This is a genomic window from Stenotrophomonas sp. STEN020 (assembly GCF_056760195.1).
Window position 1 is genome coordinate 1 of record NZ_JBRREI010000004.1, and the last position, 56,891, is coordinate 56,891.

The 56,891-nt window shown below is 64.2% G+C and carries 53 protein-coding genes (1 of these 53 running past the window's edge); 13 read left to right on the forward strand and 40 right to left on the reverse strand.

Features of this window, described 5'->3' with window-relative positions; translation table 11 throughout:
* Positions 1-203: 203 nt before the first annotated feature.
* The 4 genes from hmpA to ACVOLZ_RS02840 all read left to right on the forward strand — a co-directional run bounded on the left by hmpA (position 204) and on the right by ACVOLZ_RS02840 (position 3,993).
* Positions 204-1,385 carry an NO-inducible flavohemoprotein gene (hmpA, locus tag ACVOLZ_RS02825; protein WP_481514925.1) on the forward strand — a complete coding sequence of 394 codons (1,182 nt, stop codon included), beginning with the start codon at positions 204-206 and terminating at the stop codon, positions 1,383-1,385.
* Between the two features lie 130 nt (positions 1,386-1,515).
* Entirely contained in the window at positions 1,516-1,896 is a 381-nt protein-coding gene (locus ACVOLZ_RS02830; RefSeq protein WP_481514926.1) for a DUF1761 domain-containing protein, read from the forward strand.
* Between the two features lie 657 nt (positions 1,897-2,553).
* Positions 2,554-3,324: a 2OG-Fe(II) oxygenase gene (locus ACVOLZ_RS02835; protein ID WP_481514927.1), complete on the forward strand. Its 771-nt coding sequence runs from the start codon at positions 2,554-2,556 to the stop codon at positions 3,322-3,324.
* Between the two features lie 3 nt (positions 3,325-3,327).
* Positions 3,328-3,993 (forward strand): LysE family translocator, encoded by a 666-nt coding sequence (locus ACVOLZ_RS02840; protein WP_481514928.1) that lies wholly within the window; start codon positions 3,328-3,330, stop codon positions 3,991-3,993.
* A 142-nt stretch (positions 3,994-4,135) separates the two neighbouring features.
* Here the strand turns inward: ACVOLZ_RS02840 and ACVOLZ_RS02845 are convergent, their stop codons facing one another.
* From ACVOLZ_RS02845 to aroE, 4 genes are all read right to left on the reverse strand, one after another.
* Positions 4,136-4,564 (reverse strand): hypothetical protein, encoded by a 429-nt coding sequence (locus tag ACVOLZ_RS02845; RefSeq protein WP_481514929.1) that lies wholly within the window; start codon positions 4,562-4,564, stop codon positions 4,136-4,138.
* A gap of 71 nt (positions 4,565-4,635) precedes the next feature.
* The gene (gene dinG, locus ACVOLZ_RS02850; protein ID WP_481514930.1) at positions 4,636-6,735 is read right to left on the reverse strand and encodes an ATP-dependent DNA helicase DinG; all 2,100 of its coding nucleotides are present in this window, start codon (positions 6,733-6,735) and stop codon (positions 4,636-4,638) included.
* Between the two features lie 74 nt (positions 6,736-6,809).
* A complete protein-coding gene (locus ACVOLZ_RS02855) occupies positions 6,810-7,157 on the reverse strand; it encodes a hypothetical protein (RefSeq protein ID WP_481514931.1) in 348 nt (115 codons plus the stop codon).
* Positions 7,158-7,175: 18 nt separating this feature from the next.
* Complete coding sequence (gene aroE / locus ACVOLZ_RS02860; protein ID WP_481514932.1) at positions 7,176-8,024, reverse strand: shikimate dehydrogenase; 849 nt, start codon at positions 8,022-8,024, stop codon at positions 7,176-7,178.
* 52 nt (positions 8,025-8,076) lie between these two features.
* Here aroE and ACVOLZ_RS02865 point away from each other — a divergent pair, with 52 nt between their 5' ends.
* Positions 8,077-8,955: a TolB-like protein gene (locus ACVOLZ_RS02865; protein WP_481514933.1), complete on the forward strand. Its 879-nt coding sequence runs from the start codon at positions 8,077-8,079 to the stop codon at positions 8,953-8,955.
* 166 nt (positions 8,956-9,121) lie between these two features.
* Here ACVOLZ_RS02865 and ACVOLZ_RS02870 read toward each other — a convergent pair whose 3' ends face one another.
* The 4 genes from ACVOLZ_RS02870 to ACVOLZ_RS02885 form a co-directional block, all read right to left on the reverse strand.
* Entirely contained in the window at positions 9,122-9,403 is a 282-nt protein-coding gene (locus ACVOLZ_RS02870; RefSeq protein ID WP_481514934.1) for an SHOCT domain-containing protein, read from the reverse strand.
* A gap of 1 nt (position 9,404) precedes the next feature.
* Complete coding sequence (hemB, locus tag ACVOLZ_RS02875; protein WP_481514935.1) at positions 9,405-10,394, reverse strand: porphobilinogen synthase; 990 nt, start codon at positions 10,392-10,394, stop codon at positions 9,405-9,407.
* A gap of 30 nt (positions 10,395-10,424) precedes the next feature.
* Positions 10,425-11,339, reverse strand: coding sequence for a bestrophin family protein (locus ACVOLZ_RS02880; RefSeq protein ID WP_481514936.1), 915 nt, complete (start codon positions 11,337-11,339; stop codon positions 10,425-10,427).
* A gap of 110 nt (positions 11,340-11,449) precedes the next feature.
* Positions 11,450-11,698, reverse strand: a complete 249-nt coding sequence (locus ACVOLZ_RS02885) for a hypothetical protein (protein WP_481514937.1) — start codon at positions 11,696-11,698, stop codon at positions 11,450-11,452.
* A gap of 143 nt (positions 11,699-11,841) precedes the next feature.
* Between ACVOLZ_RS02885 and ACVOLZ_RS02890 the strand changes: the two genes are divergently transcribed.
* Entirely contained in the window at positions 11,842-12,270 is a 429-nt protein-coding gene (locus ACVOLZ_RS02890) for a hypothetical protein (RefSeq protein WP_481514938.1), read from the forward strand.
* Between the two features lie 66 nt (positions 12,271-12,336).
* Here the strand turns inward: ACVOLZ_RS02890 and ACVOLZ_RS02895 are convergent, their stop codons facing one another.
* The 21 genes from ACVOLZ_RS02895 to ACVOLZ_RS02995 form a co-directional block, all read right to left on the reverse strand.
* The gene (locus ACVOLZ_RS02895; RefSeq protein WP_481514939.1) at positions 12,337-15,678 is read right to left on the reverse strand and encodes an ankyrin repeat domain-containing protein; all 3,342 of its coding nucleotides are present in this window, start codon (positions 15,676-15,678) and stop codon (positions 12,337-12,339) included.
* Complete coding sequence (locus ACVOLZ_RS02900; protein ID WP_481514940.1) at positions 15,671-15,946, reverse strand: YcgL domain-containing protein; 276 nt, start codon at positions 15,944-15,946, stop codon at positions 15,671-15,673. The genes ACVOLZ_RS02895 and ACVOLZ_RS02900 overlap by 8 nt, the downstream gene beginning before the upstream one ends.
* A gap of 451 nt (positions 15,947-16,397) precedes the next feature.
* Positions 16,398-16,835, reverse strand: a complete 438-nt coding sequence (locus ACVOLZ_RS02905; protein ID WP_481514941.1) for an excinuclease ATPase subunit — start codon at positions 16,833-16,835, stop codon at positions 16,398-16,400.
* Positions 16,836-16,867: 32 nt separating this feature from the next.
* A complete protein-coding gene (locus tag ACVOLZ_RS02910; RefSeq protein WP_481514942.1) occupies positions 16,868-18,109 on the reverse strand; it encodes a beta-ketoacyl-ACP synthase in 1,242 nt (413 codons plus the stop codon).
* Positions 18,109-18,840, reverse strand: coding sequence for a 3-ketoacyl-ACP reductase FabG2 (locus ACVOLZ_RS02915; protein WP_481514943.1), 732 nt, complete (start codon positions 18,838-18,840; stop codon positions 18,109-18,111). Before ACVOLZ_RS02915 ends, ACVOLZ_RS02910 begins: the two co-directional genes overlap by 1 nt.
* Positions 18,837-19,292, reverse strand: a complete 456-nt coding sequence (locus tag ACVOLZ_RS02920) for a hotdog family protein (RefSeq protein WP_481514944.1) — start codon at positions 19,290-19,292, stop codon at positions 18,837-18,839. Before ACVOLZ_RS02920 ends, ACVOLZ_RS02915 begins: the two co-directional genes overlap by 4 nt.
* Entirely contained in the window at positions 19,285-20,475 is a 1,191-nt protein-coding gene (locus ACVOLZ_RS02925) for a beta-ketoacyl-[acyl-carrier-protein] synthase family protein (RefSeq protein WP_481514945.1), read from the reverse strand. Before ACVOLZ_RS02925 ends, ACVOLZ_RS02920 begins: the two co-directional genes overlap by 8 nt.
* Positions 20,472-20,960, reverse strand: a complete 489-nt coding sequence (locus ACVOLZ_RS02930) for a DUF3261 domain-containing protein (RefSeq protein ID WP_481514946.1) — start codon at positions 20,958-20,960, stop codon at positions 20,472-20,474. The genes ACVOLZ_RS02925 and ACVOLZ_RS02930 overlap by 4 nt, the downstream gene beginning before the upstream one ends.
* A gap of 47 nt (positions 20,961-21,007) precedes the next feature.
* Positions 21,008-22,249 (reverse strand): NAD(P)/FAD-dependent oxidoreductase, encoded by a 1,242-nt coding sequence (locus ACVOLZ_RS02935; protein WP_481514947.1) that lies wholly within the window; start codon positions 22,247-22,249, stop codon positions 21,008-21,010.
* A gap of 36 nt (positions 22,250-22,285) precedes the next feature.
* On the reverse strand, positions 22,286-24,652 hold the full coding sequence (locus tag ACVOLZ_RS02940; protein WP_481514948.1) for an MMPL family transporter: 2,367 nt from the start codon (positions 24,650-24,652) through the stop codon (positions 22,286-22,288).
* The gene (locus ACVOLZ_RS02945) at positions 24,630-25,262 is read right to left on the reverse strand and encodes an outer membrane lipoprotein carrier protein LolA (RefSeq protein WP_481514949.1); all 633 of its coding nucleotides are present in this window, start codon (positions 25,260-25,262) and stop codon (positions 24,630-24,632) included. Before ACVOLZ_RS02945 ends, ACVOLZ_RS02940 begins: the two co-directional genes overlap by 23 nt.
* Positions 25,259-25,681: an acyl-CoA thioesterase gene (locus ACVOLZ_RS02950; protein WP_481509198.1), complete on the reverse strand. Its 423-nt coding sequence runs from the start codon at positions 25,679-25,681 to the stop codon at positions 25,259-25,261. The genes ACVOLZ_RS02945 and ACVOLZ_RS02950 overlap by 4 nt, the downstream gene beginning before the upstream one ends.
* Positions 25,668-27,218, reverse strand: coding sequence for an HAL/PAL/TAL family ammonia-lyase (locus ACVOLZ_RS02955; RefSeq protein ID WP_481514950.1), 1,551 nt, complete (start codon positions 27,216-27,218; stop codon positions 25,668-25,670). The genes ACVOLZ_RS02950 and ACVOLZ_RS02955 overlap by 14 nt, the downstream gene beginning before the upstream one ends.
* On the reverse strand, positions 27,208-28,146 hold the full coding sequence (locus tag ACVOLZ_RS02960) for an LpxL/LpxP family acyltransferase (protein WP_481514951.1): 939 nt from the start codon (positions 28,144-28,146) through the stop codon (positions 27,208-27,210). The genes ACVOLZ_RS02955 and ACVOLZ_RS02960 overlap by 11 nt, the downstream gene beginning before the upstream one ends.
* Entirely contained in the window at positions 28,146-28,913 is a 768-nt protein-coding gene (locus ACVOLZ_RS02965; RefSeq protein ID WP_481514952.1) for a glycosyltransferase family 2 protein, read from the reverse strand. Before ACVOLZ_RS02965 ends, ACVOLZ_RS02960 begins: the two co-directional genes overlap by 1 nt.
* Positions 28,906-30,588, reverse strand: coding sequence for an ApeI family dehydratase (locus ACVOLZ_RS02970; RefSeq protein WP_481514953.1), 1,683 nt, complete (start codon positions 30,586-30,588; stop codon positions 28,906-28,908). The genes ACVOLZ_RS02965 and ACVOLZ_RS02970 overlap by 8 nt, the downstream gene beginning before the upstream one ends.
* Positions 30,581-31,132 (reverse strand): COG4648 family protein, encoded by a 552-nt coding sequence (locus ACVOLZ_RS02975; protein ID WP_481514954.1) that lies wholly within the window; start codon positions 31,130-31,132, stop codon positions 30,581-30,583. The genes ACVOLZ_RS02970 and ACVOLZ_RS02975 overlap by 8 nt, the downstream gene beginning before the upstream one ends.
* A gap of 21 nt (positions 31,133-31,153) precedes the next feature.
* Positions 31,154-31,411, reverse strand: a complete 258-nt coding sequence (locus ACVOLZ_RS02980) for an acyl carrier protein (protein ID WP_481514955.1) — start codon at positions 31,409-31,411, stop codon at positions 31,154-31,156.
* Positions 31,412-31,428: 17 nt separating this feature from the next.
* Positions 31,429-31,704, reverse strand: a complete 276-nt coding sequence (locus tag ACVOLZ_RS02985; RefSeq protein WP_481514956.1) for a phosphopantetheine-binding protein — start codon at positions 31,702-31,704, stop codon at positions 31,429-31,431.
* 161 nt (positions 31,705-31,865) lie between these two features.
* Positions 31,866-32,474, reverse strand: coding sequence for a lysophospholipid acyltransferase family protein (locus ACVOLZ_RS02990; protein WP_481514957.1), 609 nt, complete (start codon positions 32,472-32,474; stop codon positions 31,866-31,868).
* On the reverse strand, positions 32,467-33,201 hold the full coding sequence (locus ACVOLZ_RS02995; protein ID WP_481514958.1) for a beta-ketoacyl synthase chain length factor: 735 nt from the start codon (positions 33,199-33,201) through the stop codon (positions 32,467-32,469). Before ACVOLZ_RS02995 ends, ACVOLZ_RS02990 begins: the two co-directional genes overlap by 8 nt.
* 181 nt (positions 33,202-33,382) lie before the next feature.
* Between ACVOLZ_RS02995 and ACVOLZ_RS03000 the strand changes: the two genes are divergently transcribed.
* Positions 33,383-34,387, forward strand: a complete 1,005-nt coding sequence (locus ACVOLZ_RS03000; protein WP_481514959.1) for a chorismate transformation FkbO/Hyg5 family protein — start codon at positions 33,383-33,385, stop codon at positions 34,385-34,387.
* Positions 34,388-34,442: 55 nt separating this feature from the next.
* On the opposite strand, the gene cydB is transcribed toward ACVOLZ_RS03000, so the two are convergent.
* Both cydB and ACVOLZ_RS03010 read right to left on the reverse strand, forming a co-directional pair.
* Entirely contained in the window at positions 34,443-35,456 is a 1,014-nt protein-coding gene (cydB, locus tag ACVOLZ_RS03005) for a cytochrome d ubiquinol oxidase subunit II (RefSeq protein ID WP_481514960.1), read from the reverse strand.
* A 1-nt stretch (position 35,457) separates the two neighbouring features.
* Positions 35,458-36,852 (reverse strand): cytochrome ubiquinol oxidase subunit I, encoded by a 1,395-nt coding sequence (locus ACVOLZ_RS03010; RefSeq protein WP_481514961.1) that lies wholly within the window; start codon positions 36,850-36,852, stop codon positions 35,458-35,460.
* A gap of 470 nt (positions 36,853-37,322) precedes the next feature.
* On the opposite strand from ACVOLZ_RS03010, the gene ACVOLZ_RS03015 reads away from it, so the two are divergent.
* The 5 genes from ACVOLZ_RS03015 to hemF all read left to right on the forward strand — a co-directional run bounded on the left by ACVOLZ_RS03015 (position 37,323) and on the right by hemF (position 43,448).
* Positions 37,323-39,689, forward strand: coding sequence for a S9 family peptidase (locus ACVOLZ_RS03015; RefSeq protein WP_481514962.1), 2,367 nt, complete (start codon positions 37,323-37,325; stop codon positions 39,687-39,689).
* Positions 39,690-39,881: 192 nt separating this feature from the next.
* Positions 39,882-40,313: an NUDIX hydrolase gene (locus ACVOLZ_RS03020; RefSeq protein ID WP_481514963.1), complete on the forward strand. Its 432-nt coding sequence runs from the start codon at positions 39,882-39,884 to the stop codon at positions 40,311-40,313.
* A 40-nt stretch (positions 40,314-40,353) separates the two neighbouring features.
* Complete coding sequence (locus ACVOLZ_RS03025) at positions 40,354-40,932, forward strand: hypothetical protein (protein ID WP_481514964.1); 579 nt, start codon at positions 40,354-40,356, stop codon at positions 40,930-40,932.
* A gap of 16 nt (positions 40,933-40,948) precedes the next feature.
* The gene (locus ACVOLZ_RS03030; RefSeq protein WP_481514965.1) at positions 40,949-42,505 is read left to right on the forward strand and encodes a hypothetical protein; all 1,557 of its coding nucleotides are present in this window, start codon (positions 40,949-40,951) and stop codon (positions 42,503-42,505) included.
* Positions 42,506-42,551: 46 nt separating this feature from the next.
* A complete protein-coding gene (gene hemF / locus ACVOLZ_RS03035) occupies positions 42,552-43,448 on the forward strand; it encodes an oxygen-dependent coproporphyrinogen oxidase (RefSeq protein ID WP_481514966.1) in 897 nt (298 codons plus the stop codon).
* 244 nt (positions 43,449-43,692) lie between these two features.
* Here hemF and ACVOLZ_RS03040 read toward each other — a convergent pair whose 3' ends face one another.
* Both ACVOLZ_RS03040 and polA read right to left on the reverse strand, forming a co-directional pair.
* Positions 43,693-44,175 (reverse strand): DUF421 domain-containing protein, encoded by a 483-nt coding sequence (locus tag ACVOLZ_RS03040; RefSeq protein ID WP_481514967.1) that lies wholly within the window; start codon positions 44,173-44,175, stop codon positions 43,693-43,695.
* 398 nt (positions 44,176-44,573) lie between these two features.
* A complete protein-coding gene (gene polA / locus ACVOLZ_RS03045; protein WP_481514968.1) occupies positions 44,574-47,342 on the reverse strand; it encodes a DNA polymerase I in 2,769 nt (922 codons plus the stop codon).
* Positions 47,343-47,420: 78 nt separating this feature from the next.
* Here polA and ACVOLZ_RS03050 point away from each other — a divergent pair, with 78 nt between their 5' ends.
* Complete coding sequence (locus tag ACVOLZ_RS03050) at positions 47,421-47,702, forward strand: DUF2782 domain-containing protein (RefSeq protein ID WP_481514969.1); 282 nt, start codon at positions 47,421-47,423, stop codon at positions 47,700-47,702.
* 219 nt (positions 47,703-47,921) lie between these two features.
* Here the strand turns inward: ACVOLZ_RS03050 and ACVOLZ_RS03055 are convergent, their stop codons facing one another.
* The 7 genes from ACVOLZ_RS03055 to ACVOLZ_RS03085 all read right to left on the reverse strand — a co-directional run.
* Positions 47,922-48,371, reverse strand: coding sequence for a universal stress protein (locus ACVOLZ_RS03055; RefSeq protein WP_481514970.1), 450 nt, complete (start codon positions 48,369-48,371; stop codon positions 47,922-47,924).
* Between the two features lie 226 nt (positions 48,372-48,597).
* Positions 48,598-50,793 carry a DNA helicase II gene (uvrD, locus tag ACVOLZ_RS03060; protein ID WP_481514971.1) on the reverse strand — a complete coding sequence of 732 codons (2,196 nt, stop codon included), beginning with the start codon at positions 50,791-50,793 and terminating at the stop codon, positions 48,598-48,600.
* 179 nt (positions 50,794-50,972) lie between these two features.
* Positions 50,973-52,349 (reverse strand): FAD/NAD(P)-binding protein, encoded by a 1,377-nt coding sequence (locus ACVOLZ_RS03065; protein ID WP_481514972.1) that lies wholly within the window; start codon positions 52,347-52,349, stop codon positions 50,973-50,975.
* Positions 52,350-52,502: 153 nt separating this feature from the next.
* Positions 52,503-52,670: a 50S ribosomal protein L33 gene (rpmG, locus tag ACVOLZ_RS03070; protein ID WP_172675037.1), complete on the reverse strand. Its 168-nt coding sequence runs from the start codon at positions 52,668-52,670 to the stop codon at positions 52,503-52,505.
* A 10-nt stretch (positions 52,671-52,680) separates the two neighbouring features.
* Positions 52,681-52,917, reverse strand: coding sequence for a 50S ribosomal protein L28 (rpmB, locus tag ACVOLZ_RS03075; protein ID WP_431595526.1), 237 nt, complete (start codon positions 52,915-52,917; stop codon positions 52,681-52,683).
* Between the two features lie 224 nt (positions 52,918-53,141).
* A complete protein-coding gene (locus ACVOLZ_RS03080; protein WP_481514973.1) occupies positions 53,142-53,759 on the reverse strand; it encodes a cation efflux transmembrane domain-containing protein in 618 nt (205 codons plus the stop codon).
* A 560-nt stretch (positions 53,760-54,319) separates the two neighbouring features.
* Positions 54,320-56,891 carry the 3' portion of an efflux RND transporter permease subunit gene (locus ACVOLZ_RS03085; RefSeq protein ID WP_481514974.1) on the reverse strand. It continues 596 nt past the right edge of the window, so only the last 2,572 of its 3,168 coding nucleotides appear in the window; its start codon lies beyond the right edge, outside the window — the gene reads right to left on this strand; the stop codon is at positions 54,320-54,322.

Sequence of the window (56,891 nt, forward strand, 5' to 3'; positions counted from 1 at the left end):
TCGGGCGGCCCGGGGCGGGGGGGGGGGGTGCCCCTTTATTTCTCAGGCCGGGCTGGGCTCGGAAATAATTTTCGTTGCACCGTAAAGCCCTTGCCGAGCTTGGCCCCCCACTACAATCGCGCGGCCGCTTGATTTTTGTCATCGAGAAAGCAGGCCCGCTGCGCGGAACATGGAACTACCCCCGAAGCCGGATAGTTCGCACCATGCTCAGCCCCACCCAACGCGACCTGATCAAAGCCACCGTCCCTTTGCTGGAAACTGGCGGCGAAGCGCTGACCAAGCATTTCTATGGGCGGATGCTGAGCCAGAGCGACGTCGCGCGCCCGCTATTCAACCCCTCGCACCAAAGCAGCGGCGACCAACCGCGTGCGCTGGCCAACTCGGTGCTCATGTACGCCAAGCACATCGACCGCCTGGAAGCACTGGGTCCGCTGGTGGGGCAGATCGTCAACAAGCATGTTGCCCTGCAGATCCTGCCGGAGCACTACCCGATCGTTGGCCACCACCTGCTGGCCTCGATCCGCGAAGTACTCGGCCCGGACATTGCCACCGACGAAATCATCGATGCCTGGGGCGCCGCCTACCAGATGCTGGCTGACCTGCTGATCGGCGCCGAAGAAGAGGTGTACGCGGCCAATGAGAAAGCCCCGGGTGGCTGGCGCGGTGCACGCACTTTCCGCGTTGCCGAGAAGGTGCCCGAAAGCGCAGAAATCACCTCCTTCCACCTGGTACCGGCCGACGGCGGCGCAGTGGTGGATTTCCAGCCAGGCCAGTACATCGGTATGAAGCTGGAGCTCGACGGCGAAGAAACCCGCCGCAACTATTCCTTGTCGCGCGCCGCCAATGGCGTCGGCTACCGCATCAGCGTCAAGCGCGAAGGCAACGGCAAGGTGTCCAACCATCTGCACGACAGCGTGCAGGTCGGCGACACGCTGGAGCTGTTCGCCCCGGCCGGTGATTTCACCCTCGTTGCCAGCGAGCGTCCAGTCGCCTTCATCAGCGGTGGCGTCGGCATCACCCCGACCCTGCCGATGCTGGAGCAGGCGCTGGCCAGCGGCCGCCAGGTGCATTTCATCCATTGCGCCCGCAACGGCCAGGTGCATGCCTTCCGCGAGTTCATCGCCGACAAGCAGAAGCAGCATCCGCAGCTGCACAGCTACACCTGCTACAGCGAAGCGCTGCCGGGTGATGCGGGCGACGCCGAGGGTTTCCTCAGCCGTGAACTGCTGGAGCAGTGGTTGCCGGCCGAGCGCGATATGGACGCCTACTTCCTCGGCCCGAAGCCGTTCATGGCGCAGGTGAAGAAGCTGCTGCGTGATGTAGGCGTGCCGGAAGCACAGAGCCGCTACGAGTTCTTTGGCCCGGCTGCAGCGTTGGAAGCCTGAGCCGCGTCATAGCAAAGTGTGCGAGGTAGGAGCCCGGCGGGGAAACCCGCCGGCCTCCTTTTTGTCATGGCTACGCAAGCGCATGCGACAGCGCTAGGATGCGGCATCGCTCACTACTCAGGGGATACGCATGAACGTTTATGCCGTGGTGCTGGCCGCTGTATCGAGTTTCCTGCTGGGCGGGCTGTGGTATTCACCGGTCCTGTTCGGCCGCGCCTGGAACCGCGAGAACGGTGGCGAAGTACCGCAGGGACATCCGGGCAAGGTATTCGGCGTAGCGTTTGTTTTTTCGCTGGTGGCGGCGTTCGCTTTCGCCTGGTTTGTCGGCCCGCAGCCGGAGCTGCACAAGGCCTTGCTGTGTGGCTTGGTTGCCGGCTTCGGCATGGTCGCGGCCAGCTTCGGCATCAACTACCAGTTCGCCCAGCGCAGCGGAAAACTGTGGGCAATCGACGGCGGTTATCACACCGCACAGTTCGTGCTGTTCGGCCTGATCCTGGGGCTATGGCACTAAGCCTGTAGCAGCAGTGACGTTGCTGTTGCTGTTGCTGTTGCTCCAGCCCCCTCCTTTGCGCAAAGCGCAGGGGAGGGTTGGGGAGGGGTAGCTTTTGCAGTTGCAATTGCTGCGGCTCTTGAAATGCGGCTGCCCTTTCGCAACAACGGATCTGATCGACAAAACCCCAACGGAGGGACGTGCATCACTGCACATCGCCCTTCGGATTCTTTTCGTTGGTTCCTTCGCTACGCAAGAGAGCCACGGAAGAACGCAGGCAAGAAACATCCAGGTTGCCACATCATTGCCGATGACGACCTTCATTTCGAAAACCTGCTCCATATGTAGAAACAGAATTTGCCACCTTGAATCTCTCGGGCAAGAATTCCCTCGCCTTCTGCACTGACGCTCGACAGCGCGCTCAAGCGACTTCAACTACCGACAGATCCGACAACCAAGCAACGGTTGAACGAGCGCTGTGTTCTACGTAACCGCGCTTCGGCACGCCTCAACCCTGCTGGCGTCGGCATACATGCGCCGAGCCCCCCGCATCTTTGACAGCAAGCAAGGCGCGCCAAAGCCGATGGAGGCAGTCTTCTGGCAGGTTTTCAGGCGCCAGCACCATTGCCGGAGTGGAATCCTCAGTGACACACACGCCTAACATTTCAAGGAAGAAATTTGTTCATCAAAACTGATCGACTCGATGATGCCGTGCTGGCGAAGGCGGTGTACGAAGAGGTTCTGGCAGTACAAGTAAAGCAGTTCATCCCAAGGAAAACCGCGGTGAGGCTTGGCCAGCGCATCCTCGGGCACGGATTCGACAGCTACGTCAATGCGCCCGATATCGGCAGGATAGGCATGGCGTTGTACGAGGCAGAAAACATTCCTGCCCGCCTCGGCACCTATTTCGACACAGCGCTGGACAATATCGATGCGCTCCGCAAGCGATGCATGCCATACGCCTCACCCATAGATGTGCTTCGCTGCACGCTGGATGAAATCTGGCCTGCCGGCGCCCAACTCGAGCATCTGTATGGACGCAAGGCGTATGTCGGCCTGTCACGGATCGTCCAACCTGGGGTGGAGTTCCTCGCCCACCACGACATCCTCGCGAAAGATGCCCCCGAGACCTTCCGCTCGCACAGCCTTGCCTCGCAACTGGCGGCAAATATCTACCTCACCATGCCGACAGATGGCGGCGGACTGCGTATCTGGCAGTCGGTGATCTCCGCTGCGGAGTTTGATGACATGCGCGGCGACAGCTACGGCATAGATCCATCACTCCTCGGTAAACCCACACTGCAGATCCAGCCCGAGGAGGGCGACCTTGTCCTGTTCAATTCACGCCACATGCACGCTGTCACACCCGGATCGGACAAGCCACGTTTGAGCCTGTCCTGCTTTGTCGGCTACCGCGGCGTGGCCAGCCCTTTGACGTTCTGGAGCTGATGGGTGAGCAACCATTTCCACGAATTCGTATCGCTGGCACTCATTCATCTGTTGGCAGTCGTTGCACCCGGCCCCGACTTTGCCGTCACCGTGCGGCAAAGTGTCAGGCACGGCAGATGGGCGGGGGTGCAGGTGGCAATCGGCATCGGCGCCGGCATTTCCGTGCATGTCCTCTACACACTGCTCGGCGTCGGGGCGCTGCTGCACGCCAATGCACTGTTGATGACCGCGACCAGGATGCTCGGCGCGACCTACCTTCTCTATCTGGTGTTCTCATTCCTTCGCAGTGCTGGACGTTCCAGCTCCGCTGCAAAGCTCGACGATGCCGGCGCCGCTTCCGCACTGGGCTGGCGCAGGTCCTTTTTGCTTGGCTTCATCACCAATGCGACCAACCCCAAGGCCACACTGTTCTTCCTCGCGATCTTCACCACGGTGGTCAGCGCCGGAACGCCATTGAAGGTCCAGGTGCTCTATGGGATCTGGATGTGCCTGGTCAATGCGGGCTGGTTCGTGCTGGTAAGTGTGCTGTTTACCCAGCAGGCGGTACGCGACCGGTTCCTGCGCATGGGCGGCTGGCTGGAAGGTGTAATGGCCCTGGTTTTCCTTGTTTTCGCCGGGCGCCTGCTGTGGGAGGTGGCCGGCAGCCTGCCGTTGCTCGTCGGTCAGTGATCTGCCCCTGGCATGCAGGAGTGCGTGGTTCCAAACAGCTGCCCGCGCTGTCGAAGGACGAAGTTCCCTGCCCCGGCCACAAACGAAAAGCCCGGGCAGGTTGACCCGTCCCGGACTCCACTGCCCCCGAACAGAAGGCAAACTAGATCAGGTTCACTCGCAACCAGCGCATCACCGTTTCCACCACACCCAGTTTCTGCGGCACATCAAGGGCGATGGCCCGCGCAAAGCCATCAGCATTGCGAATGAACGCCTGACGCGCGACCCGCTGCGCCTGCTGCACCGCCGACTGCTGCCGACGCAGCTGCACGATCTGCACGGATGGCCGACCCGGCGGCGCGAACTTCTGGTAACGGCGCAGTTCATCAGCAACCAGACTCACGTCATTGTCCGCCCTGAGCTGGCTCTCACCCGCCAACAACAGCTGCTCCAGCGCCGAACCTGCCGCAGTCAGCGCCTCACCTTCGATAACGAACATCGCGTGCGTTCCCAACAGCGCCAACGCGCCATCGCGCTGCTGCAGACGCTGCAGCTGCTGTGCCCAAGGGAAGGTTGCAGAAGGAGTAGCCATGGCTGCGTTTACTGGAGAGAAGGCGGCGAACTTTACGGGTTGGTGATCGGATGTGCCAGCAAGGAGCTACCTCAGCCAATCACCCGCTTGAACGGCGGCAGGGAATCAATGATCCGCTTGCCATACCTGCGCGTCAGCAAGCGCGAATCCAGGATGATCACCCGCCCGGTATCGGTCGAGGTACGGATCAAACGCCCGGAAAACTGGGTCAAGGTGCGCAGCGCATGCGGGATCGCAATCAGGTTGAACGAGTTCAGGCCACGGCTCTCGAACCACTCGCTCAGCGTCGAGGTCTGCGGGTCGGTTGGCACCGCAAACGGCACCTGGGTGATCACCACCGTGGTGCAGGCCTCGCCCGGCAAGTCCAGACCTTCACCAAACGAATTCAAGCCAAACAACACCGAACCCTCGCCCTCACTGGTGCGCTTGATGTGCTGGTCGATCATCTTCTGCTTGGCACCGTCGCCCTGTACAAGGATCTTCTTGCGCAGCGTCGCCGGCATCAGCTCGGCCACCTTCTCCATCTTCCAGCGTGAGGTGAACAGGACCATGCTGCCCTTGTCCCAATCCAACTCAGCGGCCAGATACTTGGCTACTTCCCTGGGATGGCGCTCACGGTCATCCGGCGTCACCGGGAACTGCGGCACAATCAGTTCAGCCTGGTTCGGCAGGTCGAACGGTGAGGCCAGCGACACCATCTCTGCTTCCTCGGGAATGCCGTTGTCGATCGCCAGCGACTGGAAATCGCCGCCACCGGTCAGCGTCGCCGAGGTCATCACCACCGAGTCCACTTCATCCCATAGCAGCTTGCGCAGCACCATCGCCGCCGATACCGGCGAGCAGTGCAGGATGTAGTCGCCATCGCGCGGCATCGTCACCCAGCGCGCGATCGGCGGCTGCCCTTCCTTGTCCTCGCGGCGCCAGCCGGCCCACAGGTTGTACTGCTGCTCGACCATTTCCTGGGCCATGCCCAGGTTGCGCTGCAGGCGTTCGACCGCTGGATCGTCCTGCTTGCCCTTGGCCACCGCCGAGGCCGCCGCCGTTGCCCAATTGAGCAGGGTGCGGGTTTCGTCGGCCAATACTTCGATGGGCTGGCGCCAGGATTCAGGCAGGCGGCCGTTGGCAGCGCGCCACATCGGCTCGCGGTCATCGGGCTGCGGAATCCAGACATTGCCGATCTCGTCGCGGAACGCCTTCAGCAGTTTGCTCACACGCGAGGCCACGTCGATGGCTTCGTTCGGCAACAGGTTGCCGATCTTGTCCTTGTCCACCGCACGGTAGGCGCCGGCAATCAGGATCTGCAGGCGACCGGTACGCTTGGCCATGTCGTCCAGCGGCAGGTTGGCTGCGCCTTGGTCGATGGCGACATTGCCAATGTGGTGGCCTTCGTCCAGCACCAGCAGCATTTCGCCGGGCGGCGCGATCAGGGGCTGGCCGCTGTCGCTGTCGCCCAAGGACAGCGCCGACAACAGCAGCGCGTGGTTGGTGACGATGATCTGCGCATCACGCACTTCAGTGCGGGCACGCAGCACCGGGCATTGCGCCGAATACGCACAGCGACGCCCGGCGCAGGCCGAGGCCGGTGTGGTGATGCGCATGCGCAGGGTTGGGGTGACGTTCTCTGGCGCGTTGTCCAGGTCGCCGTTCCAGCGACCTTCGATGAAGGCCTTGGTCAGCTTTTCGGCAACGTCCATTTCAATCGGCGCCAGTGGCCGGTCGTAGAGCTGTACGTCGTCGCCGAACATGCCTTCCTGCACGCCCTCACCCTGCGCTTCGGCGGCATTGCGGGTGCACAGGTAGCGGGTGCGGCCCTTGGCCAGGGCAACGGTTGCCTGCAGGCCGGTGGACTTGAGGAAGTTGGGGATGTCGCGCTCGACCAGCTGCGACTGCAAGGCCACGGTGCCGGTACTGATCACCAGCTTCTTCTTGCTGGCCAGGGCAATCGGAACGCCAGCGGTGAGATAGCCAAGGCTCTTGCCGACGCCGGTAGGTGCTTCCACCACGCCCACGCCGCCAGTGCCCAGCGCGCGCGACACCACGCCGATCATCTGGCTCTGCGAGCGGCGCGTGCTGAAGCCCGGCGTATTCGCCTGCAGCTTGCTGTAAGCGTCACGGATGCCGTTCTTGATGTCCTCGGTCAGCGCCCGTGGTGCCTCTACTTTTTCCGTCACACCAACCTGCCCGCAGCTCAATCAAGGCGGGCATTTTCCCATACCCGCCCGCATTCACCGAATGCGTTGCCGGCTCAGGGTTTGCCGGGGGCCTGCGGCCGCCGCAGGGCCTGCACCAGCGCCCAGGCCAGCATGATGTAGCCCACTGCTTCCATCAGCGACAACGTGATGTAGCCAACCATCAGCAGCGTATTCATCGAACCCGCACTGCTGTAGTTGCCAGCTGCGACGAGCAGCAAGGGCAAGGCGCTCAGCACGCCGCCAATCATGGTGACCACCAGCAGCAAGGCCAGCGCCGACAAGGCCACGCTGCGTACCTTGCCGCGCGGGGTGTCGAGCAACATCACCAGGGCAACGCCCAGGGCAATCAGAATCGGCAGGCGGTAGCCGATGGAAACCAACAAGGTGCTCAACAATTCCATGGGTTGCATTGGCCGGCCTCAGTCCGCGGTGACCAACAGCGCGTCACCAGCACGCAGCTCGGCATAGATCGCATCGGTCTCCGGGCGCATGCCATGCCACTGCTGGAAGCTCTCGGCGGCCTGCTCGACCAGCATGCCAAGGCCATCGAAGCTGTTGCGGCAACCTGCCGCACGCGCCCAGGCCAGGAACGGAATCGATGCCTCGCCGTAGTTCAGGTCCACCGCCGTGGTCATGCTGTTGACCAGCGACAGTGGCAGGTTGAAACCGCTGCCCTCGCCGCGCGCGGCCGAGGTGGCATTGATGATCAGCTCGAAATCGCCCTGTTCGCGCAGGTCATCCCAGTACGCGGAGATGGCGCGGCCGGGTTCACTCATCGCATCGACCAGCGCATCCGCGCGCTCGGGCGAACGGTTGACCACGATCAGTTCGAGAATGCCGGCATCCAGCAGCGCCGGTGCAACACCGCGTGCGGCGCCACCGGCGCCGAGCAGCAACACCCGGCGGCCGCGCAGGTCCAGACCGTGACGGCCGGTGAGATCGCGCACCAGGCCGATGCCGTCGGTATTGTCGCCATGCCAGCGATCACCCTTGCGTAGCAGCGTGTTGACCGCGCCAGCGCGATGCGCGCGCGAGGTAGTGGTGGCGCACAGCGCGAACGCGGCTTCCTTGTGTGGCAGGGTCACATTGGCGCCCACGCCGCCGTCAGCAGCAAAGGCTTCCAGCGCGGCCACGAAACCTTCCGGTGAGGCCTCGATAGCGCGGTAATCCACGGCGATGCCATGCGCCTTGCCGAACGCGGACTGGATGCGCGGCGACTGCGAATGGGCTATGGGCTGGCCGAAAACTGCGTAGCGTGGAGCGCTCATTGTGATCCTCTGCATGACCTAGACTGGACGCGACTTTACTTGCTGGACCCGTATGCGGACCCGTCATTTGCTGCTCGCGCTGACCCTGAGTTTACCCTTTAGCCCTGTTGCCTCGGCGCTTTCCGAGTTTGGCATCGAAGGCATGGGGATAGTTTCCACCCGCGCAGATGAAAACCGCGCCACTTTGTCGGCGGATGGGCAACGCATCATCTGGGCCAGCAACCGCGCGGGCGGCGCAGGCGGCTGGGACCTGTGGCAGGCGACCCTGCAGGACAAGCGCTGGATGGAGCCGCAGCCACTGGCCTTGAACAGTGCCGCTGATGAGGTCGATCCCTTTCTCAGCGCCGATGGCCGTTGGCTGTACTTCGCCTCCAACCGCAAAGGCGGCCAAGGCGGCTTTGATCTGTATCGGGCGGCAGTAGCGACCGATGGCAGCCTGGGTCAGCCGCAGAATCTGGGCCCGGCGGTGAACGGCAGGCAGGATGAGCGCTCACCTGCGCTGGCCGACGATGGCCGGCTGTTGTTTTCAAGCAATCGCACTGGCGGCAACGGCGGCTGGGATCTTTGGCGTGCACCCGCTGCAGGTGACGGCTTTGCCGCGCCGGCTGCCTTGGCCGGCATCAATACTGCTGCCGACGAGTTGGATGCGAGTTGGCTGGGCGACGGCCGTGGGGTGGTGTTTGCCCGTGCAAATTCGACTGGCGGTGCTCAACTGTGGCTGTCGCAGTGCCGGCAGGGGCAATGGGCTGAGGCGACGCTGCTGGGCTTGTCGTTCAACAGCGCTGAGGGCGATACGCGGGGCGCGGTGCTGGATGCCAACAAGCCCGGAGAACTGGTGGTCAGCGGCAAGGCGCGCTCGCCACGGGCCGGCGGCATGGATCTTTACCGGATGAAGGCGCCGCTGGTTGATGGGGATGATTCGTGCCGGTGAGGCGAGAGCTCACCCCTCCCCAACCCTCCCCTTGGCCTACGGCCAAAGGGAGGGAGACAAGCTGCAACCCGGCAATCTAGCAGCGCGCAGGATCAGCCCCCTCCCTTTGGCCGCAGGCCAAGGGGAGGGTTGGGGAGGGGTGCTTCTGCTCTAAAGCTCTTAGCCTTCAGCTTTTAGTACCAGCCAACACCGCAGCGCGCAGCGCTTCGTATTCGGCCTCACCAATCTGCCCGCCCTGCTTACGCAGCTCCAGCTCACGCAGCCTGGCATCCACACCGCCACCCTGCGCTGCCTCGCGCTGCAGCCGCTCGGCCGCCGAATGCTGCTGCGGCGGGCGCTTGCCGGCACGCACGATGGCGGCGATGAACACGCCAATCGCCACCGCAAACAGCAGTACGCCAATCAGCCATACCGCCCAGTTGTAACCCTCAAGACCGGGAACATTCATCTCAAGCCTCCTTCAGCCAGCGCGCGATCTGCGGCGCGTAATAGGTCAGCACACCATCAGCGCCGGCGCGCTTGAAGCCGATCATGGTCTCCATCACGCACTTGCGTTCATCCAGCCAGCCATTGGCAGCGGCCGCCTTCAACATCGCGTACTCGCCGCTGACGTGGTACGCGAAGGTCGGCACGCCGAACTCGGTCTTCACCCGGCGCACGATGTCCAGGTAGGGCATGCCAGGCTTGACCATCACCATGTCCGCACCTTCGTCCAGGTCCAGCGCGATCTCGCGCATGGCCTCGTCGCTGTTGGCCGGGTCCATCTGGTAGGTCTTCTTGTCGGCCTTGCCCAGGCTGCCCGAGCTGCCCACCGCATCGCGGAACGGGCCGTAGAAGGCCGAGGCGTACTTGGCCGAGTAGGCCATGATGCGCGCGTTGATATGACGGGCATCGTCCAATGCGGTACGGATCGCACCAATGCGGCCGTCCATCATGTCCGATGGCGAAATGATGTCCACGCCGGCTTCGGCATGCGACAGCGATTGCTTGACCAGCGCATCGACGGTGATGTCGTTGAGTACGTAGCCGGTGTCATCAATGATGCCGTCCTGGCCGTGCGTGGTGTACGGGTCCAGCGCAACGTCGGTCATCACGCCGAGCTCGGGGAAGCGCTGCTTCAACGCGCGCACCGCACGCTGTGCCAGGCCGTCCGGGTTCCAGGCTTCGGCCGCGTCCAGCGACTTGCGCGACGCGTCGATCACCGGGAACAGATCGATCACCGGCACGCCCAGTTCCAGCGCCTGCTCGGCTTCACGCAGCAACTCGTCAATGGACATGCGGTCCACGCCCGGCATCGATGCAACAGCGGCGCGCCCTTCCAACTCATGCACGAACACCGGCCAGATCAGGTCGTTGCTGGTCAGCGTGTTTTCGCGCATCAAACGGCGCGAGAACTCATCGTGGCGCATGCGCCGCGGGCGGTACTGGGGATGGATCATCGCGGTACTCCTTGATTCCGGAAACGGGGCTTACTGCAGCCGGTAACCCTGCGGCTGCAGCGGCTCGGGCAGCGGGCGTTGGCCCAAGGCGTCGAGCAGATCGATTTCGATGGTACGCACCATGGCGTCCAGCGGCAGGTCGTTGGGTTCGGTGCCGAACGGGTCTTCCATCTCCTCGCCGAGCTGGTCCAGGCCGAAGAAGGCATAGGCCAGCAGCATCGACACCACCGGCGTGGCCCAGCCCAGCGCGCCGGCCAGACCAAACGGCAGCAGCACGCAGAACAGCCATGCACAGCGGTGCAACAGCAAGGTGTAGGCGAACGGCAGCGGTGTGCCGGAGATGCGCTCGCAGCCGGCCTGCACGCTGGCCATGGCATGCAGTCGCGCTTCGAACTGGGTGTAGAGATAGGGATGCAGACGGCCTTCGCGCAGCGGCACGGCCAGCTCGCTGGCGAGCTGGTTCAGCACGCCATCGGGAACATTGCGCCGCGCCAGCACCTCGTTCTGGTCCGGCTGCAACCACGCTGCACAGGCAGCGGCTTGATCACGGCCACGCAGGCGCGCGGCCAGGGCACTGGCAAAGCCGATCACCAGATGCGTGCTGCGCTCGCGCAGTTGCGGCTCGGCGGCAAGCAGCACAGCAGCCTCACGGGCGAAGCTGCGTGATTCGATGACCAGCTGTCCCCACAGCTTGCGGCCTTCCCACCAACGGTCGTGGCAGGCGTTGTTGCGGAAGCTCAGGAAGATCGACAACACCAGCCCCAGCAGGGTGAACGGCACCACCGACAGACCACTGCCACCCAGCGGATGCCAGCTACGGCTGAACGCCGCCACCAGCACCGCCAGCACGCCGATTGCCAGCACCTTGGGGGCGATGGCCGGCACGATGGAGCCGCGCAGGATGTACAGCAGCTGCCAGCCAGTGGGACGGGGGCGGATGATCATGGGGAAGCGTTGCAGTGCCCACAACGGGCCAACGGCGCCGGAAAGCTTCCGGCCAGCGCGCCCATTTTACGCCCCCCGGCTGTACCCCGCCGGCCCCAACCATCTGCGGCTCAGAAGATGCCGCCGCCCAAGCTCAGCCGGATCACCCCGACGACAATGACAATGGCATTGAGCAGCAGACCGGTCTTGGCCCGGCCGCGCTTGCTGGCATGGGTGAACAGCAGGCCGATGGCGGCGATGATCGCGCCCACGGCCGCAAACGGGATCAGGAACCAATTACCCCAGCCCAGCAGCGGAATAAACGCCAAAATCATCCATAGCAAGGCAACAATGCCCCAAATCAGGCTGATCAGCCCCATGTACTTTCCTCCACCAGGTACAGCCTGCAAGATAGCCGGGAACGACTGTGGAGCAAAAGGCCCTCAGCCTGGCCGGAAGTTCTCGACAGATTCAGCCGGCGCCATGGATCATCCGCAATTACCGATCACCGGGGAGTGAAACCATGAAACTTCCGCTCGCTATCGCACTATCGCTTGGCGTCGCCTTGGCTGTGGGCGGCTGCGCCAGTACCTCCAAGGTCATGCTGGGTCAGGCCCGCGCGCCGGTGGACCCGGCCAGCGTGCAGATCTATTCCACGCCGCCGGCCGGCTCGGTTGAGATCGCCCAGCTCGAAAGCTCCAGCGCGGTTGGCTTCGGCACCCAGGGCCAGACCGACGCGGCCATTGCCCGGCTCAAGCGCGAGGCCGCCGCACTCGGCGCCAACGGCGTGATCCTGATGGGCGTGGGCTCCGGCGGCTCGCCGGTGGGCATGTCGGTTGGTGCCGGCAGCTATGGCCGCCACACCGCCGGCGGCCTCAGCGTCGGCATCCCCACCCAGCAGAAGCGCGCCGCTGGTGTGGCGATCTGGGTACCGCCGGGCGCAGGCAAGTAAGTTTTCCTGCTGGGCTTGATATGACAAGGGCGCCATTCGGCGCCCTTGTCATGAGTGCTGCAGCGATCAGCTGTGATCGCGCAGGAAGCGGGCCATCGACGATACGCCCGGCACCGCCGGCTCGAACTCACCGGCCACATCGATGAAACCACGCATGATGGCGATGTCGCGCGGGGTGCGGTTGATCGCATCACGCATCTCCGGATCGGCACCGGCACGCAGCAGGCTCTGTACCACTTGCGGCAGGCCGTGCAGTGCAGCCAGGTGCAAGGGGCCGAAGCCACGCGGGTCACGTACGTCCAGCGAAACCTCTTCGTCGAGCAGACGATCCACCGCAGCCAGCACCACGGCCTCGTCGCAGGCGGTGCCCGGTTCGGCGCGCGCGCCGAGCAGCAACAGCAGCGGTGTTACCGTGCCAGCCGATGACTGGTCCGGTTCAGCACCGGCCAGCAGCAAGGTGTCCAGCAAGGCCAGCAAGCGGGTGCGATCACGCGAGGTGAAACCGTACAGCGCGGCGCAGTGCAGCGGCGCAAGCTGCTGGTCGTCACCGGCATGCACGTCGGCGCCTGCAGTGAGCAGGCGCGCGGCGATATCCGGCAGGCCCAAGGCGGCAGACAACATCAATACGGTGACACCGCCGGGCAGACGATGTTCAAGCTTGGCGCCAGCATTAAGCAGGGCGGCCACGATCGTGGTCTGGCGCATGCTCACCGCCGCCGACAACGGCGTGGCACCACTGGCAGCAGCGTGCTGCGGGTCGGCACTGCGCGACAGCAGTAGATCCACCACCGCCGCATGACCGCCGCCGGCCGCACGCAGCAGGCCGGTGCAGCCCTGCGCGTCGACGGCGTCGACGGCAAAACCAAGATTGAGCAGGCGACGCACGGCATCGGCATCGCCGGCCATCGCCGCAGCCGCGACGTCGGCATCGCGCAATGCACGCAGCGGCAGCTGCCAGCCACGCCAATCGAGCAGGTCAGCCAGGTCACGACGACCGCTGGACAGTGCAACGCCCAACGGCGTCTGCCCATCGGCTGCGCGTGCATCCGGCGATGCGCCCTGCAGCACCAGCTGCTTGAGCGCGGACTCGCGTGCCAAGGCGGTAGCCAGATGCAGTGCGGTCATGCCATGGCTGTCGCGCGCCTCGCGGTCGACGCCATTGAGCAGCAGGTGCTGCTGCAACTTCAGCCAGCCCAGGCGTACTGCCAGCGACAGCGCCGGATCACCGGCCGGCGAAGCGGCAAACGGATCAGCACCACGCTCCAGCAGCTCCAACGCGAATTGTTCGGTGCTGCGTGCGCCGTGGTCATGCTGGGCGCAGGCGGCAAGGAAGCGGGTCAGGCCACCGCGACCGGCTGGCGACACGCCCCGCTGCAGCAGTATCTGCAGGGTCGGGATCGCATCGACGCCGCGCGACAGCAGCGCGAACATCGGCGTATCAGCACAGGCGTCGAGCACTTCCGGCGCAGCGCCCTGCGCCAGCAGCCAATCAACCACGCGCGGCTGCAAGGCCAGCTCAGGATCATGCAACAAGCCGCCCAGTTCTTCGGCCGCACACAGTTTGGCCAAGGGCGTCATGCCATCGACATTGCCGAACACCAGCGCCTCGCGCAGCAAGGCCAGCGGCGCGCGGTCGTTGAGTACCGGCACGGCGTCGCCATCAGCGCCTTCGGCGTTGCTGGCGGCTGCATCGCTGACCGCAGCTGGCAGCGGGTAACTCGGGTCGAGCAACGAGACGATGCTCCAACGGCCTGCCGAGGCGGCGTGCTCGATGGCACGACGACCATCGCTGCCGACCACATCGGCGGCAATACCCAGATCCAACAGGCGGCGGATCAACGCCGCCGACACATGTTCGGCGCGGCTGGCCAGCAGCAAGGCATTGCTGCCTTCGCCATCGACGGCGTGCACGTCAGGTTTGTGCGCCAACAGGCGCTCCAGCACCGCGGCATTGCCCTGCGAGGCGGCATCCAGCCACGGCGTGCGGCCGGCGGCATCACGCGGCTCCACATTGGCACCGGCATTGAGCAGGGTTTCAACGATATCGACGTGACCGGCCAAGGCGGCTTCGTGCAGGGCACTGCGGCGCTGACGGTCGCGCGCATCCAGCCGCGCCTTGTGCTTGAGCAGCAGCTGTACGCCGGCCGGATCATCGTCATCGGTAGCTGCCGCCTGCACCAGCACCGGTACGCCGTCGGCCGGTTCGACCTTGGCGCCACGTTCCAGCAGGAACTTGCCCAGCCGCCAGTTGCCGGCCTGGCAGGCCACCGCCAGCGGGCTGTGGCCATCGTTGTTGAGGGCGTCGATCTCGGCAGCTGCATCGCGTAGCAAGGCCGCAACGCCCGGATCTGAACTACGCGCGGCGTGATGCAACGGCGTATTGCCGTCGGCATCGGGCGTGCGCGGATCGGCGCCGTTCGCCAGCAAGGTCATCACCGCTTCCGGGCGACCGTGCCAGCTGTCACGGGTGGCCGCCAGCAGCGGGGTCATGCCTTTGTGCGCCTGGTTGACGTCGACGCCACGGCTGATCAGCGCACGCAGCAGGCGCAGGTCAGGCAGCACCGCTGCCAGCACCGCCAGGCTGCGCTGGTCGCGCGATTCAGCTGGAGCCGCTGCATGCGGATCGGCACCGGCATCCAGCAACTGCAGGGCGCGATCGATGCGGCCACCGCGCGCGGCGTCATACAGCTGCGGCACCAGCTCATGCTGGGCGATGGGTTCCAGCGGGGCCGGTTCGGCCAGCGCTTCAGCAAACGGGTCGAATGCGGGTTGTTGTACGCCACTAGACTTGCCAGCGCCGGCAACCGGTGCGCTGCGCATCGACTGCAGCAGGTGATGCAGCAAAGGTGCTGCGATTGCCGTGGCAATGGCCAGCGGCCAACGCAGGCTGCTGCCAACCAGGCCCGGCCAGGCTGCGGCGACGATCGCCGCGCACAGGAGCAGCAGCACGGCTGCCGCACCCAGACCGTGCCAGGAATCCATACTGCGGCCACTCAAGGCCTGCCATTGCGTGCGCAGCGAGCTGTCCTCGCGCTCCATCGCCTGCCATAGCGGCCAGGTGCGCCAGAGCGCCAACAGCGCCACGCTGACCGCGATGCTCAGTGCCAACACCGCCGCCAGACTGCCGCTGTCGTGCAGCGCCGCCAACGGCCAGGACACCAGTACCGCAACCACCGCCGCGCCACCAGCCCACAGCCCCAACAAGCCGGGCAGTTCGCGTTTGAATACGGCCAGCGACGGGGCCACAGTGCGGGTGCGCCGCCACCATGACACCGCCAAGGCGTAGGCGGGCTGGGCCAGCACTCCACACACAGCCGCGGCCACGCCACCGAACGCCGTGGCCAGGGTCAGCAACACCCCCAGGCCCAGCGCGGCGGCAACAACGCGGCTACGTAATGCTTCAGTCATCGCGACCGTCGATGCGGGCGATCTTCACCGGTGCCAACGGCAACGGCGGTGCCTGCAGGTGGAAACCGCGCTCGGCCAGGTTGGCGCGCACCAGCGCGACGTCGGCCTGGGCCAGACGGCGTTCAGGGGTCAGCGCCACCTCCAGCACGAAGGTATAAGGCGCCAATGTGTTACCCAGCACCGCCGGGATCACTTCGAAATCATCACGCTTGGCGAGGTACACGTAGGTGTCCTGCTTGCGTTGGCTTTTATAGACGTAAGCTTGCATGCCAGCGGGCTTTGCCCTGCATTGGGAGTCAGAGATTGTGTCGGAAATCTGGCGCTGTTGAAAGGCGCACAGCCAATGATCGCGGTCGTTCTCCGCCTTTTATACGTTCATTTACATCAAGACTTTGTTGAGAGCACCCTGTATCTGCAGATTGCCGGATCCGCTCGCGACAGTTTGCCGACGCTGCGGTGCCGTGCTGAATGCGGTACCGAGCGCCACCCCGGCGCGACGAGCGCGGGCTCATCACTGGCAAGGCCTGCAGTGAACCCGCGGCAAGTGCTGCCAGTCAAAGGCGAAACCTGCACGATGACAGCGGCGTACTCATGCAATCGGCCGCTACTACGGGTTTGCCCAGCCGTAATCCCCAGCCTGGGAGGGCTGGACCAACGATCAAGCTGAGGATTGGCAGTCTGGTCCAGCTGGCGGCGGTCGACCGCTTCCGTGAGTACCCTCAGGGCACCTTGGCGTAGGTGCCCTTCAAAGCGACACCCGCCAGGATGCTGCCGGCATAGCACTCATAGTTGGTGGCGCTGCGGAATTCGTTGCTCTTGTAGAAGCTGACGATATCGACCACGGCATTGGCACCTCGCGCCTTTGCGCCATCCTGCAATGCCAGCAACGTCGACAACGCAACCCAACGACAGGCTTTCTCATCGCTCTTGTTGGCGGCGTTGGTCTTGCGGTTGCTTACATCCTCGCCCAGGCGCTCCAGCACCGTCACCGGCTGGCCCGCCAGATAGAAGCGCACGCTGCCATCAATGCCGACATCGCGTGCCTCCTGCGAGCTGAGCAGATCTGCCAGCGGCTGTTCCACGCGGGTGTCGCGTGCAAAAGCGCTGCTGGAAAAGACCAGCAACGTGGCAGTGACGATAAGGCTGAAACGACGCATATCTCTTTCCTTTGAGTGTGGTGTTAACTGGGTCAAGCCGGCCAGCGGCGGAAAATCAACGAGGTGTTGATGCCGCCAAATGCGAAGTTGTTGCTCATTACATATTCGGTCTGCAGCAGGCGGCCTTCACCGGCGATGTAATCCAGCTCACCGCAGCGCGGGTCGATCTCGCTCAGGTTCAAGGTCGGTGCGAACCAACCTTCGCGCATCATTTCCATGGTCAACCAGGCTTCGAACGCGCCGCAGGCGCCAAGCATGTGGCCGACATAGCTCTTCAGCGAGCTGATCGGCAGCTTGTTGCCGAACACCTGCGCGGTGGCCTGGGTTTCGGCGATATCACCGTGATCGGTGGCGGTGCCGTGGGCATTGACGTAGCCGATCTGTGACGCATCCAGGCCAGCATCCTGCAGCGCCAAGCGCATTGCCTGGGCCATGGTGTCCGCGCTGGGCTGGGTGACGTGCTGACCATCGCTGTTGGTGCCGTAGCCCACCACCTCGGCCAGGATGTTGGCACCGCGTGCCTGCGCGTGCTCCAGTTCCTCCAGCACCAGGGTGCAGGCACCCTCGCCCAGCACCAGGCCATCGCGGTGCGCGTCGAACGGACTGGGCGTGGTCTGCGGCGCATCGTTGCGTACGCTGGTGGCAAACAAGGTATCGAACACCGCCGCCGCAGTCGCATCCAACTGCTCGGAGCCACCGCCCAGCATCACCGTCTGCTTGCCCGAGCGGATTGCCTCGTAGGCCGAACCGACGCCCTGGCTGCCCGAGGTGCAAGCGCTGGAAGTGGTGTAGACGCGACCGCACAGGCCAAAGAACACGCCGATATTGACCGGCGCGGTGTGGCTCATCATCTTCAGGTAGGTCGTTGCGCTGATGCCTTCGGTTGTCAGCTCATGCAGCATGCGCCCGAATTCACCGGTTGCATCGTGGCAGCCGGATGAGGAACCGTAGGCAACGCCGGCCATCCCGCTGCGCAGCACCGGGTGGCCAAGCAGGCCGGCCTGCTCCAGCGCCATTTCGGTAGCACGCACCGCCATCACCGCCACCCGCCCCATCGAACGGGTGGTCTTGCGGTTGTAGTTGGACGGCAGCTCGAACGGCTGTGCCGGTGCAGCCAGCTTGGTGTTCAGCCCTGCATAGATATCCCACTGCGGCATCGGCTGCACCGCATTGCGGTAGGAGCCCAGATGCGCACGGATGCTGGGCCAGTCGTGACCCAACGGACTCAGTGCGGCCGCACCGGTGACCACCACACGACGATCCTGGTAGGCCATCAGACCATTCCTCCGTTGACCGAAATCACCTGCCGGGTGATGTACGCAGCCGGCTCGGACAATAGAAACGCAACCGTGGCCGCCACTTCGTCCGGTTTGCCGACGCGGCCGGCAGGAATCAACTTCAATGCGTGCTCGACCACTTCATCGTTGAGCATCTCGGTTTCGATCAGGCCGGGCGCGACGCAGTTGACGGTGATGCCACGACTGGCCAGTTCCAGTGCCAATGCCTTGGTAGCACCGATGATGCCGGCCTTGGATGCGCTGTAATTGACCTGACCGCGGTTACCGGCCACGCCCGACACCGACGACAAGGTGACGATCCGGCCCGGCTTGCGTCGCCGCACCATCGGCATGATCAGCGGATGCAGCACGTTGTAGAAGCCGTCCAGATTAGTGTGGATGACCTGGTCCCAATCATCCTCGCTCAGCGCCGGGAAGGCGCCATCGCGGGCAATGCCGGCATTGCAGACCACACCGTAATAGGCACCGTGCTGCTGCACATCGGCCTCCAATGCCGCACGCGCCGCAGCGCGGTCAGCAACATCGAACGCCAACACGCGCGCCTGTCCGCCTGCCGCCTGGATCTGCGCGACCACCGCCTGCGCCTCCTCGACGCGGCTGCGGCAATGCACCACCACGGCAAAGCCATCGCGCGCGATACGCAGCGCAATCGCCCGCCCGATACCACGACTGGCCCCGGTGACCAGTACGCTCAGATTCTCTGTCATGCCTCTCCACTCTCCAGATACGCCATCGCATCGGTCGGCTCGAACACCGACACATTGGCCACGGCCCATTGTTCATCGCCTGCCTGCAAGCTGCAGGCAAACATCCCCAGCCCATTGTCCGCCAGCAGCTCGCAGCGCGCATCAATGCGCAGGCGGGTACCGCTGGGGAAGACATCGCGTGTGCTGGTGTAACGCCGGCTGCCCAGCAGGAAACCGATATTCGGCTCGCGCCCGGCGCGGCGCGCGCGGCAGCCCGCCCAGGCCGCGATGGCCTGCGCCATGTACTCGATGCCTACCCAAGCCGGCACCCCGCCGTCTTCGACAAACAGGCCTTCGTACGGCACCACCAGCTCGGCCTGGATGGTTTCATCATCCCAGCGCAGCACGCGGTCCAACAGGCACATGCCGTTGCGGTGCGGCACCACGTCCTCGATGGCGTAGCACTCAGCCATGTGCAGCTTTCTCCATGGCCAGCACGGCATTGCTGCCGCCGAACGCAAACGAGCTGCTCAGCACCCGCTGCGGCGGGGTCGCTGCGCGCATGCCAGGCACCACCAGAGCAAGCGCTGGCAGCGCGTCATCGGCTTCACCGTCCCACCAATGCGGCGGCAACTGCTGCGCGGGGTTCTCAGCCAGGGTGATCCAGCACAATGCGGCTTCAATCACCCCCGATGCACCCAGCGTATGCCCGGTGAGCGGCTTGGTGGAGCTGCATGGCACGTCCAGGCCGAAGGTATCGGCCACCGCCACGCTTTCCATCGCATCGTTGTGCTGGGTCGCGGTGCCATGCAGGTTGATGTAATCGACCGAATCCGCTTCCCAGCCGGCACGCTGCAAGGCCTGGCGCATCGCCAGCGCTGCGCCCTGCCCGCTCGGATCCGGTGCCGACATATGGTGCGCATCGGAGGTTTCCCCCCAACCCGCCAACTGCACCGGACCCGGCTCGCGGGTCATCAGGAACACCCCCGCACCTTCGCCGATATTGATGCCGCAGCGATTGCGCGAGAACGGATTGCAACGCGGCGCCGACACCGATTCCAATGCGCTGAAACCGGCAACGGTGAAGCGACACAGCGAATCCGCGCCGCCAGCAATCACCGCATCCACAACGCCGCTACGCAGCAACCGCGCCGCCGACATCAAGGCCTTGGCACTGGACGAGCAGGCCGTGGACAGCACCCATGCCGGGCCATCGATGCCCAGGTAGCTGCGCACGAAGCGCGCCGCCGTGCCCATCTCCTGCTGCGCGTAATCAAACTGCGGCGGCCACTCACCGCTGGCGTAGTACATCGCCAGCGCTTCTTCGGATTCACCGATGCCCGAGGTGCTGGTGCCCATCACCACCGCCACCCGCTCACTGCCGTAACGGGCAATTGCCGCGCGTGCGGCCGGCTCGATCTGTTGCAGGGCGGCCAACAACAACGCGTTGTTGCGCCCATGCAGCGCCACCGGCAGGTCCTGCAACGACGGCAGCGCTGACTGCACCGCGCCCAACACCAGCGAACGCCCGGGAACCACCGTATCGCTCAGCGCCGAGCCAGCCAGCTGTGGCTGGAACAAGGCCTGCGCGATCTGTGCCCGATCCGCGCCCAATGCGCAGATCACACCCAGCTCGTTCAAATACACCGCACTCATGGTTGCTGCACCTGCATGTCTATCGAATGGATCTGCAACGAATAGCCTTCGGCACGATTGTCCAGCAGCAGCGTGCCATCGGCACCACGCTGCAACTCCAGCCAGGTCGTGTCGCCCTGGCGCAGTTGTCGACGCACACCGTCATCCTCCACCGACCAGCCGCTGGGCAATGCCGCGGCAATCGCCGCGGTCGGCCACAGCGCGAACTGCAGGTCATCCAGCACGCGCTCGGCACGCACCTGCGGCGGAAGCCATGGCGCGCGTTCCTGCTGCAGGTGTTCGCCGTCCCAGCGCAGCCGCACGCCGGTGCGGCCCATCGCCTGCACGGCAAGCTGCAGCTGCTGGGCGTCGGCCTCCAACAGCGCATCGAGCTCGCGCTCGTGGCTGCCAAAGCGGAACTGCAGCTGCTGCTGCAGCGCCAACGGCGCCGACAGACTGGCTGGCGACAAGCGCAGCGTCGGCAGCTCAACCAGGGGCTTGGGCATGCGGCCCGCGCACGCGACCAGCAACAGGCAAGCGACGAGAGTGGTGATCAGGCGCCGCACAGTTCCTCCAGCACGCGCATGCGTCGCCCGCTTTCATCGGCCACGTAGGGATTCTTTGTATCCCAGGCATAGCCGGCCAGGATTGAGCAGATCATGCCGCGGATCTCGGGCTGCTGATCGGGGTGGTAGATGATCTTCTGGAAGCCGCCCTGGTACCACGCCTCGACGAAGCGGCGGAAGGTCTTGACGCCGGCACGCAGCGGTACCGAGAACTCGGCTTCCCAGTCCACGCTTTCACCGGCATAGCGGCGCGCAAGGCACTCACTGGCCAGCTGCGCCGACTTGAAGGCGATGGTGACGCCGGAGGAAAACACCGGATCGAGGAATTCGCCGGCATTGCCCAGCAAGGCATAGCCCGGGCCATGCAGCGAGCTGACATTGGCCGAATAGCCGGTGATGCGACGTACCGGCAGCACTGCCCACTCGGCATTGGCCAGCAGACGACTCAGGTTGGGGTCTTCGCTGACGATGGCCTGCAGCTTCTGCAGGTCTTCGCCTTCGTAGCGCTCGAAGAACGAGGGCTCGGCCACCACGCCCAGCGAGCAGCAGCCATTGGAGAACGGAATCGTCCAATACCAGACGTCGATATGCTCGGGATGGGTGGTGATCAGTATCTTGTTGCGGTCAAAGTCCGCATCCACCGGGATGTGATCGCGCACATGGCAGAAGATCGCACCGCGTACCGGGAAGTTGGACGGCGACTCCAGCTGCAGCAGGCGCGGCAGCAAGCGTGCAAAACCCGAGGCATCCAGAATGAAGTCGGCCTCGATGCGGTACTCGCTGCCATCCGGGCGGCGCACGGTCACCGCAGGCTGCTCGCCCGGCTCCACTGCCAGCACTTCATCGCCGAACCGAAGAGTGGTACCCATGCGCTCGGCGCCACGCGCCAGCACATTGTCGAAATCGGCACGCTGCACCTGGTATGTGGTGCCCCAACCCGGCGAGAACTTGTTGCGGAAATCGAACGCAGTACGCGCCTCGCCGTGCACGAAGGCCGCGCCGTTCTTGTACTGGAAGCCAGCTTCCACCACGTCCTGCAGCAATCCTGCCGCCTCGATGTATTCCATGCTTTGCGGCAGCAGACTCTCGCCGATGGAGAAGCGCGGGAACTGCTGGCGCTCGATCATCAATACCTGACGGCCCTGCTTGCGCAGCATCGCCGCAGCGACCGAACCGGCCGGGCCGGCGCCGATGATCAGGATTTCAGTACGTTCCACGTTGGGTGCCATCGATGCGTCCTTGAGAGTCCAGTTACACGTTGAAGATCAATCTGCCGCAGGTGCATGCGGCGGCGGCCGGAACAGCGGCGAGATCAGCCAGACCAGGCCAATGCCGAACAACAGGGTCAAACCAAATGCACGCAACGCCGGCGTCGCCGACAAGCCCAGCAAGCCGAATGACAACCAGGTACTGGCCGCGCCCACGCATACCGCCAGCCATGCACTGGCATCGCCGCGGTGCTCAACCAGGAAGATGCCGTAGTCGATGCCCATGCCCAGCAGCAGCATCAGCGCCAGCATGTTGAACAGCTGCAGCGGCTGCCCGAACAGGCCCAGCAGGCCCAGGGTCAACACGCCCGCCAACAAGGTCGGCGCGAATACCCGCCACGCATTGCGCTTGTAGCGCAGCAACAGCGCGCCGAATACCAGCGCGATACCGACCAGCAACATGCCGCCCATCAGCTTGCGGTAGTGGCCAAGCAAGCGTGAGAAGTCGGCAGTGCGATCGACCCAGCGCACGCCGTCCAGGCCCTTGGCGGCATCGCCCAAGGTGGTCAGCGCATCGGCACGCGATAGATCATCCACCATCACCACGCTGGCCACCTGCCCGCCCAACTGGCCAACCCACAGGTGACGGAACGGCTGCGACGCCGGCGAGGCCAGGAAGGCTTCGGCGGTCAACGGTACCGACGAGAATGCAGGCCGCGCCAAAGGCTCGCCAACCGCCTCCGCGACCATTGCCAGCACCTGCGGTTCAGCAGCACCGGTCAGCGCCGCGTCGGCCTGCTGACGTGCCGGCGATGGCAGCCAATCACTGATCGCGCGGTAGCCGCCGATCTTTCCACTGTCGGCCAATACGCGCAGCTTTGCGGTCAGCGCTTCTTCGCGCTGCAGCAGCTGTGCCGCGTCGGCACCCTGCACCAAATAGAACTGGGCCGGGCTGGGCATGCCCAGCAACTGGCTAAGGCGGATCTGCTCGGCCATCAACTGTGGCGGCGAGGACTGCAGGCTGCGCAGGTCATCGTCGGTCTGCAGGCGTGCAATGCCGATGCCCGACAGCAGCACCACCGCGAGCGTCACCAGCAGCATTTGCCGACCGTTCTGCAGGCGCGGCCAGCGCTCCAGCGTGTTACCCAGCCATTGCGAGAAGCGGGTGGGCGCGATCTGACCACCGTCCAGATACGGGAACCAGAAGATCACCGTGGCGAACGCTGCGGTCAGCCCCACCACCGAGAACACCGCCATCTGCCGCAGCCCGGGGAACGGCGCCAGCCCCAATGCAACATACGCAAGCGCGCTGGTCAGCAAGGCCAGGCACAGGCCAGGCAGCAGATGCCGCAGCAGCTTCCAACGGCGTTCGGCCGGCTCGGCCTGACGCGAAGCAAACCAGTGGATGCCGTAGTCCTCGGCCACGCCCACCAGCGACGCGCCGAACACCAGGGTCAATACATGCACCTTGCCGAACACCAGCACGGTTACCGCCAAGGCGACGCCACAGCCGATCAACAAGGAGGCTGCGACCAGCAGGATCGGCCGCAACGAGCGGAACGCCAGCCACACCAGCAGCAACACCGCGGCCAACGATCCCCAGCCAATGGTGTTGATCTCGCGATTGGCCTGCGACGCCGCGGCCTCGGCATGCAACGGCACGCCGGCATGCAGGATTTCCAGATCCGGCGCTGCGCCACGTGCGGCGGCGCCGGCACGCGTCAGCAACGCATCAAGGTGGCGCTCGCCATCGAGCTGGAAGGCCGAATCGCGGGTCTCAAACTGCAGCACCGCCCAATGCCGGCCTTCGGCTTCGAGCAAGCCGTCTTCGCCCAGCTGCAGGCCGGAGGCGCGCGCCTGCTGCTGCCACCATTGCGGCCACAGCGACAGCGGATCCTGCCGCCATTCGGTCAGGCGCGGCGCGCCCATCGGCCCGTACAGGCTGGCCAATGCCTGTTCGCCCAGCAACGCGGGATCGGCCTGCTGCAATTGCTGGCGCTGCTCGGCGGTGAGCAGGCGGTCGCGCCAAGGCGCATAGAAGTCGCGCGCCTGCTCGAACCAACCCTCAATCGAGCCGCTGGGCTGCAGCAAGCCGGTGTCGACGTCATTGGCCATGCTGCCGGCAAATGCGTCCTGTGCGCGCTTGGTCGCCTCGCTGTCCGCGCTACCCAGCAACACCACCACCTGCCGTGCACTGCCATCGGCGATGCGGCGGGTGACGTCGGACAATAGACGATCGTGTGCATCCTGCGGCAGCAGCGCCAGGATGTCGGTATCGATGCGCGACTGCGTGCTCCACAGCTGCCATTGCTGCACGCCAAGGCCGATCAGCAACAGCAGCCAGGCCAAGCCAAGCCAATGCCACCAACGCCGCAGGCGCTCGGATGCTGCCACGTGCGGTTCAGTCAAAACGGCGTGCCTCATCGGCACTGAGCGCGGCCGGCGCTTCGGTCAATGCGCTGAACTGGATCAGGGTGCGGTCCTGGTTGGCCTCGATGATCTCCACCTGGCGCACGTAACGGTCACCCTGCAAGGACAGCGACTGGAAGGCCTTGGCCAACATCGCCGACTTCGGCGTCAACTGCAGCCGCCAGCCCTGGCCTTCGCGCTGCGCCTTGATGTTGAATTGGCTGGACAAGGCCTGCACATCGCCACTCATCAGCGCGAACATGATCGCGTTGACCGAGCGCATCGCCGGCTGCTGACGCGCATCCAGTTCCACCCGGTTGGTCCCATCACGCTGCCGGCTGAGGATGCGATCTGCAGTGACCACGACTTCCGACGGGAACGGACGCTGCGTGGTCCAGATCACGCCGTGCTGGCGCGCCACCACGAACTGCCCCTGCGAGCGCAGCGGATTCTTGAAGCCGCTGACCTGCTTGTCCTGGGTGAACTGGCCACGCAGTACATCCGGCCGCGCCACCGACTGGGTGATCGCGTCCACCGCCGCATCGGCGGCATGGCTGATCGGCGCGAGCATCAGCAGCAATGCGCACAAGGCAATACGTGGATACATCGACAGACCCCTGATCATGGTGCCGGCACTCCCAGACGCTCCCACAGTACCGGCGGGCTTTGGTACAGCATTTCCTTGCTGGCAGCGTCCACTGCCACCTGGATGGTGTGGGCGCGGGTCAGCAGCTGCCCATCAGCGGCATCATGGATCTGATAATCGATCTTCAAGCGGTTCTCCCACTCGCTGATCTGCGCACGCACCCGCAAGGCCTGCTGGTACAGCAGCGGACGGATGTATTTGACCCGCGCATCCACCACCGGCCATAGATAGCCCGATTCCAGCATCTGCGGGTAGTCGTAGTCGTAGCGCTGCAACAACGCACAGCGCGCGATCTCGAAATACTTGAAGTAATTGCCGTGCCAGACCACATGCATTGGATCGCAATCATGGAAGGCCGGTGACAGCTCGATCTCGGCCACAAGTTCAACGGTCGACATACAACTCCCAACGCTGCGCGCGGATCTCCTCCAGCAGTTTCCGCAGTTCGCCATCCAGCGCGCGGTCTTCTTCGACCAGGGCGATGCGTTGCCCCAGGTCGCCGTACATATCGGCCAGACTGCCATGCAGCTGCGCGTTCATGCCAACCCTTTCACGCAGGGCCAGGCCCTGGCGAGCTGCGATCAGCATCGCCGCCACCACCTGTTCAGTCAGCTCGATCACGCGCAGGCAGTCGCGCGCGGCGATGGTGCCCATGCTGACCTTGTCCTGGTTGTGGCATTCAGTGGAACGCGAGAACACCGAGGCCGGCATGGTCTGCTTGAGCGCTTCGGCAGTCCAGGCCGAGACGCTGATCTGCAGCGCCTTCAGGCCGTGGTTGATGGCCGCACGCGGGCCGGTGGCGGCCGACAGATTGGCCGGCAGGCCGTGGTTGTAGCGTGCGTCCACCAGCAGCGCGAGCTGCCGGTCAAGCAGGTCGGCGAGGTTGGCCACGGTGTTCTTCAGCGTGTCCATCGCCAAGGCGATGTGGCCGCCGTAGAAGTGGCCGCCATGCAGGATGCGTTCGCCTTCGGCATCGATCAGCGGATTGTCATTGGCGCTGTTCAGCTCGGTTTCGATCAGCTGGCGCAGGAACGGCAGCGTGTCTTCCAGCACGCCGATCACGTGCGGTGCGCAACGCAGCGAGTAGCGGTCCTGCAGGCGCTCGGCGTTGCGCGGCGGGCGCTCGCTGTGCAGGTCCTCACGCAGGCGCGCGGCGATGCGCATCTGCCCCGGGTGCGGCTTGGCGGCGAACAAGGTCTCATCGAAGTGATGCGCGTTGCCATCGCTGGCCAGCACATTGAACGCAGTCAAACGCGTAGCAAGCCGCGACAGGTAATCGGCACGCTGCCAGGCCAGACAGGCCAGCCCGGTCATCACCGCGGTGCCGTTCATGATCGCCAAACCTTCCTTGGGGCGCAGCCGCAACGGCGTCACGCCGATATCCGCCAATGCGTCCGCAGCGGTCTGCACGCGCCCCTGGTAGAACACCTCACGCTCGCCACACAGCACTGCCGCCACATACGACAGCGGGGTCAGGTCACCACTGGCGCCGACCGAGCCTTCGGCCGGAATCATCGGCAGTACGTTATGCTGCAGCAGGCTGGTCAGCCCTTCCAGCAGCGGCAGGCTGACGCCGGACATGCCGCGCACCAGCGAGGCAAGTCGCGCAGCCAACACCGCGCGCGTTTCTACCGGGTCCAGATAACGGCCCAGACCGCAGCCGTGATACGTGTACAGATGGTGCGGCAGTTCGGCGACCAGCGCCGGCGGAATATTGACCGTGCAGGAATCGCCATAGCCGGTGGTCACACCATAGACGACACCGTCCTCGCGCAGCAGGCGATCCAGAAAGTCCGCCCCCTGCTGGATACGCCCACGGAAACTGGCCTCGTCACTGAGCAGCGCGGCGCGCTTGCGCAGCGCCAGTGCGACCACGTCTTCGATAGTCAAGGGTGCATCGCCGAAGCGGCACGCGGGAGCTTGCTTATTCTGCATGGGGGGCTTGGTCCCAGAAGGGGAAGAAGTTGAACCAGTCCATCGGGGACTGGATGAGTTGCCGCTCCAGCCAACAGGCAAATGCCTGCGCTTGGCCGGCCAGTGCCGCATCACGCGAGCCACGCGGCAACACGATGCGATCACTGAAATGTTCAAACACCACGCGGTACCCCTGGCCCTGATGCAGGCAGGCCATGGTGTAGACCGGGCAGCCCAGCGCGGCAGCAAGTGCATACGCACCGATCGGGAACGGCGCGCGGTGACCGAGGAAGTCCGCCATCACCGTGCGCCCGCCCTGCACCGGCACGCGATCACCAACGATGGCGACAAAGCCACCCTCGGCGACACGGCGGCTCAGTTCCAGCGCGGTGTCCGGGCCCATCGAAGTCACCTGCATCAACTCCACCTGGGCGAGCGGATCCAGCCGCTGCAGCAGGCGGTTGAAGCGTTGCGCGTGCGCGGTATGCACCAGCACGGTGATGCGGAAGCCGGGCACCTGCTCGGCCAATACCTGGCACAGCTCCAGGCAGCCGATATGCGCAGTGAGCAGCAGGCCGCCTTCGCGACGGGCAATCTTGTCCAGCATCAGATCGCGCTGCAGCTGGATGCGCTCGGCTGGGTAGCGCCCACCCAGGCCAAGCATCTTGTCCAGCAAGGTGTCGGCGAAACTGAAAAAATGACGGAGGCTGTCACGCCGACGTGGCACCCGCCCGAGTGCGCCGGTATGCGCCTGTAGCCGCTGCAGATACTGCATCGACGCACGCCGTCCTACCCCATTGCCCAGCCAGTGACAGAGCACCACCGGCCAAACGCATGCACGGAACGGCCAGCGCCCGAACCAACGATGCACCCAGCACAGGAACAGCACGCCGGCCACCGAGGTGGACTCGCCGATATCGGCCCAGTGCGGTGTGTTGTTGGCGGCCATTACTGCGCTCTCTGCAGCCGCCGCCAAAGCAGGCGCGGGCTGCGCCACACCATGCCGAAGAACAGCCGCGTATGCATGCGGCTGATGCGCAGGTTGTCGCGCCACACATCGAAGTGCGACACACCATCAGAAGGATAGGTAACGCGGGTGGGCAGATGGATCACCGGCAGCTGCCGCCAGAACAGGCGCACCAGGATCTCACTGTCGAAGTCCATGCGCCTGCCGATGGTTTCCTCGGCGGCAAGCCGTACTACCGGCGGCAACGGATAGACCCGGAAGCCGCACATCGAATCGCGCAGGTGCAGCGACAAGGTGTTGATCCACACCCACACATGGGTGAGGTAGCGTCCGTACAGACGCGCCTTGGGCACGCTCTCGTCATAGATCGGCACACCGCAGATCACCGCCTGTGGTTGCGCCTGCGACAAAGCCACGAAACGCGGCAGATCGCCGGTGTCGTGCTGGCCATCCGCATCGATCTGCACTACGTGGCTGTAGCCAAGCCGCGCCGCCTCGGCGAAGCCGGCCAGCATCGCACCGCCCTTGCCCTGGTTCTGTTCCAGCCGCAGCAGATCAACGTCGGCCTGCTCCGCCAGCACACGCAGCACCTGCGCGCAGGCCGGGTGCGAGCCGTCGTCCACCAGCAGACACGGCAGGCCAGCAGCGCGCACGCCAGCAACCACCGCTGCTATCGCCTGCTCATGGTCGTATACGGGAATCACCACCAGCGCCGCGTAGGCGCCCCTGGCCTGCAGTGCATCACGCATCGGCAAATACCACCTTGCCGCTGGCGTGCACGCCATGCTCGGAGCTGTAGCGGAAGCCCAGCACACCGCGCGCGGCATCCCAGTCCAACTGCAACGACAGCAGTTGTCCCGGCCGCGCTACATGCTGGAATTTGACCGCATCCATGCGCTCGAAGCGCGGCGGCATGTCGAATACCTGCCGACCATAACGGATGGCCCAATCCAGCTGGGCGACCCCGGGCAGAATCCGCGCCTGCGGAAAGTGTCCTTCGAACACCCGCAATGCCGGGTCCAACACCAACTCGGCAACAGCGTTGCTGGGCGAACGCTGGAGCCAACGCGGCGTCGGCATCAGTGGCTGGAACAGCGCGGCCAAGGCGGCGTGCGTGACCTTGCCCTGTGCATTGAGCGGCAAGGCACTGAGCAGGCGCCAGCGGCGCGGACGTGTCACCGCATCATGACTGCGCGCCAATACCGTTGCCAGATGCTGCTGGAATGCGCGGCGGGCAACATCGTCAGCCGCAATCAGCGCGGCATCCGTCGGCACCACCACCGCAGCGAGTTGTTCACGCGCACCCGCCAGTACCAGTACCCGCACATCCTCGACCTGCGGGTCGGCCCGCAGCGCGCGCTCCAGTGCATCCAGCGATACCCGCCGTTCTTCGATCTTGACGATGCGGTCGGCACGGCCGAGCAGGCGGAAGCGACCCTCGGCCAAGGCTTCGACGCGATCCTGGGTCTGCCACCAATCCGTCGTCGGCAGATGCGCCGAGGCCACCATCAGGCAGCCGTCTTCGATCCGCCACTGCACACCCGGCAGCGGTTGCCAGGTCGGCGCTGCATCGTGCCAGCGACGCCAGGCGACACCGCCGGTTTCGCTGCTGCCGTACACCTCGGTGGGCGCCACGCCCAACAATTGCCGCACCTGTGGCGCAGCATCGGCTGGCAACGGGCCGCCGGAGGAAAACACGGCGCGCAAGCGTCCGTGCAGCGCGGCCCAATCCAATTGCTCGGGCAGCCGTTTCAGATGCGCAGGTGTTGCCACCAGCACACTGTCGGCAGCGCTCAGCGCCTTGATCAGGTCTTCATGGAAGAAACGACGCGGCTGGATTGCGCGTCCCGCGGCCAGTGGCCACAGCACCCGGAACAGCAGCCCGTAGATATGTTGATGCGAAACCGTGCCGTGAACCTGGGCACCTTCCAGCTCGGCACCAAAGGCGGCCTGCAAGGCGTCCACTTCGCGCGCCAGCTGATCCAGCCGTTTGCTGATCGCACTGGGCTCGCCGGTACTGCCGGAGGTGAATACCACCAACTCGCAGGCGCGCTCATCCAAGGGTTCGAAAGCAATGTTGGCGGGCGCCGCCACTGCGGCCAACGGCGCATGCACTGGATCAACGTCACCGGCAAAGCCACTTACCCGCGACTGCAGTTCAGCCAAGCTGGCCGGTAGGTTGTCGGCGGCCAGAAACACGCGTTTGCCTGCATGCCAGGCACCGAACAAGGCTGCCGCGAACGGCAGCGCCTCATCAAAGTACAGCGCCCAATCGCGGCCGGGCGCGACGGCAAATGCCTGCCGCCACGCCATTGCCTGCTGGCGGAATGCCGCGTGGGTAACCGCCACGCCCTCGCACAGGCCGACGCAACGCGCCGATTGCGGCTGCAGCAGCAACCGGTCCAGAGCGATCCACTCAGACATGGGCGTGCGCAGCCTTCACCCGCCGCCGTACCAGCCATTCACCTGCAAACAACACAGCCATCATCACGTACGCCAACAATCCGTTGTACAGCGCCCAGGTCCGGTCCGACGCCCATAGCGCGGTTACCAGGGCCAGGCCCCCATTGAGAACAAAAAAACCACACCAGACCTGGGTCACCTTGCGGGTATACGCCACCGCAAAGGACGGCAGGTCCGGCTCCTGCAGGCGCGCCAAACGCTCCACCACCGGCGGCCCGAACCGCAGGCTGGTAGCAAACACCAACAACATCACCACGTTGACCAGCAACGGGTAAAGCTTCAATGGCAGCGCCTGGTTGAGCAGGGTGGTCAACAAGGCCAGCACGCCGGCACCTGCAGCCGCTGCCATCCACAGCGGCTGGCGACTGGTCAACGCCCGCAGCAAGGCCAGCGCAAACAACAGCAAGGCCATCCAGCGGGGCTCGAAACGCCCCATCGCCAGATACACCAGCAACGGATAGGCAACCGTCAACAGACCAAAGGCGAGCGCGCGGAACCGCGTCATGCCAGGCCCCTGCCGGTCCGGTCAGGCGGCAGCTTGATCGGGCAGCAGGCCATGCACGACGTCGACCACGTCCTGCACGGTGCGCACGGTCTTGAAGGCCTCCGGCTGCAGATTGCGGCCCAGCAACGGCTTGAGCTGCACGATCAGATCCACCGCATCGATGCTGTCGATGTCCAGGTCTTCGTACAGGCGTGCCTCGGGCTTGATCCGCTCCGCCGCAATCTCAAAACTGTCGTTGAGAATGCGAACGATATGGTCGAACAATTCACTCTTGGTCATGGCAATTCCTGGCCCGGTTACGACTGACGGGCAGCGACAAACTCGCTGAGCGCACGCACGCTGGAGAAATGGCGGCGGGTCTCTTCCGAGTCAGCCGACAGGCTGACCCCATACTTTTTCTGCAGCGCCAAGCCAAGCTCCAACGCATCGATGGAGTCCAGACCCAGCCCTTCGACGAACAGCGGCGCGGCGGAATCAATGTCCTCCGGCGCGATGTCTTCCAGTGACAGCGATGAAATGATCAATTCCTTGATCTCGTGCTCAAGTGCCTGCACGGTTCGGATCTCCAGCAAGATCGAAATAATGGGTGAGGTGGTCGGTAAGGCGACGCGCTGCCAACGCATCCCCCTTTGACGTGGGGCTATCGACCAGGAACGGGTGGATCTGAATATCTTCACCCACCTCGATTCGAACGTGGAAACGCCGCGGCGGCACAAGATACCATTTCTGCCCCTTACCAAAGGTTGCCGGGCTGCAGCGGATGTGCACCGGAGTGACGTCCAGCCCCCCCCCTGACCGCGATATTTGCCGCCCCGCGCTGCAGCCGCAATGGCTGGCCAGGCACGCTGCGGGTGCCCTCAGGGAAGATCACCAGACTGCCGCCGGCCTGCACCGCAGCAATGCAATCCTCTACCAGCCCGGCGCCGTCATCATTGGAGATATAGCCAGCCGCACGCACCGGCCCGCGCATGAACGGATTGATGGCCACTGCGCGTTTGACCACGCAATCGGCATTGGGCAGCAGCGACACCAGGAACACCACATCGATCAGGGTCGGGTGGTTGGCCAGCACCAGCAAGCCCCGTCGTTGCAGGCGCTCAGCGCCAACGATTTCGTAGGTCAGCACGCCGAGCCGACGCATCAGCCCGATATGCCCGGCAAAGCTGAGTTGCACCAGGCGGCGGGCAATCCGGCGCCGGCGCCGCTCGTCGCGGATCAGCAGCAGCGCTGGCATCACCAGACCACCCAGCAGCAAACCGCCAATGCCGAAGGCAGCAAAACTGAGCCCGGTGGCGAACACCCGCCAGGCGTGGTTGAGCCAAACGCGCCCAGCCTCAGCCATGCCGCGCCCAGACCCAGTCCCGACCATCAACGGCATTGATCATGCCGGCATCTTCCGACAAAAGGAACGCATGTGCAGCCAAGCCGCGCGGCAAAAGCGATCTCTCGGACGAACCCTGAGCAGCCCGCCAGGCCAGACTGAGCCGGGTACCGGGCTGATCGGCCCGGCGCAACCGCCAGCACCAGGCAAAGCCGGCATCGGGCTCATCCGCAAATCCCGCATACAGGGCCGGCAACGACGCCTCGTACACAATCACCCGCACTTCGGGTGCGCCATCGGCCAGCAGGCCATACGCCTCCACGCAGGCTGCCTCCACCGTCGCCGCCCCGGCCGCCAGCGCCAGATAATTGCTGCGGCTGCCGCGCATGATCGAGTACAGCGCTGCAACAGCGTTATGCACGGACAGACCAAACGCGGTCGGCGACATCGGCTCCTGCCCCACCAGCGACTGCAGCAGGGCCAGCGAGCGCGCCACATCGCCATGGCGGGAGGCGAACACCAGCGGGATGTCGGATTCATCCTCGGCCTGCTCGCACCAGCAGGCTGCCTGGATCGCCATGCGCCCGAGCCGCTCGATACGCCGCCGCTGCATCGCCGGCACCTCCAACAACGCCGGCGCAGCGTCTCCCTGCGGCAGCCAGGGCCGCTCAGCCCAGGCCCGCCATTGCTCCGCCGTAGTCAGGTCCGGCGCCCATGCCGACCAACCGGCCACTGAAAATTCGATCATTGCCACCACTGCAATCCAACTACATGACGCATGAAGCCCAGCTTGACTGAGCGACGCATTCCCCCGAATACGCCGCGACACCTGCAAAAACGGTATCTGCTGGGACCGTGAAGCGTGGCAAGCTATCATGAGACCCGGCCATTGGCAGCAGATTCACGGTATGGGCAACAGCAACCTCTTCATGCAGCAAGCTACCGCTGCCCAGCCCGGCACCCCGCATTCAGCGTTCCGCGCCAGCTATCTACCCGCCCAACAGGCCGCCGCAGCGCTGGCCGACCCCAGCACACTGGCCGTATTCGGATTCAACGCCGGGCCGACACTGCACGACGCGCCGCACTGGCTGCAGGTGCCATTGGCGATACATGGCGCCGACCAGATCGAAATCTGGCAAGGCGATAGCGCCGCTGAACACGGCAGCAGCGGCGCGGTGCAATGGTCACGCAACGCCGAACTGCTGTTCACGTCCATCGAGGTCGCCGAAGTCGACGGCGATATCGAGGCCGCGACCGCCACGGCCTATGCCGCACTGAGCGAATTCCTGTCGCACAGTGGCTATCCGTCGTTGCTGCGCACCTGGAATTACCTTGATGCCATCACCGAAGGCGACGACGACAACGAGCGCTACCGCCGCTTCTGCCTGGGCCGCGTGCGCGGCCTGCAGGTGGTGAATGACGCAGCAATGCCCGCCGCCACCTGCATCGGCTGTTTTGACGGCCGCCGTCGGGTGCAGGTGTATTGCCTGTCCGCTCGCCAGCCAGGCACGCCGCTGGAAAACCCGCGTCAGGTCAGCGCCTATGCCTATCCGCGCCAATACGGCCCGCAGTCACCCAGCTTTGCACGTGCGATGCTGCCGCCACTTACGACCGGCCTGCCGCTGCTGCAATCAGGCACCGCCGCCATCGTCGGCCACCGCTCGCAACACCACGGCTCGGTGGCAATGCAGCTGGACGAAACCCTGACCAATCTGCAGAGCCTGATCGATCGTGCACGACAGCAACGGCCGGCGCTCCCACCCCAACTGGGCGACCAATCACTGCTCAAGGTGTACGTGCGCAATCCGCAGGACGCGGCCGAGGTGAGCCTGCAACTGCAGCAGAGCGGCCTGGCCGAATCCAGCTTCATCGTGCTACACGGCGAAGTCTGCCGCGCCGAATTGCTGGTGGAAATCGAAGGCCTGCACGGCTGAGAACCGCGCCACAGAGCCTGCCCCGGCGCATGCGCCGGGCCAGATCAACACAGGTTCAGTGATAGCCGGTTTCGGCCGTTACCTTGCCGCGGAACACCCGGTACGACCACACCGTATAGCCGAGGATCACCGGCAACAGCAGCACCAGCCCGACCATGCTGAAACCCAGCGACGACGCTGGCGCAGCGGCCTGCCACAGCGTCAGATGCGGCGGCAGCAGATAGGGCCACATGCCCAGCACCAGGCCGACGAAGCCGAGCACGAACAGCGCCAGGGTCAGCAGGAACGGCGGCAGATCGCGCCGCGGGTGCATGGCGCTGCGCCACAGCGCCACCGCCACGGCCAGGGTCAGCAGCGGCACCGGCGACAGCCACCAGAAGTTGCCATCGCTGAACCAGCGCTCCATCACCCTCGACTGCAGGAACGGCAACCAGGTACTGACCAGGCCCATGAACACGATCACCGCCACCATCAGCGGCCGCGTCAGCGAGCGCGCCAAGGCCTGCTCACGGCCTTCGGTCTTGAGGATCAGCCAGGTGCTGCCGAGCAGCGCATAACCGGTCACCACCGCCACGCCGGTCAGCATCGAGAACGGGCTGAACCAGCCGAAGGCACCGCCGCTGTAATGCCCGTCCTGCATCGGCAAGCCCTGCACCAAGGCGCCCAGAATCACGCCTTGAGCGAACGATGCCAGCAGCGAGCCCATCGCAAACGACACACTCCACAGCGCGCGCGAGCGATGCGCCTTGAAGCGGAACTCGAAGGCCACGCCGCGGAACACCAGCCCCATCACCAGCAGCAGCACTGGCAGATACAAACCGGACAGCAGCACCGCATAGGCCTTGGGAAACGCCGCCATCAGACCAGCACCACCGAGCACCAGCCAGGTTTCATTGCCATCCCAGATCGGCGCGGCGGTATTCATCATCACGTCGAGCTGCTGCTCATCCTCGGCAAACGGCGCCAGGATGCCGATGCCGAGCACGAAGCCATCCAGCACCACGTACATCAGCACGCCGAAACCAATCACCGCGAACCATGCCACCGGCAGCCAGGTTGTCATCTCCATGTCAGCGCTCCTCCAGTGGTTCGTTGACGCCGGACAGTGGCCGCGCCGGGGTATGCATGCCGTCATCACGCGGCGGCAGATCATGCGGCTTGGGCCCACTGCGCATGATCTTGACCAGATACCAGATGCCCCAGCCAAACACGAACAGATAGCCGATCACGTACACCACCAACGACAACACCGTCATCCACACACTCTGCGTGCCGACTGCATCGGCGGTGCGCAGCACGCCGTAAACCACCCACGGCTGCCGGCCCATTTCGGTAACGAACCAACCAGCCACCAGCGCGACGAAACCGCTGGGCAGCATCCAGTTCCAGCCGCGCAGCAGCCACTTCGACTGCAGCAGGCGTCCACGCCACAACTGGAAGGCCGAGATCCACGCAACCAACAGCATCAGCGAGCCGATCCCGACCATGATGCGGAACGCGTAGAACACCGGCACCACCGGCGGCCGCTCGCTGGCCGGCACCGAGGTCAGTGGTGCGAACGTACCGTCCGTGCTGTGGGTCAGGATCACGCTGCCGAGCTTGGGAATGGCAATCTCGTAATCGTTGCGCTCTTCCTTTTCATTGGGCACCGCGAACACCACCAGCGGCACGCCTTCGCCGGGCTTGGTTTCATGCCAGTGCGCTTCCATCGCCGCGATCTTCATCGGCTGGTGCTCCAGCGTGTTCAAACCATGCATGTCACCGACAAAGATCTGCACTGGCACCGTCAACGCCGCAAACGCGACCGCAGCGACCAACATCTTGCGACCAGCTTCCACATGCACGCCACGACGCAGATACCAGGCACCGACACCGCCGATGACAAAGCACGTGGTGATGAACGAACCCAGCGCCATATGCGCCAGGCGGTACGGGAAAGACGGGTTGAATACGATCTGCCACCAGTCCTGCGGATGCACGATGCCATCGACCAGCGTGTAGCCGGCCGGCGTATGCAGCCAACTATTGGAAGACAGGATCCAGAACGTGGAAAACAGCGTGCCCAACGCCACCATGCAGGTGGAGAAGAAGTGCAGGCGCGGCGAGACCTTCTCCCAACCAAACAGCATCACGCCGAGGAAACTGGCTTCCAGGAAGAACGCAGTCAGTACTTCGTAGGTGAGCAGCGGACCGATCACCGTGCCAGCAACTTCACTCAGGCGCGGCCAGTTGGTGCCGAACTGGAACGCCATGACGATGCCGCTGACCACGCCCATGCCGAAGGACACGGCGAAGATCTTCTGCCAGAAGAAAAACAGCTCACGCCAGACCGGATTGCGGGTACGCAGCCAACGCCATTCGACGAAAGCCAACCAGCTGGCCGTGCCGATGGTGAAGGCAGGAAACAGCACATGAAAACTGACGACGAATCCGAATTGGATCCGGGACAACAGCAGCGCTTCCACGGGCGCTTCTCCGCAATTCTTTAATTGGGGCGATTCTGGTCCTGTATTGGTTAAGAACGGATGTGACCGGATGTCGCAGTGCGTCAAAAAGTCGCAGTAGCTATAGCTCCCTCCCTTTGGCGAAGCCAAGGGGAGGGTTGGGGAGGACTGCACTTTGCTCCCTCCCTTTGGCCGAGGGCCAAGGGGAGGGTTGGGGAGGGGTACGCATTTGCTTTTGCTTTTGCTTTTGGCTCTACATCACCAGCGCAAAACGCAAAAAGCAAAACCCAAAGCCCCCCTCCCCAACCCTCCCCTGCGCCTATGGCGCAAGGGAGGGGGCAAATCAGCCCTCCCGCGCACTTCGCACGCCGCCAAAACATTGCCGATTCCGGCAGCTCACCCGCCGAACCCTGCCTCCATGACCTGTGGCCCAGCCCGTCGCGTTGGCCTGCTGCTACCCTTGCGCGGTTCTCTTTCACCGGTGCCGAATGATGCCCAAGCTGCTGCCCCTGTCCCTGCTGTTGTTGACCGCTTTCGGCAACGCCCATGCCGCGCCCACACCGATCACCATCGAACAGGCGATGGCCAATCCGGACTGGATCGGGCCGCCGGTTGAATCGGCCTGGTGGTCGTGGAACGGCCAACAGGTCGAATACACGCTCAAGCGCCAGGGCAGCGCGGTGCGCGACAGCTTCCGCCTGCCGCTGGCCGGCGGCGTCGCCCAGCAGGTAGCCGATGACCAGCGCGGCACCCTCGATGCGGCTGACCGCGTCTATGACAGCAGCCGCCAGCGCATGGCCTTCGTCCGCAATGGCGACGTATTCGTGCGCGACCTGCGCAACGGCACCCTGACCCAGCTGACCCGCAGCAACGAGCGCGCCAGTGGCGTCAATTTCGCCAGCGATGGCGGCGTGATCTGGGAAGTGGGCAACAACTGGTTCCACTGGAATCCGCGCAACAACATCACCAGCCAGGTCGCCCAGCTCAAGGCCGACAAAAACCCGGCCGATGCGCCCAAGGCCGACGTGCTGCGCGACCAGCAGATGCGCACCCTGTCCACGCTGCGCACTGATCGCGCCCAGCGCGAAGAACTGCGCGAGCAGGGCGAGCGTTGGCGCCAGGCCGACCCGACCCGCGCACCGGCACCGATTTTCCTAGGCGCCGATGTCGAGATCGTCGACAGCGCGCTGTCGCCCGATGCTCGCCACCTGATCGTGGTGACCAAGCCCAAGGGCTACGACGAAGGTCGCGGCGGCAAGATGCCGCTGTACGTGACCGAGTCCGGCTACGAAGAAGCTGAAGACACCCGTACCCGCGTTGGCCGCAACAATCCCGAGCCACACACGTTCTGGCTGGCCGATGCGGCTACCGGCAAGGTCGAGCAGCTGTCGCTGGACAAGCTGCCCGGCATCGCCACCGACCCGCTGGCCGAGCTGCGCCGCAAGGCCGGCAAGGACGCGCTGAAGGGCAATCGTCCGCTGGAACTGATGAGCGAGTTCATGGGCGGCGGCATCCGTTGGAACGCCGACGGCAGCCAGGCCGCGCTGATGCTGCGCGCCAACGACAACAAGGACCGCTGGATCGCCACCACCAGTGTCAGCAGTGCGCGCCTGGAAAGCCGTCACCGGCTGACCGATGGCGGCTGGATCAACTGGGGCTTCAATGATTACGGCTGGATGCCGGATGGCCGCACCCTGTGGCTGCTGTCTGAAGAATCCGGCTATTCGCACCTGTACACGCAGAACGGCAGCAACAAGCCGAAGGCGATCACCTCGGGCAACTGGGAAACCTCGGCCCCAGTGGTCAGCGCCGACGGCAACAGCTTCTACTTCGTCTGCAACCAGAAATGGCCGGGCGACTATGAAGTCTGCAACGTCGACGCCAACGGCGGTGCCGTGCGCGAAGTGACTGCGCTCGATGGCGTGGAAGACTTCAGCCTGTCGCCGGATGGTCAGCAGCTGCTGGTGCGTTACTCCGCAGCCTATCTGCCGGCCCAGGTCGCAGTGCTGCCGGTCAGCGGTGGCGAAGCACGCAAGCTGACCGACACCCGCAGCGCCGAGTTCAAGGCCCGCGAATGGGTGCAACCGCAGATGGTGCAGGTGCCATCCAAGCACGGCGCCGGCCATGTATGGGCAAAGTACTACGGCCCGGAAAAACTCGAGCCGGGCAAGCAATACCCGATCGCCATGTTCGTGCACGGCGCCGGCTACCTGCAGAACGTGCATGCACGCTATCCCACCTACTTCCGCGAGCAGATGTTCCACAACCTGCTGGTGCAGAAGGGTTACATCGTGCTGGACATGGACTACCGTGGCAGCGAAGGCTATGGCCGCAACTGGCGCACCGCCATCTACCGCAACATGGGCCATCCGGAGTTGAATGATTACCTGGACGGTCTGGATTGGCTGGTGGAAACCAAGCAGGGTGATCGCGCCCATGCCGGCATCTACGGCGGCTCCTACGGCGGCTTCATGACCTATATGGCGCTGTTCCGCTCGCCGGGCACCTTCAAGGCCGGCGCGGCGCTGCGTCCGGTCGGTGATTGGCATCAGTACAACCACGCCTACACCGCCAACATCCTCAACACCCCGGACATCGATCCAGAGGCTTACCGCATCTCCTCGCCGATCGAGTATGCCGAAGGCCTGCAGGACAACCTGCTGATCGCGCACGGCATGATGGATGACAACGTGTTCTTCCAGGACTCGATCAACATGAGCCAGAAGCTGATCGAGCTGCACAAGGACAACTGGTCGATCGCGCCCTACCCGCTGGAGCGTCACAGCTATACGCGTGCCGATTCCTGGCTGGATCAGTACAAGCGCATCCTCAAGTTGTTCGAGCAGGAACTGAAGTAAGCATCAACAAGGGCGCCGCGAGGCGCCCTTGTTGTTTGTGGGGGTAGATTGGCTCCCTCCCTTGCGCAACGCGCAGGGGAGGGCTGGGGAGGGGTGCTCTTGATTTTGATCCCGCTCCTGCCTACGCAGCACCCACCATCAACCTAGCCTCCAGTACCATTCCCTCCACGGAGCCCTACCCGCTGGAAGCACATGCCCTTCACCGAAAACCCCATCCGCATCGTCACCGCCGTCATCCTCGATCCGCAGCAACACGTGCTGGTCGTGCGCAAACACGGCTCGGATACCTTCATCCAGCCCGGCGGCAAGCGCGAGCCCGGCGAGGACGCATTGCAGACCCTGGCACGTGAGCTGCACGAAGAACTCGGTGTGCACGTCGACAGCAGCACCGCAATAGCGCTGGGCAGCTTCGAAGACGCCGCGGTCAACGAACCAGGTCGCCGTGTGCAGGGCGAATCCTTCCTGGTCAGCATCAGCGGAACTCCGCAGGTGCAGGCGGAGATCGCCGAGCTCGCCTGGATTCCATTGCAGCCACCGCATGGCGTGAAGCTGGCACCGTTGAGTGCCCTGCATGTACTGCCCGCAGCGCACGCCGCGCTGTTCTCCACCACGCAAGCCGACTGAAGACGGCACTGGCCCACCCACACATTTGTAGCGAACCATCGTGAACCCGCCCCAGCTTCCGCCCCTTCCTGCCACGCCCTCCGCAGCAGCCTCGTTCATCGCCGTCACCGCCAAACTCTCGCTGCTGATGGCTGCGCTGGCCATTGCCTGGAGCCTGCTGCAACTGCTGCTGGTGGCTCTGATGGGCCGCATGGACATCCTCCACGCCATGCAGAACGAAGGCCTGCCGGTGCCGCCGAGCATGCTCTGGCTCAGTGAGCACGCACTCTCGCTGAGCGTGCTTGGCCTACTGCTGTCGATCGCGTTTCTGGCAGTGTCGTGGGCCTTGCTCAAGCACCGCGAATGGGGCCGGATCGGCTTCATCGTCTTTCTGGTCTTGGTGGCCTTGGCCAACTTCGCCTTCCTGCCGCTGATCCACAGCATGTTCGACAGCATGCAGGCGATGGTGCCTGCCGAGGTCCTCAATTCCCCACAAGGCCTGGATATGCGCGTGCAACTACGCGTCGGCCTGTGGACCTCGCTGATCACCAGCGCCGTTACCGCCTTGGCACTTGCGATGCTGCATGGGTGGCTGGTGATCAAGCTGAGTCGCCCTGACGTTCGCGCCCTGTTTCGTTGAGTCCCCCGGAGTTTGCATGTCCGTCCCACGTTACCTCTCTGCCCTCGCCTATGGGCTGCTTGCGCTCAGCGCGATGCCGGCCGCTGCCGCCACCCTGAGCTGTGGCAGCTATACCGCCGAACAGGGCTCGGCCCGCTTCATGGTCGAAAGCAGCAGTCAGGCGTCGATGCGCTATGAAGGCCTGGCGCCCACCCAATACGTGATCCGCCAGCAGGGCAGCACCCTGCATGCCGCCGACGTATCCAACGGCTTCAGCACCGAATACAGCCTCAGCCGCGACGGCAAGCGCATCACCGGCAGCCTCGGCGACTACGTGCTTGATTCAAGCAGCAGCTGCAAGACCGCGCCCACGCCAGCCGCGAACAGTTGCCGTGCCGATATCGACAGCTGCATCGAGAACGCCAGCTCGGCAACCCCGCAGCAGCTGAACCAGTGGTGCCAAGAGGACTTGCCCTTCGCCTGCGAACGCCTGTTGTCCAGCTACCGCGATGAAGCCCAGGCCGCACAACAGGCAGCATCCCCTGATCCGGATCTCGAAGAACCTGCGGTCTGCAAGGAAGGCAACCCGCAGTACAACGAAGCGGCGTGCCTGGCCGCAGCCAAGGAAGTGCTGGGTATCGCCATGGCCAAGGCGCTGGTCGGCGCCTTGAGCAGCAACACCGCGGTCCTGGCCGAGCCGCGCTTGAACGAACTGCTGGAGCTGTGCCGCAGCCATCCGGACGCAGGCTTCTGCAGCGAGGTCGCCGATGCACATTGGGATGCCGGACGCTACCTGCCCGCGCGCGAAGCGCTGCAGCTGGCCTGCAAGGCCGGCGCCGACGAGATGACCTGCAAGCGTGCAAAAAGCCTGGCTGCACTGAGCGCCACCGACCTTGATGTCGGCCCCGCCAGCAGCCTGCCCTGCGGCGACTACAAGGCCAGCACCGGTCTGATGGATGAGCTCGGTTTCGGCAACGATGGCCTGGTCACGATGGGCATGGGCAGCGAGCTGCGCGCACGCCTGCAGGATGGCGCCATCCATATCCGCCACGACAAGGGTGGCGACTTCGTGCTCAAGCCGCTGCGCAACGGCGGCCTGCTCGGCATCGACAGCTGGAACCGCTATGCCGTCTACCAGCGCACTGGCGGCAGCAGCCAGTGCAGCGCGCCCAAGGTGTTCGTCGAACTGCCGCTGCCGCAGGATTGCCCGCTGGGCAGTGACCCGCAGGCCTGCTGCGACAGCGGCAAACTGCAGGGCTGCAACGCGATCGGCCACCGCCACTCACTGGCCGGCGACTGGCAGGCCGCCGCGCCGTCCTACCAGAAGCTGTGCCAGGCCGGCGTCCGCGTTGGCTGCGAGAACCTGCGCACCGTCTACGAAAACACCGGTGATGAAGACATCCCCGGCAAGCTGCTGTCCATCTGCAAGCGCGACGGCAAGGGCACCCACGTGGCCTGCGATGTCTACGAGACCACCAACTGGGCAATGGCCGGGTTGGGCGCGCAGTTGATGCGTGCCGCCGAGGACCTCGAAAACGAAGAAGAAGCCGAAGCGCCGGCTGCATCCAGCAAGGGCAAATCGCTGCGCAAGTAAGGCATCGGGCACAGGCCGCAGCAGCGGCCTGCGCTACAGTACGCACATGAACGAATTCGACCGCGTACGCGACTATCTGACCGGCCTGCAGGACCGCATCTGCGCCGCCATCGAGCAGGCCGACGGCCAGGCCCGTTTCAACGAAGACCGCTGGCAGCGCACCGAAGGCGGCGGTGGCCGCACCCGCATCCTGCGCGATGGCGCGGTGTTCGAGCAGGCCGGCATCGGCTTCTCCGACGTCGCCGGCACCCGCCTGCCACCCTCGGCCTCAGCGAATCGTCCAGAACTCGCAGGAGCCTCCTGGCGCGCCTGTGGCGTATCGCTGGTGTTCCACCCCAGCAACCCCTACCTGCCCACCACCCACGCCAACGTGCGTTACTTCCAGGCCGAACTGGATGGCAAGACGGTGGCGGCCTGGTTCGGCGGTGGTTTCGACCTGACCCCGTTCTACCCCTTCGACGAAGACGTGCAGCACTGGCACACGGTTGCCCGTGAGCTGTGCGCGCCTTACGGCGAAGATCGCTATGCCGCGCACAAGCACTGGTGCGATGAGTATTTCTTCCTCAAGCACCGCAATGAAACACGCGGTGTAGGTGGCCTGTTCTTCGACGACCTGCACGACGACTTCGAAACCGACTTCAGCTACATGCAGGCAGTTGGCGACGGCTTCCTCGATGCCTATCTGCCCATCGTCGAGCGTCGCAAGGACGCACCGTATGGCGAACGCGAGCGCGAATTCCAGCTGTACCGCCGCGGCCGCTACGTCGAATTCAACCTGGTTTACGACCGCGGCACCTTGTTCGGCCTGCAGAGTGGCGGCCGCAGCGAGAGCATCTTGATGAGCCTGCCACCGCGCGTGCGCTGGGAGTACGGCTACACCCCCGACACCGGTAGTGACGAAGCGCGCCTGGCCGAATACCTGGTCCCAAGAGATTGGCTGTAGAACCGTAGTGCCGAGCCATGCTCGGCAGGGGCCTTACAAGCAGCACCGCAGCCTGTAGTGCCGAGCCATGCTCGGCAGGAGCTTTACCAACAATCCAACAATTGTGGGAGCGGCGTAAGCCGCGAAGCCAACAGCAATGAAATTGCAGCAATGCCTGCAATCGGATGGATCACGAGCTTCGCGGCTGACGCCGCTCCTACAAGTCAGGATTCCGGGTAAAGCCTCTGCCGAGCATGGCTCGACATTACATGTTGTCCTTCTTGAGGATGATGGTGATGTGGCCGTTGGTTTCCAGCAGTGCCAGGTCTACTTCATCCACTTCATCGCAACCTGCGTCGCGCATCGCCTTGGCGAAATCGGCCTTGCTCACCAGCTCGCGTTGCAGCACTTTCTGCAGCACATGGCCGTGACGCGCTAGTACCACCGGCTCACCTTCGATCATCCGCTCCACGGCTGGGCTGCGGGTGGTAATCCAGCCCACGAAGTAGTTCAAGCTGATCAGCGTCAGCGCCAGCAACAGGCCACCGCCCAGTGACGTGTCCGGGCCGAGCAAGGCGTTCTGCACGGCGTTGCCCAACAACACCAACAACAACATGTCGAACGGGGTGAACTGGCCCAGCGTGCGTTTGCCTGCCAACCGCACCATCACCAGCACCACGACATAGACAATCACCGCGCGCAGGATGAATTCCCACCACGGCATCGCCAGCGCAAAAAGATCGGACATGGTTCCCCTCCATCACTCGATGACGTCATCCTCGGCCATTGCGGATAAAGATGATGCGAGCAGCCCGGCGACTGCAGCGCCAGCCGGAATGCTTTCTTTCGCCCAAAAAAGAAGCCCCGCCGACCAGGGGGGGGTCGACGGGGCCGGGGAGCGGGCATTTGGGGAGGAATCCCCGCTCCGAGATCTGCTCCAGGGGATGGGAGAGATCCGCGACAGACGTTGCGTCTGTCGCGGACTATATGAGCATTCCCAACCTTGATGGATCGTGAAGATTCTGTCTTCGTTTCAAAAGAATTAAGGACAGATTCATCTGCCAAAAACACTGGCATTTACTAAATACGCTGTAACGCGACGCATTGTTTCATTTACTAAAACTTTCTAGTTAAGAAACTAGAAAATCAATGAGCTTCGTCCCAATTTCCCCCGATTCCGGTATCAACAACCAAGGGCACACGCAGGCTCGCGGCGGCTGCCATCCGTTGCTCGACTTCGGCACGCAGGGTGCCGATGAATGCGATGTCCGCCTCGAATACCAGTTCATCGTGCACCTGCAGGATCATCTTGGCCTTGTCACTGTGCCCCTGCAGCCAGCCGTCCACGCTGACCATCGCGCGTTTGATGATGTCCGCCGCGGTGCCCTGCATCGGTGCGTTGATTGCGGCACGCTCGGCGCCGGCACGCAGGCCCTGGTTGCGGGCGTTGATGTCGTTCAAGTACAGGCGGCGACCAAACAGGGTCTCCACATAGCCCTGCTCGCGCGCCTGCACGCGCATGCGCTCCATGAAGTCGCGCACCGCCGGATAGCGGCTGAAATACAGCGCCACATAATCCTGCGCCTGGCCACGGTCGATACCGAGGTTCTTGGCCAAGCCAAATGCACTCATGCCGTACATCAGGCCGAAGTTGATCGCCTTGGCCGCGCGACGCTCGTTCGGCGTCACTTCGTCCAGCGCGCGTCCGAACACTTCGGCGGCGGTGGCGCGGTGCACGTCGGCACCCTGCTCGAACGCACGCACCAGACCCGGATCTTCGGACAGATGCGCCATGATCCGCAGTTCGATCTGCGAGTAATCGCAGGCCATCAGCTTGCGCCCCGGCGGTGCGACAAAGGCCTGACGGATGCGACGACCATCGTCGGTGCGCACCGGGATGTTCTGCAGGTTGGGATCGGATGAGGACAAACGCCCGGTCGCCGCACCTGACTGGTGATAGCTGGTGTGGACGCGGCCGGTGTCCGGGTTGACCATCTCCGGCAGCTTGTCGGTATAGGTGCTGCGCAGCTTGGCCAGGCCGCGGTATTCCAGGATTATCCGCGGCAGCTCATGCTGCTCGGCAATCGCCTCCAGCGCCTCTTCGTTGGTGCTGGGCTGGCCTTTGGGGGTTTTCACCAGCGCCGGCAAGCCCAGTTCGTCGAACAATACTGCCTGCAGCTGCTTGGGCGAGTCGAGATTGAAGGTATGGCCGGCCAGTTCGGTGGCCTTCTGCTGTGCGGCCAGCATACGCGCGGACAGATCGCTGCTCTGCCGCTTCAGTTCGCCCGCATCGATGCGCACCCCGTTGGCTTCGATGCGCGCAAGCACCGGTACCAGCGGCATTTCGATATCGCGGTACACGCTCTGCAGCGACGGCACCGCCGCCAGCTGCGGGCCCAGCACGCGGTGCAGGCGCAGGGTGATGTCAGCGTCCTCGGCGGCGTAGGCGCCGGCCTCATCGATGCCGACCTGGGCGAAGGAAATCTGCTTTGCGCCCTTGCCTGCCACTTCCTCGAACTTGGTGGTGGTGTAGCCAAGGTAACGCTGCGCCAGCGAGTCCATGTCATGGCGGGTGGCGGTGGAATTGAGCACGAAGCTTTCCAGCATGGTGTCGTCGGCATAACCCTGCACGTCGACGCCGTGGCGGCGCAGCACATGGATGTCGTACTTGCCATGCTGACCGAGCTTCTTCTTGCTGGCGTCTTCCAGGAGCGGCTTCAGCGCATCCAGAACCTGCTGCATCGGCAGCTGTGCGGGCGCACCCGGATAGATATGGCCGACCGGGATATACGCACCCTTGCCGACCTCTACCGCCAGGCTGATGCCGACCAGGTTGGCGCGCATCGCATCCAGCGCATCGGTTTCGGTGTCGAAGGCAAATTCGTCGGCGGCCTGCAGACGTTCCACCCAGGCCTGCAATTGTTCGGTGGTGAATACCGTTTCGTATTCACCCTTTTCCGCCATCGCCGGATCCAAGCCGGCAACCGGCTCGCTGTCGGCGGTCTTGGCATAGCCCGCGGCGGTACCGCGCAGGCTGGGCTTGGCATCGCTGGCAACATCCGGCGCAGCAGCCCCGCCCAGCTCACGCAACGCCTGGGTGAAGCCGTAGCGCGCGTACAGGCCGCGCAGCGAGTCCACGTCCTGCTCGCGCAGCTGCAGATCGCGCGGACCTTGTTCCAGCGGAACGTCGGTACGGATGGTGACCAGATCTCGGTTCAACGGCAGGCGCGGCAATGCGGCGCGCAGGTTTTCGCCGATCTTGCCCTTCATGGTGGGGGCGGCGGCGATCACGCCATCCAGATCGTTGTACTCGGCCAGCCACTTGGCGGCGGTCTTGGGGCCGCACTTCTCCACGCCCGGCACGTTGTCGACGGTGTCGCCCATCAAGGCGAGGTAGTCGACGATCTGCTCGGCATGCACGCCGAATTTTTCCATCACTGCCGCGTCCGAATCGGTGCGGCTGCCCGTCATGGTATTGACCAGCGCAACGCCCGGGCGCACCAGCTGGGCAAAATCCTTGTCGCCGGTGGAGATGGTGACATCCAGTCCATCCGCAGCGGCGGCCAGCGCCAGCGTGCCGATCACGTCATCGGCTTCGACGCCGTCAACGCGCAGGATGTCGATGCCCAGCGCCTGCACGATGTCGCACATCGGCTGCACCTGCGAGCGCAGGTCGTCGGGCATTGGCGGACGGTTGGCCTTGTACTCGGCATACATGTCGTCGCGGAAGGTCTTGCCCGGCGCATCGACCACGAAGGCGACGTACTCAGGCTTCTCTTTCAGCGTGGAACGCAGCATGTTGACCACGCCAAACAGCGCGCCGGTCGGCTCGCCATTGGCGTTGGTCAGTGGCGGGAGCGCGTGGAACGCGCGGTACAGGTAACTGGAACCGTCTATCAGGACTAATCTGCTCATGCGCTGATTCTACGCGGCGGGCCGTTGTCGCATGTGGACAGGCATAATCGGACCATTCCCACCGAAGGAAGCACCACCATGAAATCCTTGCTGCTGATCCCCCTGCTGGCCCTGGCCGGCTGCGCCACCCTCGGCGGTGGTTCGCCACCGGTAGATGTCAAAGGCGCGGATGTCACCCGCAAGGCGATGGACAACGGTGACACCATCGAGGAATACCGCGTTGGCGGCACCCTGCGCATGGTCAAGGTGACCCCGGCCCGTGGCGCCCCGTTCTACATGTACGACCGCGATGGCGACGGCCGCATGGACAGCGACAAGGACGGCACCAAGCCGGTGTATTGGAAGCTGTATAGCTGGTGATCTTGCTCCCTCCCTTGCGTATGCAATACGCAGGGGAGGGCTGGGGAGGGGTGCTTTTGGCAGCCAAGCGTGAATAGCAGCCGGCCCTTTCACCTGCTCCGACAAAGCCCTCGTTTGATGGCTTTGCTGATTCGGCTCACTGGTTTCTTTGGGGACACAGCAACAAGCACCCCTCCCCAACCCTCCCCTGCGCTTTGCGCAAGGGAGGGCGCGAAAGCCTCAGCGGATCACCAGCACCGGTACCGTGCTGCGGGCCAGCACTTCGGAGGTCTGGCTGCCCAGCAGTACCCGGGTGACGCCGCGGCGGCCATGCGAGGTCATCACCACCAGATCGCTGTTGCAGGCCTTGGCGGTGTCGATGATGCCGTCAGCGGCATAGCGGTCCAGCACATGGTGGGTCTGCACGTCGGCCACATCGGCCGCATGGGCAGCCTCCAGCGCCGGCTGCAGGATCTTCTGCGCGGCGTCCTCACGGTCCTTCTTGTACTCCGGGCTGGCCTCGTAGCCGGCACTCCAGCCCATAGCGTCGTACATGCCCACCGCCCATGGCTCGGAGACGGTGACGATGTCGGCATGCGCGCCCAGCTGGGCGGCCAGTTCCAGCCCCTTGGCCAGGCCCTTGGCGGAAAGCTCGGAACCATCGGTGGCGATCAGGATGCGCTTGTACATGAGCAGTTCTCCTTGGATGAAGGGTGGTGGTGACACCATTGCACACCCGATGTTGCCCCCATGCCTTGCGCAAGATCAAACCGGCCCGATCAGGCGCTGACCCATACCTCCCAGTGTGGTCCGCACAATAGCTCGCAAAAACAGCCCACCCGTAGTGCCGAGCCATGCTCGGCAGCCTTTCGCATAGACAACGGGCACCGACAAACCGCCGGCACCGATCACCCGCTCAAATCACCGTCAGATTCGCGTACGCCATCACCAGCCACTTGCTGCCGGCGTCGGCGAACTCGACCTGCACGCGTGCATGCTGGCCGTTGCCTTCGTAGTCGGTGACCATGCCTTCGCCGAACTTCGGGTGATTCACCAACGCACCCAGCTTGATCGGCGGCGCTTCGATATTGGCGTGGCCGCCCATCGACCGGTTTGCACCAAGCGAGGCCGGGCGCGAGACCTGCACCTTGGGGCGAACTTCGTTGAGCAGCTCACGCGGAATCTCACGCAGGAAACGTGACGGCAGGCTGTAGTTGTCCTGGCCATGGATGCGGCGCGATTCGGCATAGCCCAGCACCAGCTTCTGCCGCGCGCGGGTGATGCCGACGTAGGCCAGACGACGCTCTTCCTCCAGACGTCCACTTTCTTCCAGCGAACGTGCGCTGGGGAACAGGCCTTCTTCCATGCCAGCCAGAAATACCAGCGGGAATTCCAGGCCCTTGGCCGAATGCAGCGTCATCAACTGCACGCCCTCCTCTCCCGCCTGCGCCTGGCCTTCACCGGCCTCCAGCGAGGCATAGGACAGGAACGCAACCAGCTCGCTCATGTCCTCGGCACCCTCTTCGATATCGTCTTCGCGACGCACGAAGCGCGAGGCCACCGAGATCAATTCGTCGAGGTTGTCGGTACGCGATTCCGAATCCAGCGCGTTGCGGCTTTCCTTGCCCCAGTGCTCACGCAAGGCCGAACGCGACAGCACATGGTCGATGCGCTCGGATAGATCCATCTCGCCGGTTTCGGCGGTGATCTGCTGCACCAGATTGATGAAGCCGGCCAAGGCGTTCTTCGCGCGCGAGGTCAGGTCGGTGCCCTGCGTGGCCAGCATCGCTGCTTCCCACAACGGCAGCGCCTGCTGCCGCGCAATGCGTCGCACCTCGTCCAGAGTGCGCTCGCCGATGCCGCGTGTCGGCGTGTTCACCGCACGCTCGAAGGCCGCGTCGTCGTTGCGGTTGGTCATCAAGCGCAGGTAAGCCAACGCATCCTTGATTTCGGCACGCTCGAAGAAGCGCATGCCGCCATATACGCGGTACGGCACCTGCTCGCTGAGCAGGGCTTCTTCGAACGCGCGCGACTGCGCGTTGCTGCGATAGAGCACGGCGACGTCGCCGTAACTGCCACCATCACGCACCCACTGCCGCGCTCGTTCGACCAGATAACGCGCCTCGTCCATCTCGTTGTAGGCGGCGAACAGGTCAATCGGATCACCGTCGCCGCTATCGGTCCACAACTCCTTGCCGATGCGATCCGGGTTGTGCGCGATCACCGCATTGGCGGCACCGAGGATGTTGGCGGTGGAGCGATAGTTCTGCTCCAGGCGAATGGTCTGCGCGCCCGGGAAATCCTTGAGGAAGCGCTGCACGTTCTCGACCTTGGCACCGCGCCAGCCGTAGATGGCCTGGTCATCGTCACCGACCACGAACACATGCGCACTGTCGCCGGCCAGCACGCGCACGAAGGCGTACTGGATGGCGTTGGTGTCCTGGAACTCGTCGACCAGGATCTCGCGGAAGCGGGCGCGGTAATGCGCCAGCAGGGCCGGGTTGTCGCGCAGCAGTTCATGCGCGCGCAGCAGCAGCTCGGCGAAGTCGACCAGACCGGCACGGTCACAGCGCTCCTGGTAGGCCGCATAGGCCTGGCGCAGGGTTTCGCCCCATTGGTCATGCGGCTCGGGCTGGATGTGCTGCGGGCGGCGGCCTTCATCCTTCTGCGTATTGATCCACCACATCACCTGCTTGGGCGGGTACTTGCTGTCGTCCAGCTCCAGCTGCTGCACCACGCGCTTGATCATGCGCAGCTGGTCGTCCGAATCCATCACCTGGAAGGCTTCGGGCAGCTTGGCATCGGCCCAGTGCAGGCGCAGCAGACGATGGGCCAGGCCGTGGAAGGTGCCGATCCACATGCCGCGACTGCCCTTGCTCAGCTGCAGGTCGATGCGGTGACGCATTTCGCCGGCCGCCTTGTTGGTGAAGGTGACCGCAAAAATGCCGTGCGCAGGCACGCCACAGACTTCGGTAAGCCAGGCGATGCGATGGATAAGCACGCGCGTCTTGCCGGAACCGGCGCCGGCAAGAATCAGGTGGTGACCAAGAGGCGCGGAAACGGCCTCGCGCTGGGCTGCGTTCAGCCCGTCGAGCAAGTGGGAGACATCCATGCGCCCATTTTACGGGAAGGCGTCCCGGTAGTGCCGAGCCAAGCTCGGCAGGGGCTTTACCAGGAACCAGTTTTGTAGGAGCGGCGTAAGCCGCGAAGCCGGCAGTGTTGGAAAGGCCTTAAGAGCGAACCCCTCCCCAACCCTCCCCTTTGCTGCGCAAAATGGAGGGGGCAACAGCATTACAGCGCTTGCTTTGCCGCCGCTGCCGCCTGCCCACGCAATTCAGGAATGGCCAGGCTTTCCCACAGGCTGCCAATACGCAGACTGCCCAGCACCTGCACGCGCGGCTCAACCACGCCATCGGCATCGATCAGGTTGCCGTCAGGCGCTGTATCCAGACCAATCCCATGCGGGCCGGCACGGCCCACGCCACTGCCCAGCAACTGCTGCAGCAGCGGATTGCGCATCGCCTGTGCACGCATCTCCACGCCGGTGGCATTGACCACGCATTGCACTTCCAGCTGCAGCGGCTGACGCCAACGATCCTGTGCGGTCAGGCTCACGCAAGCACCTTCGGCAACGGCGGTTTCCAGGCGGCCGCGGTGCAGCTGCAGGCGATCAGCTTTTTGCAGCTCCAGCAGCTGCGCATGCAGCGGCGCGGCGATGCGGTGGCGATGCACATCCCAGTACCGCACCACATGGCGCAGGAAGCGGCGCTGGTCATCGAACGACAGGGTTTGCCATAGGCGCTGGCCAAACGGACGGATACGTTCCATCACGCACTGCCACGGAATATCACGCGTCGCTGCTTCGGCCGCGTGACATCGCAGCGCGTGCATGCGCTGGCGCAGATTCATTGCCAACAAAGGCTCGGGATCGTAGTCGGCTGCAGCGCCTTTGGCATGCGGCAGCGGCAGCAGCGCATGCCGCGACATCACATGGATACGGCCGCGATGACCATTGGCCTGCAGCGTTGCCACGCTGTCGGCCATGCTCAGGCCAGAACCAATGATCGCGACATCGGCGTTGTCCGCAATGCCGTCGAGTGCCGGGTAATCCCAGGCCTCCACGCGCTTGCCTTCGGCCAGGCCGCTGGCCCCGCGCACCGGCAACGGCCGCAGCGCATTACCCACCGCCAGGATCACCCGCCCAGCTTGCAGCGGCCGGCCCGAATCCAGGGTCAGCAACACGCCATCGTCATTGGGCTGCAGTGCCTGTACCCGCGCAGCCAGAATCTCCAATTGCGCAGGACTGGCGTCCACTGCCTGTTGCAGACGTTGGCGCAGGTAGTCGGCGTAGTGACGGCGCGACACGAACTGCCCGGCCAGCTGTTCCCGCGAAAGCGCCGGAAAGGCCTGCACTTCACACAGGTAGTCGAGGAAATCCTCGGGTTGTTCAGGAAAGCCACTCATCTTGGCGGTCGGCACGTTCAGCACGTGCTCCTCGCGGGTGGTGGCATAGGCCACGCCACGGGCCAGCGGTAGGTTGGGCTCGATCACCAGCAGGCGCAGCGGCTGGCTTGCGCCACGCAGTACACCGATGGCGGCAAGTACGCCGGCGGCGCCACCGCCAATGATGGCCAGATCACACAATGCAGGGGTATCGATAACACTCATCTGCCCGATTGTAGGCGATGCAGCACCCCCGCCTGATGCTGCACGGGCATGTATTCATGCTGGCAGGGCGGGAACTTTTTCACAGACCTGAAACACAAAACCCGCCTTTCGGCGGGTTCTGCTTGGAACAGCAGCTCAAACAATCCCGGAGGATTACTTGATCTTGCCTTCCTTGTACATCACGTGCTTACGAACAACCGGATCGTACTTGAGGAATTCCATCTTCCCCGGGGTGTTCTTCTTGTTCTTGTCGGTCGTATAGAAGTGGCCAGTACCGGCCGAGGAAATCATACGGACCTTATCGCGCTTGCCTGCCATGATCGTCTACTCCTCAGACCTTTTCGCCGCGCGCACGCAGCTCAGCCAGAACGGAGTCGATACCGTTCTTGTCGATGGTGCGCAGTGCATGCGCGGAAACACGAAGCTTGATCCAGCGGTTCTCGCTGGCAACCCAGAAACGGCGCTCGTGCAGGTTCGGCAGGAAACGACGACGGGTCTTGTTGTTGGCGTGCGAGACGTTGTTACCCGTCTGCACTCCCTTGCCGGAAACTTGGCATACGCGGGACATTGCGCACCTCGGTAATGTTGATGACTTCCTTAGCCAGGAAGACGGCGGCCCCGGCGGTTACCCGCCACGCGTCATGGGAATCAAAGGGTTACGCTGACGAGGATGACCAGATGACGTGTTCCTGGCCACCGATCCGGAGAATTCCGGACACAGCGAGCCGCGTATTATGCCCAGACCCGACCTTGCTTGCAAATCCAAGCCGATGCGGGCGGCCTTTCGCCCATTCAGGCTGAGCGCAGTTCCCGCCATGCCGCCCTTGCCACCTTCCAGGCCGAGCGCAGGAACAGCAGCAGCAAGGCCACTGCAATCAGCAAGTCCGGCCAACCGGCGCCGAAAGCCCAGACCGCCAACGCGGCCAGGATTACCGCGCCGCCCTCGTATACGTCATTCAGCGAACAGGCCCAAGCCGAGGCCAGGTTGATATCGCCCTGCCGGTACGGCCACAGCAGGCGCAGGCAGAACAGATTTGCAGCCAGGTTGAGCAGGGCGGCAATGCCCATGCTTTCGAACAGCGGCAAATGCGGATGGGCCAACTTCCAGGCGATGCCTGCGGCGACCGCGATTGCCGCGCACAGGATGAAGACCGCCTTGAGCATCGCTACCCGCGCCTTGGCGGCGAGGCTGGCGCCGACCACCGCCAGGCTGAGTGCGTAGGTGAGTGCATCGCCGAGATTGTCCAGGCTGCCGGACAGCAATGAGGCCGAGCCGCTATGCCAGGCGGCGAGCATCATCATCACGAAGGTGATCAGGTTGATCGCCAGCACCTGGTACAGCACGCGGCGCTGCTGCGCCTGCATGCGTTCGACTTCCAGGGTTTTGCCGCAGCCGCAGCAGTCGCTCATTTGGGTTCCGCAGGAAAGTTCTGCTGGATTATCTCGCTCATGTGCGCGGACCTGTAGATATAAGTGAAGCAACAACGGAGGCAAAAGCTTGCCCTCTCCCCGCACGCGGGAGAAGGGCTGAAACGGTAGTGCCGAGCCATGCTCGGCAGGGGCCTTACCAGCGAAAAGCCGCCCTCACCCCAACCCCCGCTCCGCGCCCCTGCCCTTGCGCTGGCGCAAGGGCGTTCAACGGGCAGCGAATCTGCGGTTCGCAAGCTGCCCATCTCACCCCGTAAACGGGAGAGGGGCTAAAGCGGTAGTGCTGAGCCATGCTCGGCAAGGGCCTTACCAGCGAAAAGCCGCCCTCACCCCAACCCCTCTCCCGTAAACGGGAGAGGGGCTAAAGCGGTAGTGCCGAGCCATGCTCGGCAGGGGCCTTACCAGCGAAAAACCGCCCTCACCCCAACCCCTCTCCCGTAAACGGGAGAGGAGCTTCAAGCCAAGCAAAACAAGGGCTTCAAGCCAAGGCCAAGGCCAAGGCCAAGACCAAAGCCAAAGCCAAAGCCAAAGCCAAACAACCGCTACTTTCCGTTCCGATGCAGCCAGCGGTACAGCACCGGCAACACCAGCAAGGTCAGCAGCGTGGACGAGACGATGCCGCCGATCACCACCGTTGCCAGCGGCCGCTGCACTTCCGAACCGGCGCCTACGTTGAATGCCATCGGTACGAAGCCCAGCGATGCCACAAGTGCAGTCATCAGCACTGGTCGCAAGCGGCCCAGCGCGCCTTCGCGCACGGCCACATCCAGGCTGCGGCCTTGTTCGCGCAGGTGACGGATGAAGCTGATCATCACCAGGCCGTTGAGCACCGCCACGCCGGACAGCGCGATGAAACCCACGCCAGCCGAGATCGACAAGGGAATGCCACGCATCGCCAACGCCAACACGCCACCAGTCAGCGCCAAGGGCACACCGCTGAACACGATAGTTGCATCACGCGCCGAACCGAACGCCCAGAACAACAAAGCGAAGATCAGCAGCAAGGTCACCGGCACCACCACCGCCAAACGCTGGCTGGCCGAGATCAGCTGCTCGAAGCTGCCGCCATATTCCACCCAGTAACCGGCCGGCACCTTTACCTGCGTGTCGATGGCCTGCTGCAGCTCGCTGACGAAGCCACCGAGGTCGCGGTCACGCACATTCGCGGTGATCACGATGCGACGCTTGCCGTTGTCGCGGTTGATCTGGTTTGGGCCTTCGCTGCTTTCGATGCTCGCCAATTCACGCAGCGGAACGGTGCGCGCATCACCGCTGCGCCAGCCACCCGCACGACTGGATTCGTCGGCACTGTCCTGTGCCAACGCAGGTTCCAGTGACACCGGCAGATCGGCCAGCGCCGCCGGGTCCTGGCGGATGTTTTCCGGCAGGCGGACGACGATGTCGAAGCGTCGGTCACCTTCGAACAACTGGCCGGCCACGCGACCACCCACCGCGGTGGAAACGGTGGACTGCAGCTGGCCCGGGTTGAGCCCGTAACCCGCCAATGCCGCACGGTTTGGGGTAACCGTCAGCAACGGCAAACCACTGGTCTCCTCCAGGCGCACATCAGCCGCACCCGGCACCTTGTTGGCGACCGCAACGATGCGCTGGCCAACCTGCGCCAGGGTCTCCATGTCGTCACCGAACAGCATCACCGCCACGTCGGCACGCACGCCCGAGATCAACTCGTTCATGCGCATCTGGATCGGCTGGGTGAACTCGTAGTTGTTGCCCGGTAGCTCCTCCACCGCAGCCTCCAGTTCGGCCAGCAGCTGGCTGCGCGGCTTGCGCGGGTCCGGCCATTGCTTGCGCGGTTTCATCATGATGAAGGTGTCGGCGACCGAGGGCGGCATCGGGTCGGAGGCGACTTCCGGCGTGCCGATCTTGGAGAACACCTTCTCCACTTCCGGCAGCTGTTGCAGGCGTGCTTCCACCTGCTTCTGCATGTTCACCGATTGCGTGAGGCTGGTGCCGGGGATGCGCATGGCGTGCATGGCAACATCACCTTCGTCGAGGTTTGGCACGAATTCACTGCCCAGTCGCGTCGCCAACAAGCCGCAACCGACCACCAGCACCAAAGCACCGGCAACCACCAAACGCCCACGCCGCATCACCCAAGCCAGCAGCGGCTCGTAGCGTGTGCGCAACCACGCCATCAGTCGGTTTTCCTTCTCCTCCACGCGACCGCCGAGGAACATCGCGATTGCCGCTGGAACGAAAGTCAGCGACAGCAGCATCGCACCGCTCAGCGCCAGCACCACGGTGATCGCCATCGGATGGAACATTTTTCCTTCGACACCGGTCAGCGCGAAGATCGGCAAGTACACCGCAGTGATGATGCCCAGCCCGAATAGGCTCGGCCGGATTACTTCAGCAGTTGCACTGGCAGTTTCAGCGAAGCGTTCCTCGCGGGTCATCGCACGGCCCAGCGCGTGCGTGCGTTCGCCGAAGCGGCGCAGGCAGTTCTCGATGATGATCACCGCACCATCGACAATCAGGCCAAAGTCCAACGCGCCGAGACTCATCAGGTTGGCGGACACGCCGCCACGTGCCATGCCGGTCAGGGTGAACAGCATTGCCAGCGGAATCACCGCAGCGGTGATCAGCGCTGCACGGAAGTTGCCCAGCAGCAGGAACAACACCACGATCACCAGCAGCGCGCCTTCCAGCAGGTTCTTGGCGACGGTCTGGATGGTGCGATCAACCAGCGCGGTGCGGTCATAGCTGGCGGTAACGGTGACGCCTTCGGGCAGGCTGCGCTGCGCCTGTTCCAGCTTCGCCGCTGCGGCCTGCGCCACCTCGCGGCTGTTTGCCCCGACCAGCATCACCACCGTTCCCATCACCACTTCATGGCCGTTCTGGGTGGCGGCACCGCTGCGCAGCTCCGGCCCTTCAGCCACGTCGGCCACGTCATGCACATGGATGGGCACGCCTTCGCGGCGGGCCAGCACGATGTTGCCGATTTCCTCAAGCCCGGCCACCTGCCCCGGCACACGCACCAGGAACTGCTGGCCGTTACGTTCGATGTAACCGGCGCCGATGTTCTGGTTGTTGCCCTCCACGGCTTCGGCAACGTCATCCAGGGTGAAGCCGAGCGCACGCAGCTTGGCCGGA

Coding starts and splice junctions, on each gene's coding strand:
- hmpA (WP_481514925.1), top strand. CDS start 204: ATGCTCAGCCCCACCCAACGCGACCTGATCAAAGCCACCGTCCCTTTG.
- ACVOLZ_RS02830 (WP_481514926.1), top strand. CDS start 1,516: ATGAACGTTTATGCCGTGGTGCTGGCCGCTGTATCGAGTTTCCTGCTG.
- ACVOLZ_RS02845 (WP_481514929.1), bottom strand. CDS start 4,564: ATGGCTACTCCTTCTGCAACCTTCCCTTGGGCACAGCAGCTGCAGCGT.
- ACVOLZ_RS02855 (WP_481514931.1), bottom strand. CDS start 7,157: ATGGAATTGTTGAGCACCTTGTTGGTTTCCATCGGCTACCGCCTGCCG.
- aroE (WP_481514932.1), bottom strand. CDS start 8,024: ATGAGCGCTCCACGCTACGCAGTTTTCGGCCAGCCCATAGCCCATTCG.
- ACVOLZ_RS02865 (WP_481514933.1), top strand. CDS start 8,077: ATGCGGACCCGTCATTTGCTGCTCGCGCTGACCCTGAGTTTACCCTTT.
- ACVOLZ_RS02870 (WP_481514934.1), bottom strand. CDS start 9,403: ATGAATGTTCCCGGTCTTGAGGGTTACAACTGGGCGGTATGGCTGATT.
- hemB (WP_481514935.1), bottom strand. CDS start 10,394: ATGATCCATCCCCAGTACCGCCCGCGGCGCATGCGCCACGATGAGTTC.
- ACVOLZ_RS02880 (WP_481514936.1), bottom strand. CDS start 11,339: ATGATCATCCGCCCCCGTCCCACTGGCTGGCAGCTGCTGTACATCCTG.
- ACVOLZ_RS02885 (WP_481514937.1), bottom strand. CDS start 11,698: ATGGGGCTGATCAGCCTGATTTGGGGCATTGTTGCCTTGCTATGGATG.
- ACVOLZ_RS02890 (WP_481514938.1), top strand. CDS start 11,842: ATGAAACTTCCGCTCGCTATCGCACTATCGCTTGGCGTCGCCTTGGCT.
- ACVOLZ_RS02895 (WP_481514939.1), bottom strand. CDS start 15,678: ATGACTGAAGCATTACGTAGCCGCGTTGTTGCCGCCGCGCTGGGCCTG.
- ACVOLZ_RS02900 (WP_481514940.1), bottom strand. CDS start 15,946: ATGCAAGCTTACGTCTATAAAAGCCAACGCAAGCAGGACACCTACGTG.
- ACVOLZ_RS02905 (WP_481514941.1), bottom strand. CDS start 16,835: ATGCGTCGTTTCAGCCTTATCGTCACTGCCACGTTGCTGGTCTTTTCC.
- ACVOLZ_RS02910 (WP_481514942.1), bottom strand. CDS start 18,109: ATGGCCTACCAGGATCGTCGTGTGGTGGTCACCGGTGCGGCCGCACTG.
- ACVOLZ_RS02915 (WP_481514943.1), bottom strand. CDS start 18,840: ATGACAGAGAATCTGAGCGTACTGGTCACCGGGGCCAGTCGTGGTATC.
- ACVOLZ_RS02920 (WP_481514944.1), bottom strand. CDS start 19,292: ATGGCTGAGTGCTACGCCATCGAGGACGTGGTGCCGCACCGCAACGGC.
- ACVOLZ_RS02925 (WP_481514945.1), bottom strand. CDS start 20,475: ATGAGTGCGGTGTATTTGAACGAGCTGGGTGTGATCTGCGCATTGGGC.
- ACVOLZ_RS02930 (WP_481514946.1), bottom strand. CDS start 20,960: ATGCCCAAGCCCCTGGTTGAGCTGCCGACGCTGCGCTTGTCGCCAGCC.
- ACVOLZ_RS02935 (WP_481514947.1), bottom strand. CDS start 22,249: ATGGCACCCAACGTGGAACGTACTGAAATCCTGATCATCGGCGCCGGC.
- ACVOLZ_RS02940 (WP_481514948.1), bottom strand. CDS start 24,652: ATGAGGCACGCCGTTTTGACTGAACCGCACGTGGCAGCATCCGAGCGC.
- ACVOLZ_RS02945 (WP_481514949.1), bottom strand. CDS start 25,262: ATGATCAGGGGTCTGTCGATGTATCCACGTATTGCCTTGTGCGCATTG.
- ACVOLZ_RS02950 (WP_481509198.1), bottom strand. CDS start 25,681: ATGTCGACCGTTGAACTTGTGGCCGAGATCGAGCTGTCACCGGCCTTC.
- ACVOLZ_RS02955 (WP_481514950.1), bottom strand. CDS start 27,218: ATGCAGAATAAGCAAGCTCCCGCGTGCCGCTTCGGCGATGCACCCTTG.
- ACVOLZ_RS02960 (WP_481514951.1), bottom strand. CDS start 28,146: ATGGCCGCCAACAACACACCGCACTGGGCCGATATCGGCGAGTCCACC.
- ACVOLZ_RS02965 (WP_481514952.1), bottom strand. CDS start 28,913: ATGCGTGATGCACTGCAGGCCAGGGGCGCCTACGCGGCGCTGGTGGTG.
- ACVOLZ_RS02970 (WP_481514953.1), bottom strand. CDS start 30,588: ATGTCTGAGTGGATCGCTCTGGACCGGTTGCTGCTGCAGCCGCAATCG.
- ACVOLZ_RS02975 (WP_481514954.1), bottom strand. CDS start 31,132: ATGACGCGGTTCCGCGCGCTCGCCTTTGGTCTGTTGACGGTTGCCTAT.
- ACVOLZ_RS02980 (WP_481514955.1), bottom strand. CDS start 31,411: ATGACCAAGAGTGAATTGTTCGACCATATCGTTCGCATTCTCAACGAC.
- ACVOLZ_RS02990 (WP_481514957.1), bottom strand. CDS start 32,474: ATGGCTGAGGCTGGGCGCGTTTGGCTCAACCACGCCTGGCGGGTGTTC.
- ACVOLZ_RS02995 (WP_481514958.1), bottom strand. CDS start 33,201: ATGATCGAATTTTCAGTGGCCGGTTGGTCGGCATGGGCGCCGGACCTG.
- ACVOLZ_RS03000 (WP_481514959.1), top strand. CDS start 33,383: ATGCAGCAAGCTACCGCTGCCCAGCCCGGCACCCCGCATTCAGCGTTC.
- cydB (WP_481514960.1), bottom strand. CDS start 35,456: ATGGAGATGACAACCTGGCTGCCGGTGGCATGGTTCGCGGTGATTGGT.
- ACVOLZ_RS03015 (WP_481514962.1), top strand. CDS start 37,323: ATGCCCAAGCTGCTGCCCCTGTCCCTGCTGTTGTTGACCGCTTTCGGC.
- ACVOLZ_RS03020 (WP_481514963.1), top strand. CDS start 39,882: ATGCCCTTCACCGAAAACCCCATCCGCATCGTCACCGCCGTCATCCTC.
- ACVOLZ_RS03030 (WP_481514965.1), top strand. CDS start 40,949: ATGTCCGTCCCACGTTACCTCTCTGCCCTCGCCTATGGGCTGCTTGCG.
- hemF (WP_481514966.1), top strand. CDS start 42,552: ATGAACGAATTCGACCGCGTACGCGACTATCTGACCGGCCTGCAGGAC.
- ACVOLZ_RS03040 (WP_481514967.1), bottom strand. CDS start 44,175: ATGTCCGATCTTTTTGCGCTGGCGATGCCGTGGTGGGAATTCATCCTG.
- polA (WP_481514968.1), bottom strand. CDS start 47,342: ATGAGCAGATTAGTCCTGATAGACGGTTCCAGTTACCTGTACCGCGCG.
- ACVOLZ_RS03050 (WP_481514969.1), top strand. CDS start 47,421: ATGAAATCCTTGCTGCTGATCCCCCTGCTGGCCCTGGCCGGCTGCGCC.
- ACVOLZ_RS03055 (WP_481514970.1), bottom strand. CDS start 48,371: ATGTACAAGCGCATCCTGATCGCCACCGATGGTTCCGAGCTTTCCGCC.
- uvrD (WP_481514971.1), bottom strand. CDS start 50,793: ATGGATGTCTCCCACTTGCTCGACGGGCTGAACGCAGCCCAGCGCGAG.
- ACVOLZ_RS03065 (WP_481514972.1), bottom strand. CDS start 52,349: ATGAGTGTTATCGATACCCCTGCATTGTGTGATCTGGCCATCATTGGC.
- rpmB (WP_431595526.1), bottom strand. CDS start 52,917: ATGTCCCGCGTATGCCAAGTTTCCGGCAAGGGAGTGCAGACGGGTAAC.
- ACVOLZ_RS03080 (WP_481514973.1), bottom strand. CDS start 53,759: ATGAGCGACTGCTGCGGCTGCGGCAAAACCCTGGAAGTCGAACGCATG.